The organism is Mycobacterium sp. pUA109 (genome assembly GCF_041287095.1).
GTDB lineage: Bacteria > Actinomycetota > Actinomycetes > Mycobacteriales > Mycobacteriaceae > Mycobacterium.
The window spans coordinates 56,749-110,418 of the sequence record NZ_JBGGKS010000015.1 but is presented as its reverse complement, the minus strand read 5'-3'; the positions used below and the strand labels follow the sequence as shown (position 1 = coordinate 110,418).

Below are 53,670 nucleotides of genomic sequence, written 5' to 3'. Positions count from 1 at the left end.
AGCCGCCGGGATCGTCGAACGGGTCGGTGCCGCCGTCGGCGACCTGACCGTCGGCCAACGGGTGGTGATGACATTCTTGCCGCGCTGCGGGCACTGCTCGGCCTGCGCCACCGAGGGGTTGACGCCGTGCGAGCCCGGCAGCGCGGCCAACGGCGCCGGCACCTTGCTGGACGGCGGCATTCGGCTCAGCCGCCGCGGGCAGCCGGTCTACCACCACCTCGGGGTGTCCGGGTTCGCCACCCACGCCGTGGTGCACCGCGCCAGCGTGGTGGCCGTGCCACCCGATGTCCCGCCGGCCGCGGCCGCGCTGCTGGGCTGCGCGGTGCTCACCGGCGGCGGGGCGGTGCTCAATGTGGGGTTCCCGCGGCCGGGCCAGACCGTGGTGGTGGTGGGGCTCGGCGGTGTCGGGATGGCCGCCGCGCTGACCGCGTTGGCCCACGACGACGTGCGGGTGATCGCCGTGGACCAGTTACCCGAGAAACTCGCGACCGCAACCGGTCTGGGAGCGCACGAGGCCTACACCCCGCAGCAGGCCACCGACGCCGGAGTCAAGGCCGCGGTGGTGATCGAGGCCGCCGGACATCCCGCCGCGCTGCAGACCGCGATCGCGCTCACCGCGCCCGGCGGCCGCACCATCACCGTGGGGCTGCCGCCGCCGGAGGCGCGGATCAGTGTGGCGCCGCTGGGGTTTGTCGCCGAAGGACGGTCGTTGATCGGCAGCTACCTGGGGTCGGCGGTGCCCGCCCGCGACATCCCCCGCTTCGTGGCGTTGTGGCGCTCGGGCCGGCTGCCGGTGGAGTCGCTGGTGTCGGCCACCATCGGGTTGGACGACATCAACGCGGCGATGGACCGCCTCGCCGACGGCACCGCGGTGCGCCAACTGATCACCTTCTAATCCAGCGCAAACGCGCGCCGCAGCGCGTGGCCCTGCAGCGCGAACAGCTGCCCGGACACCGCCCAGTCCGGCAGCAGCGAGTCGAATCCGTGGCAGGTGCCGGCAAACACGTGCAGCTCGGTGCGGGTCCCGGCGGCCAGCAGCCGCCGGGCGTAGTCCACCGCCTCGTCGCGCAGCGGATCGATCTCCGAGCAGCTGATGAACGCCGCCGGCGCACCGGCCAGCGACTCCCGGCGGCCCGGGACGGCCTGCGCCGACGGCGCCGCACCGCCCAGATAGTGCCGCCACATCAGCTCGGCGGCCGCCCCGTCGAACGTTGGGGCGTCCCGAAACCGGGTCTTGGACTCGGTTTCCCGGTCATCGAGCACCGGCTGGTGCAGCAGTTGGACCGCCACCGGCGGCGCCGCCCCGTCGGCAGCACGGAGCGCCAGGCCCGCCGCCAGTGCGGCACCGGCGCTGCTGCCGGCCACGCCCACCCGGGTGGGGTCGACGCCCAGCGTGGCCGCGGTGTCCACCACCCAGCACAGCACGGTCAGCGCGTCCTGCAGCGCGGCCGGGTGCGGGTTTTCCGGGGCGAGCCGGTAGTCGACCGACACCACCGTGCAGCCCCCGCGCCGGGCCAGTTCCACGCACTGCCGGTGATCGGTGTCGAGGTTGCCCAACGCGAACGCACCGGCGTGGCAGTAGACGAGCGCCGGGGCCGGCGCGGGGCCACCGCGATAGATCCGCACCGGGACCCCGGCCGCGTCGCCGGGCTGGATCGTCACGCCCGTCGTGTCGGTGCGCTGCGCGGCGGCGCGGCGCCGCTGGTTCAGCGACACCCGGGTCGGCCCGATCGTCTGCGCCGACAGCGGGCTCGACGGTGCCGCCACCGCGCGCAGTTCGGGATCCAGCATGGCCGCTACCGGTGCCCGACGGACGGCGCCCGGGTTTCGGATACCGCCGCCGGGGCGAAGCTGAAGTCGCCGGGCCGGAATCGGCGGGTCATCGCCCAGAAGGCCCGCGCGCTGCGCGGCCATTGGGTGACCACCCGCCCGTTGGCCGCCCGGAAGTAGTTGCTGCACCGGGTGGTCCACACGGTGCCGTGCATCCACCGGTCGATGCTGGCCAAAAACCGGGCCATCGCGGCGGGCCGCACCGCCACATAGGATTTGCGGTGGCGCCGCAGATATTTCATGACCCGCACGATGTAGCGGGCTTGGGCTTCCAGCACGAAGATCACACTGTTGGAGCCGACGTTGGTGTTCGGTCCGTACAGCATGAAGAAGTTCGGGAAGCCGGGCACCGTCATCCCCAGATAGGCGTGCGCCCCGTCGCGCCACACCTCCCGCAGTACCGTGCCGTGTTCGCCGATCACCTCGATCTGGCCGAGGTAGTCGGCGGCGGCATAGCCGGTGGCGCACACCACGATGTCGACGTCGCGTTCGGCGCCGTCGGCGGTCACCAGCGACCGGCGGCGCAGCGCCCGCGCCGGGCTGCTCACCACTTCCACATTGGGTCGGGTCAACGCGGGCAGGTAGTCCGAGGAGAACACCAGCCGCTTGCAGCCCAGCGGGTGCTGCGGGGTCAGCGTGCGACGCAGCTCCGGGTCGGCCACCGTCGTCTCCAGCAGCCGGCGCGCGACGGCGGTAAATTCCTGGGTTTTGTCGCTGCCGTGCTCGATCACCGAGATGTTGGCCTCGCTGCGCAACCACAGCCGGGTCCGGTACAGCCGTTTGGCCCACGGAATGTGGGCGAACACCCAGCGCTCCCGGCGGCTGTAGTGCCGGTCGGGTTTGGGCAGGATCCAGGTGGGTGAGCGCTGCACCGAGTAGACCTTGGCGGCGGTTTTGGCCAGTTCGGGCACCAGCTGCGCGGCGGTGGATCCGGTGCCCAGCACCGCGACCCGCGCACCGTCGAGCCGAACCGAGTGATCCCAGCGCGCCGAGTGCATCACGGTTCCGGTGAACGGCTCCTCGTGCACCAGATCCGGCAGCACCGGCCGGGTGAACAGGCCGACCGCCGAGACCAGGAGGTCGAACCGGTGCTCGGCGCCGCCGCTGGTGGTCAAACACCACTGGTGGGTGCTCGCCTCCCAGCGGGCGGCCCGAATTTCGGTGCGCAGCCGCAGATGCGGTCGCAGGCCGTAGTCGTCGGCGCAGCGTTCGAAGTAGTCCAAAATCTCGGCTTGCCCGGACCACAGCCGCGACCAGTGCGGGTTCAGGTCGAACGAGTAGGAGTACAGATGCGATTTGACGTCGCACGCCAACCCGGGATAGGTGTTGATCCGCCAGGTACCGCCCACCCCGTCCTCGCGGTCGAAGATGGTGAAGTCGTCAAACCCGGCACGCGCCAGCAGGATTCCCAACGCCAGCCCGCCCGGACCGGCGCCGATAATGCCCACCGACGGATTGCGACGCGCGTGTTTCAGCGGATCTGTAGGCATTGCCCACCGTCGACGACGAGTTCGGCCCCGGTGATGAAGGACGACTGCGCGGACACCAGAAACGCTACCGCGTCAGCGACTTCGGTCGGCCGGCCCAGCCGGCCCGCGGGTGCGACGGCCGCCAGCCGCTGCTGGGTGGTGTCGTCGAGCATCGGGGTGGCGATCGGGCCGGGAAATACCGCGTTGACCCGGATACCGGACGACACGAGTTCGGCGGCCACGGTCTGGGTCAGCCCGCGCAGCGCCCACTTCGACGATCCGTAGGCGCTGTGCTGCGGGAACGGCCGGATCGCGCCGGTGCTGCAGGTGTTGACCACGGCCGCGCCGTCGGCGCGCCGCAACGGCTCCAGGCAGGCGCGAATCCCCAGGAAGGCGCCCAAACAATTGACCCGCCACGCATTTTCGAAGCCGTCGACTGTTTCGTCGGCGATCGACGCCCGGTGCAGCACGCCGGCGCTGTTGACCAGCGCGGTCAACCCGCCGAACCGGCCCACCACCTGGGTAACGGCGTGATCCCACTGCGACGGCGCGGTGACGTCCAGCGGCACCGCGATCACCGCGTCGTCGGCCAGCCCGTCGACGGCGGCGCCGAGTTCGGCGCGGTTGACGTCGCAGGCGGCGACCGCGTAGCCCTCGGCGCGCAGCCGCCGCACGATGGCCCAGCCCTGGCCGCGGGCGGCTCCGGTTACCAGGGCGACGCGGTCCTCGGCGGTGGCGTTCAGTGTGGTCCCCTTGCCTCGTTGAGGTGGTCGGTGGCACCGCGGCGCAGCGCTTGGGATTCGGCGGCCAGGGTGATCACCTGATAGCCCAGCTGCGCCATCGCCCGACCGACCGTGCCGCTGCCGGCGTGGATTCCGGTGATGAGCCCGGCGCCGGACGCGGCGCGGTGGATGGCGGCGATGGCGTCGCGCACCTCGGGGTGGGTGGTCGCCGCGGCGACGTCCACCCCCATCGAGATCGCCAGGTCGGCGGGGCCGACGTAGATACCGGACAGTCCCGGCACCGCGCAGATCTGGTCGATCTCACGCAACGCCGCGGCGGTTTCGATCATCGCGAACACGTCAACCCGGGACTGCAGCGCCGCAATGTCTCGCCCGAGGCTGGCCCGCAGCGGGCCGAAGCTGCGGACACCCGACGGCGGGTAGCGGGTGGCGGCCACCGCGGCGGCCACTTGGTCGGCGGATTCGATCATGGCGATGATCACCGCGTCGGCGCCGGCGTCGAGTACGCGGCCGATCGGAGCGGGCGCCGCCGAGGGCAGCCGCACCGCCGTCGCGATCGGCAGATGTTCCAGACGCCGCAGCAGGGCGGCGATATCGGCGTCATCGAGGTAGCTGTGTTGGGCGTCGAAGCCCACGTAATCGTAACCGGCGGCGGCGAATTCCTCGGGCCCCGACGGCGTGGGCCCAGTGATCCACCCGCCCCAGATCGGGGTTCGGTGACTCAACGCATCCCGCAGTGCCGACATCACGCGACGATCGCGATCTTGACCCGGTCGGGGGCGGGCCGGCACGCCAGCTCGAACGCGGCCGGCACGTCGTCAATCCCGAACGTGTGTGTCAGGTACGCCCCGAGCAACCCGGGATGCTGCGCGGCGAACCGGGCGGCCAGATCCAGCACCCGCCGCCGCTCCAGCGTCACCCCCGATTTCAGGGTCAAGTTGTTGCGCAGCATGGTACGCATGCTGATCGGATAGCTGTCGTCGTCGGGGACACCGAAGTAAAAGATGGTGCCGCCGGGGGCCGCCGCGTCGATCGCATGCCCCAGCGTGGCCACCTGGTGGCCGACCGCTTCGATGACGATGTCCGGGCGATCGGCGGGCGCGAGGTGGCTAACCCAGCGGTCGCTGGTGGCGCGGACCGCGGTGTCGACGCCGAAGCGCTTGGCCACCGCGCGCCGATCGAGCGGGTCGACGCCGGTGATCCGTGCGGCGCCCGCCGCTTTGGCGGTGTAGGAGAACAACAGCCCGATCGAGCCCTGCCCCAGAATCGCGACATGCCGGCCGGTCAGGTCCCCCAGCTGCTCGAGGGCGTAGAGCACGCACGCCAGCGGCTGCAGCCCGACCGCTTGCCCCGGCGGTATCGCCGGATGCACGGGCGCCACCTGGTCGCCGTCGGTCACCACCCGCTCCATCAGACCGTCGAAGCCCGAGGCCCAGCCCACCACCCGATCCCCGGGCTGGTGGTCGGGGTGCCGGCTGGCGATCACCTCGCCCACCACTTCGTGGATCGGGTAGCCGTCCTTCTCGGCGCCGCTGGCGCCGGTGTCGCCGGGCAGCCGGCCTCGTACCCCGCGATACGCCGGCAGGTCACTGCCGCAGACCCCGCCGGCCAGGAACCGCAGCAGCACCTGCCGGTCCTGCAGCTGGCCGGCGGTGGTGTCGGGCAGCGTGGTGCGCGCGAACTGGTACGGGGCCACCACCCGGTAGGACCACATCTCACACCTCCACCGGGATGGTGTTGAAGCCCCACTGGAAGCTCGACGGTGGCCGGGAGGCGGCGTCGGAGCGGATGGTGTAGTCGGGCACCCGCCGCAGCCACTCCTGCAGCAGCACCGCCACTTCGAGGCGGGCCAGGTGATAGCCGATGCAGAAGTGCTGCCCGCGGCCGAACACCAAGGAGCGCTGGATGTTGCGGTCCCAGCGGAACTCGTCGGGGTCGGGGTATTCGCGTTCGTCGCGGTTGGCCGAGGCGATCAGCGCGATGATCCGCTGCCCGGGCTGGATCGTGGTGCCGTGCAGGGTGAATGGTTTCCGCGCGGTGCGGGCGAACCATTGCGCCGGGGCGCAGTAGCGGGTGATCTCTTCGCGCGCGACGGGCACGTTGGTGTCCAGGTCGGCGCGCACCGCCGCCAGCTGCTCGGGGTGGCGCAGCAGCTCCCACAGCCCATGGGCCACGATCTTGGGAACGGTTTCGGTGCCGCCGATGAAGATGCCCAGCATCTGGGTGGCCACCTCGGTGTCATCGAGGGCGCTGCCGTCGGGCAGCCGGTAGTCGAAAAGCCCGTCGATCACCGGCAGTTCGCCGGCGGCGGGGTTCGCGCGCCGCCGCTGCACGGCCGGAACCAGGAACTCCAGGTAGTTGGGTCGGGCGTCGGCGGTGTCCACGCCCGACCCCGGCTCGGCGAGGCTGCCGGCGTTGACGGCGGCCAACACGTCCGCGGCGCGGTCGGCGGGGATGCCGAGCAGCTCACACACGATGGTGGCCACCACGATGCCGCCGTAGTCGTGGGTCAGGTCAAACGTCTTACGCGGCAACAACGCGTCGAGGCGCTCGTTGGCCAGCTGCCGGATCCGCGCCTGCAGCGCGGCCACCGGCCGGGGCCGCAGCGGTTGGGTGTGCGCGCGCCGCATCCCGTCGAGGACCGGAGCGTCGAACACCGCATGAAACGGCATCGGGTGCAGCGGCGGATCGGCCACCGGGCCGTCGTTATGGGACGCCAGCACGGTCGCGGCGGGCAGGGTGCCCTCCGAGGCGACGAAGGTACCGTCGGCGACCTGCAATACCCGCCAGATGTCGTCGAACCGGGACAGGGCGAAGGTGTCCCACTGCGGCATGTAGTACACCGGGTGCCGATCCCGCAGAATCCGGTAGTACGGCAACGGATTCGCCATCACCGCGGCGTCGAACGGGTCGTAGGCGAAACCCGGCATCTCCAGCCCGCTCATTGCAGCGGGGAGGGGGCCAGGGCGTGCAGGATGGAATCCTCCCAGCCGTCGCGCAGCGCCGGCGCCACGCTCATCCAGGTGACGATCTCGGCCGGCGGGTGGTCTTTCCAGGACGGGTAGTGTTCGGCGAACCCGGCCCAGCCGCCGTCCAGCGCCCAATAGTGGATGACCTCGTTGTAGCGGAATGTGGTGGTGAACGACCCGAGCCAGCGTTTCCCGGTGCGCTCCGACCACGGCACGTACAGCCGTTCCAGCTCCCGGATGTAGTCGTCTTGGCGGCCCGGTTTGGTTTGCATGATCTCCTGGATCACCACCGTGGCGTCGAACTCGGCTTCCCGCAGCTGCGCCAGCGTCTTGTTGTGCGGGCCGGGGTACATGATCCGCCCCTCCCCCGACGCGGCGATCTCGGCGAGGAAGCACGCCCACGCCTCGGCGGCCGCCCGGTGGCTACCGCCGCGGGTTTGCGCGGCGCCGATGCGGGCGTAGTCGGCGAATCCGTCGATCTCCCAGATGATCGTGACCTGCGGCCAGTGCCCGTTGTACGGCGTGGTTTCCCACATCGCGAACAGCCGCGCACCCAGATCTTCCATCATGGGCTGGTAGGTGTCGACGAATGCTTGGGTGAACCGATCGCTGCGTCCGCCGCCGAGGTCGATCGTCTCGTGCAGGTAGAGCAGCGTGTGGCTGTAGTACTTCTTCATCTATCCCGGCCCGCTCACCGGGCCAACGGGATGAGGTCGACATCGACGGCGCGGCACGGCGTCAGGTCGCTGAGGAAAGCCTCGGCCGGATCCACCGCGCGGTGTGCGGCCCCCGCCGCGGCGAGCGCGTGTTTTTTGAATGCCCGCGCCGCGGCGCTGAGCCGGTGGTGGGCCGGTCGCACGGTGCGGTCCACCGGCAGCGGCCACGCGTCGCCCCAGAGGGTGACGCTGGTGCGGGTGTTGTTCAGCGCGGCGCGGACGGTGTCACCGAGACGCGCGTCGCCGGTGACCAGGTCCGCGCTGACCGCCAGCGCGCGACCGCTCACCGGTCCCGATCCGAAGGCGTCGTCCAGCGCCCAGCAACGCACCCCGAGGATCTGCAGCGCTCGCCGATCCGCGCTGCCGGGCACGAAGACGTTGACCTGCCACCCGGCGGCGCGGCGGTCATACAACCAGCCCGCCGCCGCGCCGACCACGTCGACGACGCTGGATGCCACCACATCGAGGCGGTAGCCGATGCTGTCGTCGGTGGTCCGCGGCCGCGGTGTGGGCGCGAACTCGGTGAGACCGAAAACGTGAGCGGTCACAGGTCATTCCTCCGGTCGAGGGGCTGGTGCACGGCGGCCAGCGGTCCGGTGCCAGGTGGCGTCCTGGGCCGAGCGGGGGCTGGATCGGCCGTCCGACGCGACGCACATAGCGTGACAGTTTCACATCAATCTGTAAAGCCCCGCTGCGCCTGCAGCTCGGCCAGCACCTGCTCGGTGTGCTCGCCGAGCCGCGGTGCCCGCGACCGCGGCGCACACGGCGTGCCGTGAAAGTCCGCCGGGGTGGCGACCATCGGCACCGTCGTGTCGCCGTCGGGTACATAGACCACACCACCGGCGGTGTGGAACTGATCGTCGGCCAGCACATCTTCGAGGCTGTTGATCGGCGACCAGAAGAAATCGTCTTCCCCGGCAAAGATTTCCGCCCAGTCGCCGAGCGGCTTGGTCGCGAAGATCGCGTCCAGCTCGGCGATCAGCGTGGCCGCATTGCGGGCGCGGTCGGCCGGACTCCCGTAGCGCGGGTCGGTCAGCCAGTCCGGGCGGTCCACCGCCCGGCACAGCGCCGGCCAGTGCCGCTCGGCCTGCAGGCCGACGATCCAGAACCGCCGGCCGTCGCCGGCCGCGTAGTTGTTCATGCACGGGTTGCCCATCGTCTCGCGCTGCCCGATCGCGATCGGGTTGCCGGTGAGCAGGAAGGTGTTGAGGTCGAAGCTGACGGTGTAGGCGCCTTGCCGATACAACGAGGTGCTGACCAACTGCCCGACCCCGGTCCGGGCCCGGGCGAACAGAGCCGCCCCGATCGCCGCCACCAGGGTCATGCCCGCCGAGTGATCGCCCATGCCGCCCCGCTGAAACGGCGGCGAATCGCCGGGTCGGGTCAGCAGCTGCGCCACCCCGGCGCGGGCCCAGAACGCGGCCACATCGAACGCGGCCCGGTCGGCGTCGGGTCCGGTCTCGCCGTAGCCGGTGATCAGCCCGTAGACCAGTCCGGGGTTGTCGGCCGCCACCGTGGCGTAGTCCAGGCCGAGCCGCTGCAGTGCGCCGGGCCGCACATTGGTCACGAACACGTCGGCGTCACGGAGCAATTCGCGCGCCACCGCTCGGTCCGCTTCGGCGGTCAGGTCGAGCACCACACTGCGTTTGGAGCGGTTGTCCATCTCGAACGGCGGGTTCAGGTCGCCCTCGACGCCCAGCATCCGAGCGAACGTGCGCCCCGGATCCCCGGTCGGCGGCTCGATCTTGACGACGTCGGCGCCCCAGTCGGCGAGGATTCCGCCCGCCGCCGGGGCCGCTACCCAGACGCCGAGTTCGACGACACGAACACCGTCCATTGGTCCGGTCATGGTCCACCTTCCGCCTCGGTTCGCTTCAGCAGGCAACCATGCCATCCCGGATTTGTGCGGCACCTTTACAACTTCTGTGCTATTTGTAATCTAGGGCGGTGACGGAAGGCGGCGCGATGACGCACACCACGCGGCGGGTGCCGCCGTTGCTGGCGCTGGCCGCGCATCTGGGACACGGGATTGCGCGGGTAACGACCGACGCCGCGCTGCGCGGCGTGCGGACATTTCCGCGGCGCATTGCCGACCTGGACGCCGACACGCTGACCTGGATCCTGGGACGGCGCGTGACGTCGGCGGCGGTGCTTGATGGCACCGCCGGGACGACCACCCGGGCCCGGGTGGCGCTGACCGGCGCGGGCGTCCCGGCGTCGGTGTTCATCAAAATGTCGGCCGCAGCGGCGGGCACCCGACTGATCGGCGAGCTGGGCCGGCTGGCCGAGACCGAGGTGCGGTTCTACCGCGACTTGTCGCCGCAGCTCACCGGGGTGCCGCAGGCGTTCGGCTCCGCGTTCGACGCCCTCACCGGCCGGTTCGTGCTGGTGCTGGAGGATCTGGCGGCCGAGCCGTGCGAGTTCCCGGACACCGTGCATCCCCTCGACGCGGATCACGCCGGGCGGGTGGTGGAACTGCTGGCCCGGCTGCACGCCGCCTTTTGGGGACGCCTGCCCGCCGTCGGGGCCGGCGGGCCGCTGGGCTGGCTGTACTCCGGGTCCGCCGATCCCAGTGTGCCGTTGGTGCCGTCGCTGCTGCGCCGATCGGCGCGGCGGCTGGCCGACCGTCCCGGCCTCGCGGTCGAGGACGGCCGCTTCATCATCGAGCACTATCCCGCGGTGGCCCGCCTGATCGACGCGGCGCCGCATACCGTGCTGCACGGTGATGCCCACCCCGGCAACTGCTACTTCCGCGACGGCGCGGCCGGCCTGCTGGATTGGCAAGCGGTCCGCCGCGGCCACCCGGCCCGCGACCTGGCCTACACCCTGATCACCAGCATGACCACCGCGGAGCGGCGGGCCAGTGAACCCGAGCTGGTCGGCACCTATCGGGAGGCGCTGGTCGCCGCCGGTGGGCCCGAACTCGACCGCGGCCAGTTGTGGGAGCGCTACCGGCAGGCCGCGGCCTACGCCTATGTCGCGGCGTTGGCCACCGCCGGTCTGGGCGGAATGCAAGCCGAAAACATCGCTTTGGAAGGACTGCGACGATCCGTGGCGGCGCTGGGTGACCTCGACACGGTGGCGCGGCTGCAGCAAGCGCTGTGAATCCGCGCGCCGCGGGGCCTACAGTGACACCACAACAGCACGACACATTCACCACGATTTGTAAGGTTTGAGCAGTGGATCAGCAACCGACCACGGAGCCGGACACCGTCGTCGATGACGACGGGTCGACCAAGCACCGGATTCTGCTGGCCACCGCCGAGGTGCTCAGCCGCAGCGGGCAGACCAAACTGAGCCTGTCTGAGGTGGCGCTGCAGGCCGGGGTGTCGCGGCCAACCCTGTACCGCTGGTTCGCCTCCAAGGAGGATCTGCTTGCCGCGTTCGGCGCGTTCGAGCGCCAAACCTTCGACGTCGGCATCGGCCGGGCCACCGCCGGTCTGCGAGGGACGGCAAAACTCGACGCCGCGCTGCGGTTCATCGTCGACTATCAGCACTCGTATTCCGGTGTGCGCATTGTCGATATCGAACCCGAAGTGGTGATCAAGCAACTGTCGCATGTGATTCCGGTGATGCGGTCGCGGCTGCAGCGGTTGCTGCCGGGCCCCAACGGGGCGGTCAAGGCCGCGACGGCGATCCGGCTCGCGGTATCGCACTACATGGTGCGGAGCGACGACGACGACCAGTTCCTGGCGCAGCTGCGGCACGCGGTGGGGCTAAAGGCCGCCGACGGCTGACGCCTAGGTCCGGCCGAGGCCCAGGGCGTGCCGGGCAATCATGTTGCGAAACACCTCCAACGTGCCGCCGTAGATCCCGGTCGGCGAGGCCAGCCGAAACAGGTATTCGGCGCCGCCGTCGTCGGCCGCCCCGTCGGTCTCGGCGGGCAGGCTCGACGCGGCACCCAGCAGGTCCATCAGCTCCGGCGCGATGTCCCGCATCGTCTGCGCGATCGCCACGCGGCCGAACATCCCCGCGGTGCTCAGCGCCGCCTCCATCCGGGCGACGCCGCGCCCCAACCGGTACTTCACCGACTGGTCGGCGTCGGCCGCGCCGGCCGCGATCTTGTCGACGGCCTCGGCCATCAGGAGGCCATGTTCGGTCATCGTGGCGATCCTCTGCAGGCCGTCGGCGTCACGTTCGGCCGTCCCGTGTTCCACATCGAGCGCCTCCCGCAGGATGGCCCAGCCACCGTTCACCGCGCCGATCCGGTACCGGTCGGCGACCCGCACATCGCTGTAGTAGACGATGTTGGTGCGATCCCCGTCCACGGTGCGGATGCCCTGGACGTCGATGCCCACCGAGTCCAGCGGCACCAGGAACATGGTCAGGCTCTGGTGTTTCGGCGCGTCCGGGTCGGTGTTGGTGAGCAGGAAGACGTAGCGGCTGTGGTGGGCATTCGAGGTGAACATCTTGGAGCCGTTGATGACCCAGCCGTCGCCGTCGCGCACCGCCCGGGTTTTGCACGTCGCCACATCCGAGCCGCCCTCGGGTTCGGTGTAGCCCAAGCACAGTCGGACCGCACCGGAAAGCACACCCGGCAGCACCTCGTTCACCAGTTCCGGCGCCCCGAACCGGGCCACCGTGCGCGCCACCATCGCCGTCGTACCCCAGTGAAACCACGGGGTGTGGGCTCGACCGATCTCCAGCTCGAAGATGCGCCGCCGCACCGCGGAAAAGCCGCCTTCGGATTCGGTCCGCCAATCACCGGCCAGGTAGCCGCGGGCGCCCAGCGCCAGGTGCACCCCTTCGTCAAAATTGTCGCCGGTCGCCCGGTCGCGGCGGATCACCTCGTCGGTCACCTGGGTGCGCAGGAAACCCCGCAGCTCCTCGAGGAAGGCCTCGTCGGCGTCGTCGAGGGTGACCCGCGAAAAGTCCACCTCACTGCAGCCCTATAGCCGGGCCTGGGCGGCGATCGCGGTGTCGCTGGTGCGCAACGGCCGGATCAACGCGTCCTGGGCGAAGGAGGCGAGCAATTCCCCGCCCTCGGTGTGCACGGTGCCCCGCACATACGACATGCCCGCACCGACCTGGGTGCTTTCGTGGGAGTACAGCAGCCACCCGTCCCAGGCGACCGGTTCGTGGAAGCTGACCGTGATGGTCATCGGCGCGGTGGACACCGTCAGATGCGCCTGGCTGGTGCCGATACCCTCGTGGGCCCGCATCGTCGTCGAAATCCCCAGGTGCCCGGTGAAATACGCGATGAGCGCCTTGGCCAGCTCGTCGCGGGCCGGGATCGGGTCATAGCGCAGCCAGGCGTACAGTTCCGGCGGCCCGACCTCGTCGGGACTGTTGACGTCGACCACATCCACCAGCCGCACCTCGCGTCCGATCATCGGCATCTCGCACACGTTGGCGTCGGCGGGGCCGGCGACGGCGGGACGCGGCCGGTGGTGGCGGATGACGTCGGCGGTGGGGACATCGGCCAGCACCGTGATGCTGATGCAGCGTCGGCCGTTTTGCTGCGCGCTCACCACCGCGGTGGCCGTCGAGCGGCCCTCGTGCACCACGTCGATGGTGAGTTCGACCGGGGGTCCGACCATCACCGCCCGGGCGAACACCGCGTGCACCGAGCGCACCGACTTGTCCGGAAACCGTTTGGCCACCGCGACAATCGCCTGGGCCAGCACCTGGGTGCCTTCCACCACCTGCCGCTCGTCGTCGCCGGCCAGGCCGGTGACGCCGGTGAACCGGTCGTCACCGTCGGGTGCCACGTCGAACAAGTCAAGCAGGCCGGTGACCGACCACTGCGTCTGATCGGCGTCGGTTGTCATGGTCGGGTGTACCTCCCTCTCCGGCGGCCGGCGGCCGGCGGCCGGCCACTGGCCAGCGTGACATTACTGAACCAATCTGTAAAGTCTATAGCCGTCGGCCAGCCACGGCGGAAGGGGCAGCCAGTTGGGCATCGACGCCTAGCACGCCGCGGTCGCTCGCGAGCTGGACGCGTCCCGTTGACACCACCCAGCCCATACATGACACTTTGATGATGTTTTGTAACGGCGTGGCCGATGTGCTGGCGCCCACCCCGCTGGCCGACGGCTTTTGCTTCGGCGAGGGCCCACGCTGGTTCGAAGGGCTGCTGTGGTTCTCCGACATGCTCGGCGAGGCGGTGCACACCGTCACCCTGGGCGGCGCCATGACCACGTTGCCGCTGCCCGGACACGCACCGTCCGGCCTGGGTTTTCGGCCGGACGGCGCGCTGCTGATCGCCTCCACCGCGGCCCGCCAGGTGCTGCGCTACGACGGTGAGACCACCACCACCGTCGCCGATCTGACCGATCTGGTGCCGGCCGACCTCGGCGACATGGTGGTCGACCACCGCGGCCGGGCCTATCTGGGCGCTCAGGCGTTCACCGACGGCGTCATCGTGCGCGTCGACCCCGACGGCACCGCAACGGTGGTCGCCGAGGGCCTGGACTTTCCCAACGGGATGGTGATCACCCCGGACGGACGCAGCCTGATCGTCGCCGAGTCCATCGGCCGGCGCCTGACCGCGTTCACGATCGGCGCCGACGGCGCCCTGTCGGACCGGCGGGTGTTCGCCGACGGACTCGACGGGCCGCCGGACGGCATCGCCCTGGACGCCGACGGCGGCGTGTGGGCGTCGATGACGCTGGCGCACCGGTTCGTGCGCATCGTCGCCGGCGGCGCGGTCACCCACCGCATCGACGTCGGCGATCGCGCGGCGATCGCCTGCACGCTGGGCGGGCCGGAGCGGCGCACGCTGTTTCTGCTGTCGAGCACCGACGCCTACCCGAAGCGGCTCGCGGGGACGCGACGGTCCCGCTTGGACACCGTGACCGTGGATATCCCCGGCGCGGGGTTGCCCTGACGCGCCGATAGAGGTGGACGATGACCGACTCGTACTACGAACTCGTCGAGGACACCGACCTCGGCGAGAAGTTCGTCGCGACCGACCTGGTGCGCAGCACCTGGTCGGCGCAGATTCAGCACGCCGCACCGGTGTCGGCGTTGCTGGTGCGGGCGTTGGAGCGCTGCGCCGCCCGCGACGACACCCGGCTGAGCCGGGTCGCCGTCGACCTGCTGGGCCCGGTACCCGCCGAGGGCGACCTGTGGGTGCGTGCCGAACTTGTCCGCCCCGGCAAGCAAATTGAGCTGCTGACCGCCGACATGCTGGCCCCGGGACCCGACGGCGCGCCCCGACCCGTCGCCCGCGCCAGCGGGTGGCGACTCCAACAGATCGACACCGCTGAGGTGAGGCACGCCGGCGCCGCCCCGCTGCGCCCGCTCAGCGAAGCCCGCAGCCGCAACCTGGAGAAGGATTGGGACCGCAATTACGTGCACAGCCTGGACTGGCGGTGGCTGACCGAACCGCTGTCCGACGGCCCGGGCGAATCGTGGATCACCCCGACGGTGGATCTGGTCCACGGCGAGACGATGACACCGCTGCAGCGGCTGTTCGCCGTCGCCGACGACGCCAACGGTATTGGCGCCAAACTGGATATCCGTGCGTGGACGTTCCTCAACACCGACCTGGTGGTACATGTGCACCGCGTCCCGCAGGGCCCCTGGATCGGGATCCGTGCCGAAACCCATTACGGTCCGGACGGTATCGGCACGACGGTGGGCACCCTGTTCGACGACGACGGGGCCGTCGGCGCCATCCAGCAATCCGTGCTGGTGCGCCGCCGTCCCGCGCGGACTTAGGGGCAACATTGAGATTGCGTGTGGGGTCGTGGTTTTCGACAATGCACGACCACCGGCGCAATCTCAACACATGCGCGGGATGACCTCGACGACGCGTAGGTGGCTCGGCGCGGACGGTTCGAGCAGCGCGGCGACGACCCGGCCAACGTCGTGCGGCGCCAGGCAGCCACCGGCCGGTGCCGACCGGACCAGCGACACCCGCACCCCCGACCCGACGAACTCGGCATCCAGCCCGGACAGCCATGCCTCGAGGTGCCGCTGACCGGTTCGGGCCAGCGGCTCCGGGCTGACCAGCACCACATCGCCGGACCCACGCTCGATCATCGGCGGAACGAGTTGGGCCGCCAGGTGTTGGGCGCCGACCGTGTAGGGCCCGGCCGCCGACACCAGCGGGGTGACATCGGCGACCACGACGTCGATCTCCCCCACGAGGTAGTGCGCGGAGTCCACGAACCGATCGATGGACCCGGCGTCGGCCAGATCCAGCGCAGCGGCGAACGCCGCCGCGCCGCGCGCCCGTAGCCCGGCGGCAAGGCGCTCGCACGCGTCGCCGTACCGGCTGCCCATCAGGACCAGGTCGCCGCGCTGCGCCACCTGTGCCGCGCTCGCCAGGCCGATGGGCGACGACGCGTCGGTGATCACCACGGCGCGCCCACCATGGGCGGGGCCAGCGACCGCACCGGCGGGCGCCGGCACCAACGACCGTGACTGTGGCACCGCAACAGCGTGACACTTCGGTGCATGTTTGTAAAGCACGAGGTTGTCTCGTCCCGCCCGGGTCAAAACCAGCTGGTCTGCATCTCCAGCGTGGTCCGGTCCAGGCTTTCCACCAGGTCGAGTTGCGGTGCGGTCTTGGGCAACTCGTAACGAAAGAAGAAGCTGGCGGCCTGGCGCTTGCCGTCGTAGAAATCGCCCGTCTTGCCGTGGGCGGCCAGCAGCTGTTCCAGCCACATCCACGCGACGACGATGTGGCCGAACGCCTCCAGGTAGATCACGCTGTTGGCCAGCGCGGCGTCGATATCCCCCGAGGCGAACATCGCCGCGGTCACCGCGGCCAGCCGCTGCCAGCTGGTGTCGAGCTGCGCCGCCAGCCGCGCCGGGTCGGCGCCGATCGCGGTGGCGGCCGCCACCGTTGCCGCGATCGCCGCACCCAACGCCGCCATCCGGGTACCGCCGTCCTGGACCACCTTGCGGCCCAACAGATCCAGGCTTTGAATCCCGTGTGTACCCTCGTGGATCGGGTTGAGCCGGTTGTCCCGGTAGTGCTGCTCGACATCGTATTCGCGGGTATAGCCGTAGCCCCCGTGCACCTGGATGGCCAGATCGTTGGCCGCCAAGCACCACTGCGATGGCCAGCTCTTGGCGACCGGGGTCAAGATGTCCAGCAGCAACGTCGCGGAGTCGCGTTCCGCGTCGGACTCCGGGCTGTGCTGCACGTCGACCAGCCGGGCACAGTACAGCAGCAGCGCCAGCGCCCCTTCGACGTAGGCCTTCTGCGCCAACAGCATTCGCTTGACGTCGGGGTGGTCGATGATCGGCACCTGCGCGGCTAAGACATCCTTGGCGGTGACCGGGCGGCCTTGGGGGCGTTGCCGGGCATACTCCAGCGACTTGAGGTAGCCGGTGTAGCCCAGCGCCGCCGCGCCCATCCCCACCCCGAGTCGGGCCTCGTTCATCATGTGAAACATGTAGGTCAGGCCGCGGTGCGGTTCGCCAACCAGATAGCCGACCGCCCCGGGCTCGCCGCCCGGCTGAAACCTGCCCTCCCCGAAGTTCAGCACCGTGTTGGTGATGCCGCGGAAACCCATCTTGTGGTTGAGCCCGGCCAGCACGACATCGTTGCGCTCACCGATCGACCCGTCGGCGTCGACCAGGAATTTCGGCACGATGAACAACGAGATCCCCTTGGTGCCCGGCGGCCCGCCCGGGATCTTGGCCAACACCAGATGCACGATGTTGTCGGTGAGTTCGTGGTCGCCGCCGGAGATCCACATCTTGGAGCCGAACAGCCGGTAGTTGCCGTCCGGGCGCGGTTCGGCCCGGGTGGTGATATCGGCCAGCGAGGACCCCGCCTGGGTTTCCGAGAGGCACATCGTCCCGGAGAACCGGCCGGCCAGCATCGGCCGCACGAACGCCTCGACCTGCTCGGGGGTGGCGAAGCGGGCCAGCAGGTTCGCGTTGGCGGTGGTCAGCATCAGATAGCCGGCGGTGCTGATATTGGCGGCCGACAGCCAGGCCGAGCCGGCCTGCGCGACGGTCATCGGCAGCTGGGCGCCGCCCAGGTCAGAGTCCATGGTCATGCCGAGCGCATCCGCCTGCGCGACCGCGGCCAGCGCCTCCTTGACCTCCGGAATGACTGTGACCGTCGACCCGTCGAAGGTCGGTTCGTGCGCGTCGCTCTTCTTGTTGTGCGGCGCGAAATACCGGATGGCCAGCTGCTCGAACAGGTCGAGGACGTCGGCGAACGTCTCCCGGGAATGGTCGGCGAAGCGTTGCCGCTTGGTCAGCTCGTCGACCCGCAGCCATTCGAACAACAGGAAGTCCAGATCGCGTCGCGACAACAGGGTGGATTTCATCTCGTTCCTTCCCGCGGACCCGCCTGGGAGCGTAATACCGTTGTGTCATGGCTTCTCGCGAGGATCTGCAGTTCCGCTCGGGGGACGACCGGATCAGCGCCTGGCTGTACCGACCCGATGGCGACGCGGATGCGCCCCTGCTGGTGATGGCGCACGGCCTGGGCGGCGTGCGCACCATGCGCCTCGACGCCTACGCCGAGCGCTTCCGCGCGGCCGGCTACGCCTGCCTGGTCTTCGACTACCGCAACTTCGGTGACAGCGACGGCCAGCCGCGCCAGCTGCTCTCTATCAAGATGCAGCTGGCGGACTGGGCGGCCGCGATCGGCTACGCCCGCACCCTACCCGGGATCGACCGCGGCCGGATCGCGTTGTGGGGCACCTCGTTTGCGGGCGGTCACGTGATCGCCACCGCCGCCCGGATACCGGGAATCGCGGCCGTCATCGCCCAGTGCCCGTTCACCGATGGAATCGCGTCGGCGCGGGTCATCAAGCCGGGCATCACGGCCCGCATCAGCGTCCGCGCCGTCCGCGACCTGATCGCCGCCCGGCTCGGCTGGTCACCGGTGACGGTGCCGGTCGCCGGGCGGCCCGGCGAGGTCGCGCTGATGACCACCCCGGACGCCTACCCCGGCTACCTGCGGTTGGTGCCCGAGGGCGGCGAAGTCCCCAACGAGGTGGCCGCCCGCTTCGCGCTGAAGCTGCTCCCCTACCGTCCGGGGCGGCTGGCCGCCAAGGTCGCCTGCCCGATCCTGTTTTGCGTGTGCGCCACCGACTCGGTGGCACCCGCCGGTCCGACCCGTCGCCACGCCGCCCGGGCGCCGCGCGGGGAGATCAAGCTGTACCCCGAGGGACACTTCGACATCTACGTCGGCGACGGGTTTGAGCGAGCGATCGCCGACCAGATCGCGTTCCTCGACACGCATGTCCGCGACTAGCGCGAACAGACGCAAAAGTCCCCTTTTCGGGACCGAATTGGGTACTTTTGCGTCTGCTCGGCAGTCCTAGCGGATGGTGCTGACCCCGCCGTCGACCGGGATCACCGCGCCGGTGATGTAGCTGCTGGCCCGGCTGGCCAGGAACACGGCGATCCCGGCCATGTCGTCGGGGCTGCCGATCCGGCCCAGCGGCAGCGCCGCGCCGACGGTGTCCTGACCCGCGGTCAGCAGGTGTTTGGTCATCTTGGAGGCGAACAAGCCCGGCGCGATCGCGTTGACCAGAATGTCCGGGGCGAGTTCCCCGGCCAGGTGCCGGGTCAGCATGTGGACGGCGGCCTTGCTGGCGCTATAGGAGAAGTTGTTCATGCCCTTGGCCGGCGCCCGCAGGCCGTCGACGCTGCCGGTGTTGATCACCCGGGCCGGATCGTCGGCGGTCGCGCCGGCCCGCAGCATCGGCGCCAGCGCCTGCGTCAACAACAGCACCCCTTTGACGTTGACGTCGAGCACCTTGTCGATGCCGGATTCGGGGAACTCGCCGAACGGCGCCCCCCAGGTCGCCCCGGCGTTGTTGAACAACGCGTGAATCGCGTTCTCCCGCTCGGCCAGTCCGGCGGTCAGCGCGGCGACGCCGTCGGCGGTGCCGAGGTCGGCCGGGATCGCGTGCACCGTTCCGTGCGTCGCCAGCTCGCCGACCGCGGCGTCGAGTTCGGCCTCCTTGCGGCTGGACAAATACACCGTCGCGCCGGCCCGCAGCAGTCCCCGCGCCATCATCACGCCGATTCCGCGGCCGCCGCCGGTGACCACGGCGACCTTTCCCTGCAGTCCGAAGAGGTCAGTCATGGTGATCAGTGTGCGCTACGACGGCCGCACCCCGGTCAGCGCACGGATGGTTTGGCTTTCGCTGTCCTGGAAGGCCCGCCCGTCGGGTCGCAGCAGGTCGTGAAACCAGACCTTCGGGATGGTGGTGTAGGGGTGATCCCAGGAATCCCACGGGAAGTAGGTCTGGGTCTTCCCGGCGACCAGACCCCAGTTGAACGCGCCGACGTTGTGCCGCTGCGCAATTGGCAGGATCTTTTCCACCGTGCTGCCCTGGGGGCGCGCCATGTATTCGGTGCACATGATCGGCCGTCCCAGCGGGGCCAGTTCGGTGATGCGGTTCTCGAAGTCCGACGGTTCGGCGTAGCTGTGGAAGGTGACCACGTCGGAGTTGTCGAGCTGAATGCCGGCGATGGTGCTGCGGCTGCCCGCATCCCAGTCGCCCTGCCACACCCCACTGGTCAGCGGCTGACTGGGGTCGACCGAACGGGCCCACCCGAACACCTGGGGCAGCAGGTCGGCGACCCGATCGAATTTGTCGCTGGGCTCCAGGCTGCCGTACACCTTCGCCGGGTTGTCCGGCTCGTTCCACAGGTCCCAGCCCAGCACCCGGTCGTCGTTGCGGAATTGGGTCAGCACCCCGGTGACGTAGGCCTGCAGGGTCGGCCGGTAGCGGGGGTCCGCGAGGCGTTCGGCGCCGGGGCTTTGCACCCACCCGGAGTTGTGCACCCCCGGCTTGGGTGCGCGCTGGCGCCCGGCCCTGGGGTGCGGATCCCAGCAGGAGTCAAAGAACACGAACAGCGGTTTGATGCGGTGCCGCGCGGCGATACCGACAAATTGCGCCAACCGCAGCTGAAAACTGCGCGAATCCTGGGCCCACAGCTGATCGTGCAGGAAGACCCGCACCGTGTTCAGCCCGTGGAAGCGGGCCCAACCCAACTCGGTATCGATGCGCCGCGGGTCGTAGGTGCCGGTCTGAAACATCTCCAGCTGGTTGATCGCGGTGGAGGTGATGAAGTTCGCGCCGACAAGCCGACCCTGCGCTTGATACCAACGGCTGGCGCGGTCCGGTGACCATCGGGCGGGTTGTTCCGCCGCGGCGCGGGGGACCTGGGTCAGCGCGGTACCGGCCGCCATCAGCAGCGGTAGTTTCAGGGCCATTCGACGGTTCACGCACTGACGGTAATTTGCCCGGGTCGCTGTCCCCGGTATCTGGGTGCCGCGTCGCGACAGTTTCGGTCCGGATTGTTATCTCCCCGTCACCGGCCGGGTTTCCGCCCGGTCGGCGGGCCGGTCGTCGACACCGCTCTGACCTCGCCTTGACATCCCATCGCCGCCACCGCTACGTTGGTGACGTTCAGGATGGACTGAACGTACTGATTAATCGAGGTGGTCAATGTCTCCCGGTGAAGCCGAGTTCGTCGACCGGATCGGGTTGTTCTTCGAAGCCATCGGAGGCACCCGCACCATGGGCCGCATCTACGGCTGGTTGATGATCTGCGATCCGCCGCAGCAGTCGTTGGCGGCGCTGGCCGCGGCGTTGTCGGTGAGCAAGGCGTCGGTCAGCACCGTCGCCCGCCAACTGCAGGACGGCGGCATGATCGAGCGACTGCCCGCGGCCACCCGCCAGCATCAGTACCGGGTCACCCCGGGCGGTTTCACCCAGGTGCTCACCGCGCAACTGAGCCGGATGCGCGGCGGTATCGACACCGCCACGTTCGGTCTGTCGCTGCTGAGCGCGGACCGCGTCGAACAGCGGGAACGGTTGGAGGACTTCCGGGACTTCTGCGACTTCTGCACCAGCGACGGCGACGAGATGACGCAGCGGTGGGCGAAGTTTCGCGCCGAACGGAGGACATGATGACGACGCAGCCCGACAAGGTCGACTTCCGCGGCGTGCGCTGGGGCTCGGTGGAGTGGACGAATCTGTGCACGCTGTACCTGCGGGCCTACGAAAGTCGGTCGGCGCAGCCGGTTCTCGGCGACCGCGCGGCCGCGGCGGCCGTGGACCGCATCGACTACGACTTCGCCCGGGTGCACCGGTCCGTCCAGCCGTGGACCTACCAGTTCCTGGTGGCGTTGCGCGCCAAACAGCTTGACGAGTGGGCGGCCGACTTCCTGGCCCGTCACCCCGACGCCGTGGTGCTGCATCTGGGCTGCGGGCTCGACACTCGGGTCGAGCGCCTGCAGCCGCCCGCCGGGGTGCAGTGGTTCGACGTCGACGTGCCGCAAGTCATCGGGTTGCGGCGTGCGCTGTACGACGACCGCACCGGCTACACGATGATCGGGTGCTCGGTCACCGACCCCGGCTGGCTCGAACGGGTACCGACCGACCGTCCCACGTTGGTCGTCGCCGAAGGCCTGCTGATGTACCTGGCCGCCGCCGAGATCCGGGATCTAATGCACCGGTTGACCGATCGATTCGACACCGGCGAACTGCTGGCCGACCTGCTGTCCGAATCGGGCCCGCGGCTCTCCAAGATCTTCACCAAGGGCATCGTCAAATGGGGCACTCGAGACGGTCACGAGCTAAGCGAGTGGAACCCGCGGCTCAGCCTGGTGCAGACCGCCGCGTTCCTCGATCCGGCGAAGATCCCGGCCACGCCGCAACGCGTCCTGTACCGCCTCGTCGGGGCGTTCCCGGCGGTCAGGAACTACGACCGGCTGTATCGATTTCGGTTCTGACGCCCAGCGGCGACTCCACCCGGGTCGCCTCGTCGCGGATCAGGCCGCGCAGCAGCGCGGTGCTGAACTCGGCGGCGATCTCCTTCGCGGTGCGCCGGCCGCTGGGCCGCAGCCAGCGGTAGCTGCTCAACGTCATCCCGATGTAGCCCAGCGCCAACACATGCGAGTCGCAGTCATAGAACTCGCCGCTGGCGATGCCGCGGTCGATCAGCCCGTGCACATGCTCGTAGACCTTGATCTCCTGCTCGCGGATCGTGGCGACCTGTTCTTCGGTGAACCACTCGGTGATGTAGGGCTGCTCCTGGAAGTACACCGCGGCGCCTTCCAGGTTGGTGGCGATCTGGGTCAGCAGCCGCACCGTGTACTGGTAGAGGGCTTCCCGCGCGGTCCAGGACGGGTCGTCGTGGACGGCGGCCAGCGTGCGCTCGGCGGCCTGTTGGTAGATGTCGTAGAGGATCAGCGACTTGCTGGCGTAGTAGTGGTAGACGGTGGCCTTGTTCAGCCCGACCACGTCGGCGACGTCGTCCATCCGGGTGCCGTGGTAGCCGCGGGCCGCGAACAGCTTGGTGGCGACGGCCAGCAGCTCCTCGCGGCGGGTCAGGCCATTGGTGGTGGTGCTCTCGGATGGCATGGTTCTCACTATCGGCAGGGCGGGTTGTCACCCGGAGTCAATCAACTGGTTGGATAGTCTAGGCAATGCCGCCGCTCCGGTGTTGGCGGGACGCCGACGGGGCTAGACTCACCAGGCGGGTGACGCGAGGAGGCGACCGATGGATCCGAACCCGGATTACGACGCGACCGACGAGATCGAGTACTTCTTCAACTACGTCTTTTGGGGTTTGCGCGGCGTGACCGACGGCCAGGGCTACCCCCCGCCCGCATATCCCCCGGTCTAACCCGCACCGGCTCCCGCGCGAGCAGACGTAAAAGCCCCCGATTTCCGCTGGAAATGGGGGCTTTTACGTCTGCTCGGCGGGCTACAGCGCCTTGAGCTCCTCGATGACCTCCGACACCGACTTCTTGGCATCCCCGAACAGCATGGTGGTGCCCTCGCCGTAAAACAGCGGGTTGTCGATCCCGGCGAAGCCGGAGTTCATCGACCGCTTGAGCACGATCACCGACTTCGCCTGATCCACGTTGAGGATCGGCATCCCGTGGATCGGGCTGGACGGGTCATTGCGCGCGGCCGGGTTGGTGACGTCGTTGGCGCCGATGACGATCGCCACGTCGGTGCGGGCGAACTCGTCGTTGATGTCGTCCATGTCCTTCATCGCGTCGTAGTCGACCTCGGCCTCGGCCAGCAGCACGTTCATATGCCCGGGCATCCGGCCGGCGACGGGATGGATGGCGAACTTGACCTGCACCCCCTTGTCCTCGAGCAGGCTGGCCATGTCCTTGACGGCGTGCTGGGCCTGCGCGACGGCCAGGCCGTAGCCGGGCACCACGATCACCTGGTTGGCGTAGGACATCTGGATCGCGGCGTCGGCCGCCGAGGTCGCGGTCACGTGCTTGTCGCCGCCGCCATCGGCACCGGGCGCCACCCCGCCGCCGCCGAAGCCGCCCATCACGATCGCCGGAATCGACCGGTTCATCGCCTTGGCCATCAGGTTGGTCAGGATCGACCCGGAGGCGCCGACGATCATGCCGGCCACGATCATCGCGGTGTTGTTCAGCGCCAGCCCGGCCGCCGCCGCCGACAGCCCGGTCATCGCGTTGAGCAGCGAGATGACCACCGGCATGTCGGCGCCGCCGATCGGCAGCACCACCATCAGGCCCAACACGGCGGCCGCGACCAGCAGGCCGATCATCCACCACAACGCCACGCCGCCACCGGGATGCGCCCCCAGCCCGATGACCACGGCGGCGGCCACCGCCGCCGCCAGCAGCAGCACGTTGAGCGGCTGCTGCAGCCGGCCGATGCCGATCGGCCGGCCGGAGATGATCTCCTGCAGCTTGCCGAACGCGATGATCGAGCCCCAGAACGAGATCGACCCGACGATCGCGGCGAACAGCGACGCCACCACGACGTGCACGGTCGGGTTCTCGCCGTGCTGGAAGTTGGCGAAGCCGTCGGTGTCCATGAACTCCGAGAGCGCGATCAGCGCCACCGTGCCACCGCCGACGCCGTTGAAGAACGCCACCAGCTGCGGCATCGCGGTCATCTTGGTCAGCCGCGCCGGCGGGACACCGAGCACCACCCCGAGCACCAGCCCGGCGATGATCAGCGGCCAGTGGTCGGTGTCGCGGATCAGGATCAGCGTGGCCACCACCGCGATGGCCATCCCGACCGCGGCGATCAGGTTGCCCCGCACCGCGGTCTTGGGCCCGGTCAGGCCCATCAGGCCGTAGATGAACAGCGAGAACGCGACAATGTAGAGGATCGTGACCAGGTAGTTCATTTCGCGGCCGGCTCCTCAACCTTCGCGACCTGCTTGCCGGGCTTTTTGCCCTTGAACATGCCGAGCATCCGGTCGGTGACGATGAACCCGCCGATGACGTTCAAGGTGCCGAACACCAGCGCGACGAACAGGATGATCTGCTGCGCCAGCGAGGGGTGCTCGACCCGTCCGAGCACCAGCAGCGCGCCCAGCACCACGATGCCGTGGATGGCGTTGGTGCCCGACATCAGCGGGGTGTGCAGCGTGTTGGGCACCTTGGAGATCACCGCGAACCCGACGAACCCGGACAGCACCAGGATCGCCAGGTTGGCCAGCAGGTCGTCGTAGAGCATCAGGCGTCCTCTCCAGTTCGGGTCACACACGCCGCCGCGACCACCTCGTCGCCGAAGTCCGGGGCCAGCTTGCCGTCGGTGACCAGCAGCTCCAGCAGCGCCGTGATGTTCTTGGAATACAGCTCGCTGGCGTGCTCGGGCATGGTCGCCGGCAGATTCAACGGGGAGGCGATGGTGACGTCGTGGCGGACGACGGTCTGGCCGGGTTCGGTCAGTTCGCAGTTCCCGCCGGTCTCCCCGGCCAGGTCCACCACCACGCTGCCGGCCTTCATGCCCTCCACCGCGGCGGCGGTCACCAACCTGGGCGCCGGACGGCCGGGCACCAGCGCGGTGGTGATCACCACGTCGAAACCGGTGATCGCCTGCTCCAGCGCTTTTTGCTGCTGTTCGCGTTCGGCGTCGGTGAGCTCCCGGGCGTAGCCGCCCTCCCCGGCCGCGTCGATGCCGAGGTCGAGCCACTGCGCCCCCACCGACCGCACCTGGTCGGCCACCTCGGGGCGCACGTCATACCCGGTGGTGCGCGCCCCCAGCCGCTTGGCGGTGGCCAGCGCCTGCAGCCCGGCCACCCCGACGCCGAGCACCAGCACGGTGGCCGGCTTCACGGTGCCCGCCGCGGTGGTCAGCATCGGGAAGAACCGGGTGGACTCCGAGGCCGCCAGCAGCACCGCCTTGTACCCGGACACGTTGGCCTGCGAACTCAACGCGTCCATCACCTGGGCCCGGGAGATCCGCGGGATCGCCTCCAACGCGAACGCCTGCACCCCGGCGGCGTTGAGCGCGTCGATCTGGTTGTCGGCGTTGCGGGGAGCCAGGAACCCGATCAGGGTTTGGCCGTCGCGCAGCCGGCCCACCTCCGCGGCCGTCGGCGGCGCGACCTTGACGACGATCTCCGCCGCCCAGGCGTCCCCGACGGTGGCACCCGCCTCGGTGTAGAGCTGATCGGGCAGCAGCGCGCGTTCACCCGCACCGGATTCGACGACGACGGCGACGCCGCTTTTCACCAGGGACGCGACCGCCTTCGGGACCAGCGCCACGCGTCGCTCGTCGCCCCCGGATTCGGCGACCACCCCCACCGTTGTCTGCGTATCGGTCACAACCGCCGTTCCTCCTCATCGGCCCGCCCCGCATCGTCGCTGGCGGTCCCCACGCCTGGCTCGTTCCACTTGCCTGCCGGAACCGGACAAGTGCATACGCCTCGTCACACTAACCGGTCACCCCCGCCATCGGAGATTTTCCGCCCTCCCGCAGGCCGGCTACACCACCCTGCCCGTTTGGCATCACGGGAACGTTACGGGTGGTCAGCGGGCCGCTGCTCCGCTAGCCGGTCGGACAACGCCACAACGGGATCCGCTGTCGTCACAACAGGATGTTGTGCCGGTTCTGCGATGCGCGGCGCGGATCCGGGGGTAGCTGTTAGGCGGCCCCGTCCCGGGTCACCACAGCGGGATGTCGTGGCCATGTTCCGATAGCGGCCGCGGACCGAAATAGCGCCGCTCCGAGGCGGCGATCGGCACGTCGTTGATGCTGGCCTCCCGGCGCGACATCAGCCCGGTCGCGGTGAACTCCCACAGCTCGTTGCCGTAGCTGCGGTACCACTGCCCGGCCGCGTCGCGCGACTCGTACTGGAAGCGCACGGCGATCCGGTTGTCGTGGAAGTCCCACAGGCTCTTGCGCAGCGCATAGTCCAGTTCCCGTTGCCACTTGCGGGTTAAGAACGCCACGATCTGGGCGCGGCCGACGATGTGCTCGTCGCGGTTGCGCCACCGCGAGTCGGCGGTGTACGCCCGGCTCACCGCGACCGGGTCGCGGGTGTTCCACGCGTCCTCGGCGGCCTGCACCTTCTGCGTCGCGGTCTCGGCGGTGAACGGCGGAAACGGCGGGCGGCTCTCGGTCATGACCCCATATCTACCGCGGCATCTACCGCTGGTCGACAGGTGTCATATCGTGGCGGGCATGGACTTCGCGATGTCGGCCACGGCGGCCGACCATCACCAGCGGTTGGCGGTGACCTCGCAATGACCACCGACGTGCGAGAACTGGACGGAGCGTGGAACTTCCGCGACGTCGCCGACGCCACGACGATCGCGCCGGGCTGGCTGTTCCGGTCCGGTGAGCTGAGCGAGCTGGCCGAGGCCGGCCGCACCGAACTGCGCAGGCTGGGAATCACCGACGTCGCCGACCTGCGATCGCCCCGCGAGGTGGAACGCCGCGGGGCGGGCCGGGTACCCGACGGCGTGCACATCCACTTGCTGCCGTTCCCCGACCTGGCCGACGACCACGGCGGCAACGACGAGTCCCCGCACGAGCATGCGTTCCGGCGACTGATGACCGAGCGGCCCGATGCCGAGTCGATCGCCGACACCGCCGCCCGGTACATGACCGAGGAGTACCGCCGCTTCCCGACCCTGCCGGGCGCGCGACGTGCGGTGCACCGCGTGATCACGCTGCTCGGCGCCGGCCACCGCGTGCTGGCCCACTGCTTCGCCGGCAAGGACCGCACCGGGTTGACCATCGCGGTGGTGCTGGAGGCGGTCGGCATCGACCGGGACGCCATCATGGCGGACTACCTGCGCAGCAACGACGCCGTACCGCAGCTGCGCTCGAAGATCCTGGAGATGATCTCCGAACGCGCCGGCGCCGGGGTGACCCCGGAAGTGGTGACGTTCAGCGAGGCCCGCCTGACCGACGAGGTCCTCGGGGTGCGCGCGGACTACCTGGATACCGCGCGGCGCGCCATCGACGACAACTACGGCTCCATGGCCGGCTTCCTGCGTGCGGCCGAGGTGACCCGCACCGACCTGGACCGGCTGCGCAGCGCGCTGCTCGGCTGACCGGTTTCCGTAGCGGTTCGGGCGGCCCGCGGCATGGTGCGCCACTAAAAACAGAGCACCGCTGCAGTTTTCTGCGGCGGGTTGCGCCTGGGCGTTAGATCACCCACTACCTGGTGTTTTGCCCGCGCACGCGGACCAGTCGACCGGCCCGTATCCCGAGACGACGCCGCTCATTGGCATTTCCGTAGCGACTAAACTGTTGCACTGCATCACCATCTGCGCTACAGTCTTCCGCATACCGTGACCGCCCCACCAAGGAGAACCCTCATGACGCGCATGACCGCCGCAGCCGTCCTCGCCGGGATCAGCGCCATCGCCGCCGGCACCACCGCCCGGTTGCTGACCTCGCTGACCAATGACGTGGCCTTCGCCTTGGAGGGTGTCCTCGACGAGGACTGGGGTGGCCCCGGCGACGGCGATGCCCGTAACGCCACCGACGACCCGGTCCTGGTGCCCCTCCGGGCCGCCTAACCCCGGCGAGCGAACACAAAGCCCCCATTTCGGTAGGAAACCGAAATGGGGGGCTTTGCCGTGAATCGAGATTGCGCCTGCGGTCGTGCATTTTCGAAAACCACGACCCGGGCCGCGATCTCAATGTCGCCGGCGCCTCCCGCGTCCGCTGGGCAGGAACTAGCGGACCGAGAAGCTGGCCTGCTTGGCGGCCGACAGGTCGGTGATGGTCTCCCACTGGGCGGCCACCTCATCGACCGACGGCGGGTTCTCGAAGTTGGCGCCGGCGTTCTCGAACAGCGCGGCGCGCTGCACCCGGCTGCCGCCGACGATGAACACCGATCCGGTGTCGGGCACCTCCTCGGTGCACAGGTAGCCCACCACCGGGGCGACGTATTCGGGCTTGAGCTTGGCCAGCACCTCCGGCGGCAGGATGTCTTCGGTCATCCGGGTGGCCGCGACCGGCGCCAGCGCGTTGGCCTTGATGTTGTACTTGGCGCCCTCGATGGACAGCGTGTTGATCAGCCCGACCAGACCCAGCTTGGCCGCGCCGTAGTTGGCCTGGCCGAAGTTGCCGAACAGCCCGCTGGTGGAGGTGGCGACCACGACCCGGCCGAAGCTTTGCTCCCGGAAGTGCGGCCAGGCGGCCCGGATCACGTGGTAGCCGCCGTAGAGGTGCACCTGCAGCACGGCGTTCCAGTTGTCGAACGTCATCTTGTGGAAGGTGCCGTCGCGCAGGATGCCGGCGTTGGACACCACGCCGTCGATCTTGCCGAACTCATCGAGCGCGGTCTTGATGATGTTGGCCGCGCCCGCTTCGTCGGCGACGCTGTCATAGTTGGGGACGGCGCGCCCACCGGCGCCCTTGATCTCGGCGACCACCTGGTCGGCCATGTTGTGTCCGGCGCCGGTCCCGTCGCGGGCCCCACCCAGGTCGTTGACGACGACGCTGGCGCCCTCGCGGGCCAGGGTCAGGGCGTATTCCCGGCCCAGCCCCCCACCGGCTCCGGTGACGACGATGACGCGATCCTGCACTCCGGGCATGAGTTTCCTCTCTGAATGTGATTGCTCGGTCGCCGGCTAGAACAGCCGGCGCGCCAACTTCCACGCCTTCTCTGTATACGGCGGGTAGATCAGCTGGGATAAGTCGGGTCGGGTCGGTTTGGTCAGCACCGACTTGCGGTGACTGAATTCCTCAAAGCCCCACCGGCCGTGGTAAGCGCCCATCCCGGACGGGCCGACCCCACCGAACGGCAGCTTGGCGGTCGACACCTGGAAGATCAGGTGGTTGACCAGCATGCCGCCGGCCGGCACCTGGTTGATCACCCGTTCGGCGACCGCGCGGGTCTTGGTGAACACATAGGCCGCCAAGGGTTTCGGTCGAGAATTGACGAAACGTATTGCGTCATCGAGGGATTCGACGGAGATGATCGGCAGGATCGGGCCGAAGATCTCGTTGGTCATCAGCGGCTCGTCCGGGTCGGGGCCGACGACCACGGTCGGCTCGATGCGCAGCGTCGCGGCGTGGAAGCCGCCACCCAGCGCCACCGTGCCCTGGGTGTTCGTCAAATAGCCGGCCAGCCGGTCGAATTGGCGTTGGTTGACGATCCGCATACCCTGCGGCTGATCGGGGTAGAAGCTGGTGATCGCCTCCCCGATCTTGGCGACCAGCCGGTCCCGGATGGTGGCGTCAGCCAGCACGTAGTCGGGCGCCACGCAGGTCTGCCCGGAGTTGACCAGTTTGGTCCACGCGATGCGTTTGGCCGCGACGTCCACGTCGGCGTCGGCGGCCACGATGCAGGGGCTTTTGCCGCCCAGCTCGAGGGTGACCGGGGTGAGGTGCTCGGCCGCGGCGGCCATGATCTTGCGACCGATCTCGGTGCCGCCGGTGAACATCACCCGGTCGAAACCCTGGGCAATCAGTTCCTGGCTGACCGCGCCATCGCCCTCGACCACCACGATCGCGTCTGGGTCCAGGTAGGCCGGTACCAATTCGGCCATCAGCTGCGACGAGGCCGGCGCGATCTCAGATGGTTTGAGCACCACGGTGTTTCCGGCCGCCACCGCACCCACCAGCGGGCCCAGGGTCAGATAGAACGGGAAATTCCAGGCACCGATGATCAGCACTGTGCCGTACGGTTCGTACTCCACCCAGCCCCGACCGGGCAACTGCGCACGCTCCAGCAGCCGGTGCCGCCGGCGCATCCATTTCTTGACGTGCTTAGCGGCGTAGCGGGCTTCGCCGACGGTGGTGGCGGTGTCGGCCAGCCACGACTCGAACGGTTTGCGGCCCAGATCCTGTTCCAGCGCGGCGGCGATCTTGGCTTCGTTCTCGGCCATCATCGCCTGGATGCCGCGCAGCTGGGTGCGCCGCCATTCCACCTCGCGGGTCCGCCCCGCCGCGAAGGTATCCCGCAGGCGGGCAACGGTTTGTGCGATGGCCGATTCGACGGGGGCGACGACCTCAGGGGTGCTCATGGGTTCCCTTCCTCACCGGCGGAAACCCAATCCTAACCAACCAGCTGGTTGGGCAACAGGTCGTCGTCAGAGTTTGCTGGCGGTCACGAACTCCGAGAAAGCGTCCTTGTCGTCGCCCATCGGCACCTCCAGCCAGCGACCGAGCCGACGCATCTCATCCTGGGAGTGCTGCGCGGTGGCCCGCCAGCCGTGCCCGTTGAGCCAGTCGGCGACGGCGGCGCGGTCCGGGTCGTTGTAGGTCAAGTCCGCGAAGTCGACGGGTTGGGCGATGCCGAGTTGCTCGGCGGTCTTTTTGAACCGTTCCCGCATCTCCTCGCGCCGTTCGTCGGAGTGCGTACCGGCGGTCTCGGTCGCGATCCGGCTGCCCGGCGCGCTCTGCGCGGTGATCTGCTCAAACAGGCGGTCCTGGGCATCACCGGGCAGGTACATCAACAGCCCTTCGGCCAGCCAGGCCGTCGGCGCCGCCGGGTCGAATCCCGCCGCCCGCAACGCCGCCGGCCAGTCCTGGCGCAGGTCGATCGGCACCTCATGCCGGTCCGCCGCCGGGCTCACCCCGTGCGCGGCCAGCGTGGCGGCCTTGTACTCGAGCACCTTGGGCTGGTCGATCTCATACACGGTGGTGCCGCCCGGCCAGTCCAGCCGGTAGGCCCGGGAGTCCAGCCCAGACGCCAGAATCACCACCTGGCGGATCCCGGAGGCCACGGCATCGGCGAAGTAGGCATCGAAAAAGTGGGTGCGGACCGCCTGGTAGCCGCGCATGTGCCGAAAGATGGCGGCCGACTCCGGGTCCACGGTTTCCAACCGGCTGTCGATCGCGTCGTCGAGCATGAACTCCCACACCCCGGTGCCGGCATCGGCGACCAGGATCTTGGCGTACGGGTCGCGGATCAGCGGATCGGGGCGAACGGTTTCGATCGCGCGGGCCGCTGCCACCATGACCGCGGTGGTGCCGACGCTGGTGGCGATGTCCCAGGTGTCGTCGTGGGTGCGCATGGTGCTCATCGGTGCCCTTCAGTTGGAAGTGGTTAACGCCGACCGATCAGCAGCGTGGTGCTGGCGGTCTGCTCGGCCAGGTCGTCGGGCACCGCGCGGCCCAGCCGGGCCGCCTCGTCGCGGCTGTCCACCGCCTGCACCTGCCACCCGTGCCGGTCGAGCAGCGACGCGGCGTCGGCGCGGTCGTCTTCGTGGTAGACCAGCGACTCGACGTTGACGTCGAGCCCCAGCCGGTCCCGCAACCGGGCCCGCCGCTCACGCGAGACCTTGCGGCGTTGCCCGTCGGCGCCGGGCCGAAACATCGCGAACGCTTCGACGGCGATGCGACTGCCCGAAGCACTCAACGCGGTCACCATCTCAAAGAGCCGGTCCTGGGCGTCGGCGGGCAGATACGGCAGCAGGCCCTCGGCCAGCCAGGCGGTCGGTTGCGCGGCGTCGAAGCCGGCGCCGGCCAGCGCCGACGGCCAATCGTCGCGCAGGTCGATCGGTACCGCGCGCCGGGTCGCCGTCGGCCGCGCGCCGGCCGCGTCCAGGGTCGCCCCCTTGTAGGCCAGAACCTGGGGCTGGTCGATTTCGTACACGGTGCTGTGCGCCGGCCAGTCCAGCCGGTAGGCGCGGGCGTCCAACCCGGCCGCCAAAATCACCGCCTGCCGGATGCCGGCCGCCGTGGCGTCGGCGAAGTAGGCGTCGAAGAAGTGGGTGCGCACCGCCTGGTAGTCGCGCCCCAGGTCGGTCACCCGCCGCCCGTACTCGTCGTCGTCATCGAGCCAGTCCAGGCGGCCGCTGGCCAGCCGCGCCCAGGCCTCCCCGGCCTTGGACACCAGCAGGTAAGCGAACTCGTCGCGGATCAGCGGCTGCGGTTGCGCGGTTTCGGCGGCCCGGCAGGCCGCCACCGACAGCGCCGTAGCGCCGACGCTTTCGGTGATCTCCCAGCTGTCGCCGTCGGTGCGGACCGACCGCACTTCACCCAGATCAGTCATCCTGCGCCATGCTACCGAATAAGTTAGGCAGCCTATCTGCTGCTGTGGCTCAGATCACTGCGGCTAGTCCTGGTGTCGCCAGAGTTTGTTGGCCAGCAGCAGCCGCAGGTTGCTGGTGATGTCCTCCAGTTGCTGATGGCTGCCGACGAAGCCGGCGTAGAAGCCAACCCCCCACAGCACCGCGGCCAACATCTCCACCAGCGACGCGACGTCGGAATCGGTGGCCAGTTCCCCGTGCTCGATCGCGTCGGTGACCGCCCAGGTCAAAAACTCTCGGGAGTTCAGCAGCGAGTCATGCTCGACCAGACGCAGTTCGGGGTGCCGCTGCGATTCCAGCACCGAGGTCACCAGGAACGCCGCCGCCGACCGGTCCTCGGAGTCGGCCTGGACCGCGGTCTCGATGAACGCCGACACCCGACCGATCAAGGTGGTCTCGCGCCGCGCCCGTTCCATCCCGGTGGCGATGATCAGCTCGTTGGTCTGCTCCACCACTTCGCGGTACAGCACACGTTTACTGGGGAAGTAGTGGTTGATCGCCGGACGGGTCAGGTCGGCGCGCAGGGCGATCGCCTGGAAAGTGGCCGCGTCATAACCGAGTTCGCTGAAAACCTCGCGGGCCACACGCACAATGCGTTTCCGCGTTTCCGCCGCCTTCGCTGCGGGGGGGCGACCCGGCCCCCGGCTCGCGGTGTACCGCACCGCTAAATTGTGCCATAGATCACGCCGTGGCCCCGGCGGCTCAGCTAATCCCAGGCCGGGGATTAGTCCTGGATCGTCAACGCCTCGGTGGGGCAGTTGGCGACCGCCTGCTTGACCCCGGCCACGTCGGCCTCGGCGATCTCGTCGACCAGCACGTGCGACTGACCGTCGTCGCCGACCTCAAACACGTTCGGCGCGGCAACCTCACACATCCCGATGCCGACGCACTTATCCAGGTTCACGTTGACTTTCATCTGCCCACCGTAGAACAGCAGCCGCCGCACCGAGCGGGTCATCGGTGGGATCGGTGCCGAGCCGGACGCGCCGCGAATTACAGTTCCGAACATGGCAACCGTGATCTCCCGGGAGGCCTACTTCGAGGTCGGTCTCGACGTGCTGTCCGACCTGGGCTACGGCGGGCTGAAGCTGGCCGAGGTGTGCACCCGGTTGGGTGTGACGACCGGCTCCTTCTATCACTACTTCGCCAACTGGTCGGCCTACACCCGCGCGTTGGTCAACCACTGGCAGGAGGCGCTCACCCTGCGGCTGGTGGAAGAGGTGCGCACCGATCCGGATCCGCGGCGCCGGATCGACACCTTGATTCAGATCGGGTTGGGGCTGCCGCACGGCGCCGAAGCCGCCATCCGGTCGTGGAGTTCGACCGATCCGCAGGTCCGCGCGATCCAGGTGGAGGTCGACCGGCAGCGTTTCGACATCATGTACGAGTCGGCCTTCGAAATCCTGCACCAGGAGCGCCCCGCGCAACTGTTCGCGGCCTGGGCGGTCTACCTGCTGGTCGGCTACGAACAGGCCACCCTGCCGCGGGATAACGACGCGTTGGCGTGGATCGCCGGGCAGCTGCTGCACGCCCTCGACACCGGCAGCTTCGCCAGCGTCCGGCCGGAGTGACCCGGCGGGGCGCTAGCCCGCGGTGTGCGGCATCAGTGCGTCGGCCGGGATGGTGCCGAATTTCCCGGCCTGGTAGTCCTCCAACGCCTGGATCAACTCGGCCTTGGTGGTCATCACGAACGGTCCGTAGTGGAACACCGGCTCCCGGATCGGGCGGCCCCCCAACAGCAGCACCTCCAGCGCACGTCGGTGCGCGTCCTGGGTCGGGTCGGCGGCCACGGTGATCCGGTCGCCCGGGCCCAGCACGGCGAGTTGGCCGCCCTGGATCGGGTGCGCCACCGGCCCGACGCTGCCGCGGCCGGACAGCACGTACACCAGCGCGTTGAAGTCGCGGTTCCACGGCAGGTCCAGGCGCGCTCCGGGTTCGATCGTGGCGTGCGCCAACGTGATCGGGGTGTGGGTGGACCCGGGGCCGCGGTGGCCGTCGAGGTCGCCGGCGATGATGCGGACCAGCGCGCCGCCGTCGTCGGAGGCCAGCAGCGCCACGTCGTTGCCCTCGATCGCCTGGTAGCGCGGTGCGGCGAACTTGTCGGCCTTGGGCAGGTTGACCCACAGCTGAATCCCGTGGAACACACCGCCGCTTGCGACCAGCTCCGCCGGCGGGGTCTCGATGTGCAGGATGCCGGAGCCAGCCGTCATCCACTGGGTGGCGCCGTCGGCGATCAGGCCGCCGCCGCCGTGGGAATCCTGGTGGGCAAATTGGCCGTCGATCATGTAGGTGACGGTTTCGAAGCCGCGGTGCGGATGCCAGTCGGTGCCGCGGGGCTCGCCGGGCAGGTAGTCGACCTCGCCCATCTGATCCATGTGCACGAACGGGTCCAGGTCGGCGGCGCGGACCCCCGCGAACGCGCGCACCACCGGAAACCCGAGCCCCTCGAAGCCGCGCGGACCGGTGGTGATCGAGCGGACCGGGCGTTGGGTGTCGGCGGGCGCGGCCGGGCTCAGCCGGGGCAGGGTCAAGGTGTCTGCGGTTACCGCGGGCATGGGTGCCTCCTTAGGTCGGCGTTACCCGATATAACCGGACCACGGTCCGATTATTCCCGCCGGGCCCGGTGTGCGCACCATCCGCGACAGTCACGCCGACTGTGCGGTTTCATACGCTTTAAGGCGGTGAAGCGTATGAAACCGCACAGTCACGAAGGGCTCGGCTACAGCGCACGAAGGTTTTGCAGCGGCAGCCGGGGGCCGCGGCGCGGGGCGACCGCCAATCCGCTGGCTTGCAGCAGCCGCACCACCCGGTGTCGATGCGGGCGCATCGGCTCGAGCACCTCGACCATCCCCGCGTCGTCGACCGGGTGGCCCAGCAGCGTCCAGCCGATCATCTTCGGGATGTGGTAGTCCCCGACCGACAGCGCGTCGGGGTCACCGAACGCGCGTTGCGCGGTCTCGGCCGCCGTCCATACCCCGACGCCCGGCAGCGACCTCAGCGCCTCCCGCGCCTGTCCTGCGGGCCGGGACGTCAGCCGCTCCAGCGCCGCGGCCCGCTGCGCGCAGCCCACCACGGTCCGGGCCCGGCCGGGGTCGACGTTGGCGCGGTGAAACTCCCAGGACGGGATCGCCCGCCACACCTCGGCCGACGGCGGCACCATCAGCCGCGGCGGCGCCGGCCCGGGCGCGGGGGCACCGAACCGGGCGACCAGCGTGCGCCAGGAGCGGAACGCGTCGGCGCCGGGCACCCGCTGCTCGAGCACCGCGGGGATGAGGGCCTCCAACACCCGCCCGGTCCGGCCCAGCCGCAGGTGCGGGACCCGGCGGTGCGCGGCGGCCACGGTCGGGTCGTGCGGCGCAAACCCCGCGGCGTCGTCGTCGGCGCCGAGCAGCGCCGGCACCGCATCGAGGAACTCCTCGGCGCCGGCGCCCCACGCGGCGCAGGTCACGGCGTCGCGGGCCGACCGGGCGATGCGGGCGGTGACCGGCCCGGTGGCCATCAGGCTGGTCCGCCAGATGCCGGCGTCGTGCACCTGAAAGCACGGGTCGAGCGGGCCGCGGCGCAGCGGCGCGAGGCTCAACTCGGGGCTTACCGCACCCGGGAACCTGACGGTGCGCTCGTGCTTCACCTACCGCCCTCCATCAGCACCACGATCAATAGGTACCACCGCATGATTGACCCTCGGCCGGGTTCCGGGACAGGATGGCGAGCGTGACCACACCGTTCGACGACCCGCAGGCCGAACTGGCGTGGATGTTTTTACAGTGCTTCTCCGACGGCGCCGACCTCGACGAATGCTTCGCCCTGCTCAGCGACGACTTCACCTACTGGAGCATCGTCACCCGGCAGTCGGTGGACAAGGCGGCGCTGCGCCGCGACGTCGAGCGACGCAACCGCGCCCTGCCGATCAACCTCGAGCTCATTCGGTGCTTCAACGACGGCCACAGCGTGGTGATCGAGGCGCAGGCCGACGGCGTCACCGCCGCGGGGGTGCGCTATGACAGCCCGTTCGTGTTTATCGTGGAGACCCGCGACGGGCTGATCACCTCGATGCGCGAGTACAGCGACACCGCGTTGGCCGCGCAGCTGTTCGGCTAATCGGCCTGCACCTCGATGTCGGCCTTGTCGGGGTAGAAGGCGAGGTGCCCGGCGATCGCCGCCACCGCCGGGTACGGCTGCTCGTAGGTCCAGGCCACGTCGTCGACGGTGTCGCCCGCCGCGGTGGTCACGCGGTAGTAGCTGGCGTCGCCTTTGAAGGGACAGTAGGTGCTGGTGGCGGTGCGAGCCAACTGTTCTTGCACCACGTCATCCAACGGAATGTATTGCACCACAGGGATTGTGGCCTCCCTCAGCCCCAACGCGGCGCGGGTGTCGGCGACGATCTCGCCGTTGACGCGAACCCGGACCCGCCCTGCGGTCGGCTCAATCGTGATCGGGTGCCCGGCGGTCGGTTCCAAGACGGGACGGTGGGTCATGGTGACATCTCCTTAGCTGGTCAATAGCAGGTCCAACACCGGCCCGGCAGGAAGATTCCCTGCAGATCAGAATGCGTAGCGGTGGTATTGCGCCATACTGGCCGCCGCCGGAACGAGTGACATCACCTTGCCCATCGCCCGGTAGGCCGGCCGCAGCTGCGCGAAGGTGTGCGACTCGAACCACCGCTGCCACGCCAGCAGCCGTACCCCGGGCACCGCTTCGAGAATGTCCTTCGGCCCGTTGATCGCCCAGGACAACGTGGAACCTGAGCGGCGCACCACTGTGTTTGTCCACTGGCTCTTGATCCCAAGCCAGTTGAACGCGTCGAACTGCAGTTCACCGGAGCCGAACCGGTCCACCACTCGGCGCAGCAGTGCGATGCCGTCCTGCTCGGTGAGGTACATCGTCAGCCCTTCACCGATCATGAGCGTCGGTCGTCCGGTCGCAATGTCTGCCAGCCATGCGGGGTCGGTGACCGAGGCGGCGACCAAGTGATAGTGGTCGCGGCTCGGGTAGAGCTGGGTTCGCAGCTCGACCACTTCGGGGTAGTCGACGTCGTACCACTCCACGCCGGGTCCGGGCTGCAGCCGGAAGAACCGGCTGTCCAGCCCGCAACCCAAGTGCAGCACCACCGCCTGCGGGTGCACAGCGAGAAATTGGCGCACCCAGGCGTCGAAGTGCGCGGACCGACTGGTCACCGACGGCGCGCGGCGGGCGGTGATCGAGGTCTTCGTCCAGTCGTAGTCGATGCGGTCGACGATCTCCTTGGCGTACCGATCGCCCAGGATCGGGTTGGCGAAGTCGGCGTCCAACGCCTTGGCGTAAAACGTCGCCAGCATGGTCTGCGGCGCGCCGCTGAGATCGACGGGCACTCGTTCGGTGGTCACGCCGCCCGAGGTTAGTCGCGCACGCCACCCAGCGAACGTCGTTGAACGACGGTCGGCGTGGTGTTCAGCTCGCGGTGGGGCTCTTGCCCTTGGCGTTGCGCAGCTCGGCCCAGAACCGGGCCGCCTCCCGGATGGATTCCTCCACCGGTCGCGGCTGCCAGCCCAGGTCCCGGACGGCTTTGCTGTGGTCGACGGGGGCTTCGGCGCGCATCATCCGCACCGACGTCACGCTGAGCTCGGCGTCCTTGCCGGTCAGCCGGGCCCGCAGGCTGCCCAGCGCCCCGAGGGCGTACAGCGTCGGCACCGAGATGGACCGTTGCGGCGGCGGCACCCCGGCCTCGTCGGCGGCGATCCGCACCACCTGTTTGAGCGGCATCATCCGTTCCGAGATCAGGTAGCGCTCGCCGGTGCGGCCGCGTTCGGCGGCCAAGATCAACGCTCGGGCCGCATCCTCGACACCGACGACTTCCAGCTCGACGCCGTCCATCAAAAAGGGCAGTTTGCCGTAGACCGCGCCGGCGATGAAGGCGCCGTGCGGGGTGCGGCCCCAGTCGCCGCGGCCGTAGGTGGTGGACACGCACATCGCCACGGCGGGCAGGCCGTGCTGCGCCGCGTACCGCAGCACCAGTTCCTCGGCCTGCACCCGGGACTGCACGTAGGGCGTCAGCCCGCGCGAACTGATGATGTCGTCCTCGGTGGCGACGTGGCCGCGGCGCCGGCCCACCGTCGCGTAGCTGCTGGTGAAGACGAACCGGTGCAGGTCGGCCTCTTTCGCGACGTCGAGCGCGTTGCGCAGCCCGTCCACGTTGGTACGAAACAGCGGTGCCGGGTCCCGCAGCCAGGCCCGGGTGTCGACCACGCAGTAGTACACGTCGTCGCAGCCGTCCATCGCGGCCCGCAGCGTGTCGGTGTCGAACACGTCGCCGTGAAACCGGGTGACCTCCAGGTCGTCGATGCTGCGGGTATTGGCGGTGGGCCGCACCATCACCCGCACCTCGGCGCCGTCGGCGACCAGTTGCCGGGTGACGTGCGAGCCGAGGAATCCGTTGGCGCCGATCACCAGCTTGGGGGTCATAGCTGTCCTCCGAACTTGCGCATCCAGCCGGCCGCCGCGTCGTCCAGCGTGCCGAGCGCCGCCGCCTTTTTGCACCACTTCATCGCCGCCCGGGCGAACCGCAGCGGGTTGTAGATGTCTTCTTGGCGACGCCACAGCCCGTCACCGGCGTAGGTGATGATCGAGATGTTCGTCGCGCTGATGACGGTGCCGTCGCCGGGGTCGGCCATCGGGTTGTCCAGCTCGCAGATGATCCGCCCGGTGGGTTCGTCGATCACCGACCACAGCGACGGGAACGCCACCATGTGGCTGCCCGGAAACGTCGTCATCGTGGTGCGGATCCAGGCGCGCACTTCGTCGCGGCCGTGCATGGTCCCCGCGGCGTGCTCGACGTACTCGACGTCGGGGGTGTAGTGCTGCACCCAGGCGTCCCAGTCCCGGGTTTCGGCGGCGCGGGCGACGGTCTGCTCGAACGTCTCGAACGCCGCGGCCAGCTCGTCACGGGTAAACAGCCGAGTCGCCACGGAAGAACTAGAACACGTTCTAGCTGGGTTTGTCGAGCGATTCGTCGAGATCCATGCCCGCCCCAGGGCACGGGGATAATCGAGGCGATGCCCACTTGGCAAGGAGGGACGAGCATGACGAGTTACGACACGGCGATCCTGGCGGGCGGCTGCTTCTGGGGGATGCAGGAACTGATCCGCAAGCAGCCGGGCGTCGTCGCGACGCGGGTCGGCTACACCGGCGGCGAGAACGCCCACGCCACCTACCGCAACCACCCCGGTCACGCCGAGGCCATCGAGATCACCTACGACCCGGCGCGCACCGACTACCGCACGCTGTTGGAGTTCTTCTTCCAGATCCACGACCCGACCACCAAGAACCGGCAGGGCAACGACATCGGGACCAGCTACCGTTCGGCCATCTTCTACCGCGACGACGAGCAGAAGCGGATCGCGGTGGACACCATCGCCGACGTCGAGGCCTCCGGGCTGTGGCCGGGCAAGGTGGTCACCGAGGTCAGCCCGGCCGGCGACTTCTGGGAGGCCGAACCCGAGCACCAGGACTATCTGCAGCACTATCCCAACGGCTACACCTGCCACTTCATCCGACCGGACTGGAAGCTGCCGCGCCGCACCGCCCAGTAGCTATCGCTTCGCGAGATTGCGGCTATGGCTGTGGATTTCGCGAGGGCACGACCCTCACCGCACTCTCACGGACCCGCGGAGTCCTACCGGCCGTGTGCGCGCAACTGGTAGAGCCCGCGGGTGGTGGCGACGGTCTGACCGTCGGCATCGGTCACCACGGCCTCGAGGGTGAAGTCGGCTTTGCCCCGCTCGGCGGCCTCGGCTTCCACCCGGGCGATGGTCTCCTCGTCGAGCCGGGCCTCGGCGCGCAGCGGCGATCGCGCCATGCCCACGAACGCGATGTCGACGTTCTTGACCAGTGGGAAGTATTTGGCGGCGTCGAAGGTGCTCAGCGCGATGACGCCGCCGAGGATTTCGGCCACGGTGAACTGCACGCCGGCGTAGATGACGCCGAAGTGGTTGCCGTTGCCCTCGACGGGGGCGGTGGCGGCGCCATACCCGCGGCGGGCCTCCACCACCTGGATGCCCATCTGGTGCGCGGTCGGGATGGTGGACGCCATCCCGGCGTTCATCATGTCGACAAGCTGGTTGGCGTCACTGGTCATGACGGCCAATACTAATCAACTGGCCGGTTGGGCCGCCGGTGGGTTCAGCGGCGCCGGTGCACCACGATCCGGCCGCCATCTTTCGGGGTGAACGCGACCCCGCGCGAATGCCACTTCTCGCCGGGCGCCGACGTGGTCTCGATGGTGAAGTGCCGCAACACGGTTCGCAGCACCACATCCATTTCCACGTTGGCGAACGCCGCACCCGGGCAGCGCCGGGTTCCGCCACCGAACGGAATCCAGGCAAACGTCGACGGCTTGGCGTCCACGAACCGTTGTGGATCGAACCGACCCGGATCGGGGAAGGCGTCGGCATTGGCGTGCATGGGCGAGATGGCGACGAAGAGCGAACAACCCCGCGGCAGCACCCAGTCCCCGAGTTCGAACACCGGCGCGTTGACACGCCGGCCGGCGAAGTCGATGACGGTCCGGTTGCGCTGTACCTCCCAGATCGTCGCCTGGCGCAGCTCGTTGCCGCCGGCGTCGGCCTCTTCGACCAGCGCCGAGAGCACCGCGGGATGCCGGCTCAGTCGCTCGAACGCCCAGCCCAGGGTGGAGGCGGTGGTTTCGTGGCCGGCGGCCAGGAACGTCAGCAGCTCATCGCCGATATCGCCGCGCGACATGGCCGAACCGTCCTCGTAGCTGCTGCGCAGCAACAGGGACAACACATCGGTGCGCTGCTCGAAGTTCGGGTCCGCCCGCACCACGTCGATCAGCCGGTCGACGGTGGCTTCGTAGCGGCGCCGCCACTCGGCCAGCCGGCCCCACGGCGAATAGCGGCCATAGTTGCGGGTCGGAATCGGCAGCACCGCCAGCCGCGAACCCAACGTCACCCAGGGCGGAATGATCTGGCGCAACTCGTTCAGGTCGGCGCCCTCGGCGCCGAAGACCGCCCGCAGGATCACGTTGAGAGTGATGCGCATCATCGGCGCCAGCGTCTCGAACGCTTGACCCTCGGGCCAAGCGGCGGTCTCCCGGAGGGTCTCCTCCTCGATGATCGCCTCGTAGTTCTTGACGCTCTTGCCGTGGAACGGCGGCGCGAGCAGGCGGCGGCGCCGACGGTGATCGTCGCCGTCCAGCGCGAACACCGAGCCCGACCCCAACAACCGGCTCAGGTTGGGCTGAATATTGCCGAGCACCTCCGGGCTGGAGGTGAAGATCTGTTTGGCCAGCTGCGGATCGCTGACGACCACGATGCGGCCAAACAGCGGCACGGTGAGGGTGGCGGCGCCGCCGTACCGGCGCGCCAGCTGTCCCACGGCCCACCGTCGCACCAGGACGAACGCGATGCCTTGCAGCGCCTTGGGAATTGGCGGCGCCGGCGGCACGTTGATCGCCGGCGTCGTCGCGGTGTGGCTGTCGACGGTGACTGCTTCGCTCATGGCGGTGACACTCCCAACACAGTCGTGGTACCGCGCCGTACCACGTGGCCTAGTCGGTACGGTACTCTGTGGTACCAACGCCTGGCAAGGGGCTTTCTGGCGATGAGGAGGAGTGGCGCCGATGACAGCCGCGGTCGATGACGTCGCGTTGACCGGCGCCGACCCGTTTCGGCGGCGACTGCTCGACGGCCTGGCCGCTTCCATCGCTGAGCGCGGTTACCGCGCCACCACCGTCGCCGACATCGTGCGCGCGGCGCGCACCTCCAAACGCACGTTCTACGACCAGTTCGGCGGTAAGGAGGAGTGCTTCCTCGAGCTGCTGCGGGACAACAACGACAAGCTGCGCGACGACATCCAGGCCAGCGTCGACCCGGACGCCGACTGGCAGCAGCAGATCCGTCAGGCGGTGCGGGCCTATGTGGCCAATATCGAGTCCCGCCCCGCGATCACGCTGAGTTGGATCCGCGAACTGCCCTCCCTGGGTGCCGCCGGGCGCCCGGTCCAGCGCCAGGGGTTGCAGCTGTTGACCACGCTGCTGGTTGAGCTCAGCGGCAGCCCCGGGTTCCGGCGCGCCAAGGTGCCGCCGCTGACGCCCGCGCTGGCGGTGATCCTGCTGGGCGGGCTGCGGGAACTGACCGCACTCGCGGTTGAAGACGGCAAGGATGTCCGCGAAATCGTCGACCCCGCCGTGGCTGCCTCGATCGCACTGCTGGGCGGGCGGCGCTGAACTACGCTCATCGCAAACCGCCGACAACGTGGAGGCCCCGATGCGGCTATCGACTCGAAACCAGCTCAACGGCACCGTCACCGAGATCGACGTCGGCGTCGAGTGACGGCCGCCGTGGCCGCCACCATGCGCGCGGAACGTTTCTACGCCGACACCAAAACCATTGCGGTGGAAGATGTTCCAGTGCCCGAGCCGGGGCCGGGCGAGGTGTTGGTCAAGGTTGCGTTCTGCGGGATCTGCCATTCCGATCTGAGCCTGATCAACGGCACGTTTCCCGCGCAGGCCCCGGTGGTGACCCAGGGCCATGAGGCCTCCGGCACCATCGCCAAGCTCGGCCCCGGGGTGACCGGCTGGGCCGAAGGCGACCGGGTGGTGGTGGCGGCGGGCCGACCGTGCCAGCAATGCCCGAATTGTCGCCGCGGCGACGTGGTGAACTGCCTTCAGGTCCAGTTGATGGCGTTCGCTTACGACGGCGCGTGGGCCGACTACACGATCGCGCAGGCCGCCGGCCTGACCCGGGTGCCCGACAACGTCCCGCTGGAGCAGGCCGCGATCCTCGCCGACGCGGTGTCGACGCCGTTCGGGGCCGTCGTCCGCACCGGCAAGGTCGCCGTCGGCGAATCGGTCGGGGTCTGGGGCGCCGGCGGGGTGGGCACCCACATCGTGCAACTGGCCCGGCTGGTCGGCGCCGCCCCGGTGGTCGTCGTCGACATCAACCCGGCCGTCCTCGCCCGGGCCCGCGAACTCGGCGCCGATTACGCCTTCGACTCCCGCGACGAGCGGCTCAAGGACAAGATCGCCGAGATCACCGGTGGCCGGAAACTCGATGTGGCGTTCGACGCGGTCGGTTTGAAGGCGACATTCGAGCAGGCCTTGGACTGCGTGACGAATGGCGGCCGGCTGGTCGGCGTCGGCATGAGTGCGCAGTCACCGACCATCGGGCCCACCTCGATGTTCGGGCTGACCCGCAAGCAGGTGCTGGGCCACCTGGGCTACCAGAATGTCGACATCGAGACCCTGGCCCGGCTGGTGTCGTATGGACGGCTGGACCTGTCCCGGTCGATCAGCGAGGTCATCGCGCTCGAGGACATCCGGCTCGGGATCGAGAAGCTGGAGCGCGGTGAGGGCAACCCGATCCGCATCCTGGTTCAGCCCTAGGTGAAATTGCGCCGAGGGTCGTGGATTTCGAAGTCACGACCGCCAGCGCAATCTCGACGCGACGAGACCGGACCTTAGGCCGCGACCGGCTGCGGGCTGGGCGTGCTCGCCGCCGGCTTGCTCGACGGCAACGCCAGTTTCACGATCTTGCGCACCACGGTGGCGAACTGCTTGTACAGCGGGCCGGCGTTGTACGGGATGCCGTAGCGATCGCAGATCTCGCGCACCTCGGCGGCGATCTCCGGGTAGCGGTGCGCCGGCATGTCCGGGAACAGGTGGTGCTCGATCTGGTGCGACAGGTTGCCGGACAGCAGGTGGAACAGCTTGCCGCCGGTCAGGTTCGCCGAACCCAGGATCTGCCGGAAGTACCACTGGCCGCGGGTCTCGTTACGGGTCTCCTCGGCACTGAACTCCTGGGTGCCGTCCGGGAAGTGGCCGCAGAAGATGATCGTGAACGCCCACACGTTGCGCATTAGGTTGGCGGTCATGTTGCCGACGAACACCAACGGCGCGAACGGGCCGGCCAACAGCGGAAACGCGACGTAGTCCTTCAACGTCTGCTGACGGGTCTTGCGCCAGGTCTCCAGCAGCATCTCGCGCTTGTCGGCGAGGCGGATCTCGCCGGTGCGCAGCCGCTCGGCCTCCAGTTCGTGCACCGCCACCCCGTACTGGAACAGCACCATCAGCAGGAACGCATAGAGCGGGTTGCCCAGGTAGTAGGGCTCCCACGGCTGGTCCTCGCTCATCCGCAGGATGCCGTAGCCGATGTCGCGGTCCATCCCGACGATGTTGGTGTAGGTGTGGTGCATGTAGTTGTGCGAGTGCCGCCACTGGTCGGCCGGGCAGGCGGTGTCCCATTCGAAGTTGCGGCCGGACAACGCCGGGTCACGCATCCAGTCGTACTGGCCGTGCATGACGTTGTGGCCGATCTCCATGTTGTCGATGATTTTCGACAGCCCGAGCATCGCCGTGCCGGCCAGCCAGGCCGGCGGCAAGATGCTGGCGAACAGCAGGGCGCGGCCGCCGACTTCCAGGGCGCGTTGCGCCTTGATGACGCGGCGGATGTACTCCGCGTCGCGCTCACCGAGGTCGTCGAACACGCGCTGTTTGATGGCGTCCAGTTCGCGGCCGAACTCGTCGAGCTGCTCGGGGGTCAGGGTGATCTTCTGCTGCGACATGAGTGCTCCTCGTGCTTACAGGGCGAGTTCGACGTCGCCGACCGGGACCGACACGCAGATCTGCACGTCTTCCTCGTCGGCGGTCGACACCCCGCCGGTGGTCAGGTTCATCACCACACCGCAGGTTTTGCGGCGGGTACAGGTGTGGCAGATACCCATCCGGCATCCGCTTTGCGGGTTCAGTCCGGCGGCCTCGGCCTGCTCCAGCAGCGACCGGCCGTCGTCGGTGACCTCGACGCCGCTGTCGGCGAAGCTGACCCGGCCGCCCGACGGTTCGGCGGGCACGTCGAACACCGGCGGCACGAAGGACTCCGCGCTGACGGTGTCGCAGTGTGCGCGCACCGCATCGGCCAGCGCCGGCGGCCCGCACACGTAGACGGCGTCCGGGTCCGGCAGCGCCGCCTGCAAATGGGTCGCGTCGAAATGACCGGTCAGGTCGGTGTCGCCCAGTGAACGGGTGTACCCGTGCAGCACCCGCACCCCGGGCAGTGCCGCCAGTTCGTCGTGATAGCAGGCCTCGGCCTTGCTGCGGGTGTAGTGGATGACCGCCAGCTCGCCGTCGTGGCGGTGGTCGCGCAGGGTGCGCAGCATCGCCATGATCGGGGTGATGCCGCTGCCGCCGGCGACGAACAGGATGCGCCGCGGCCGCGGCGCGGGCAGCACAAAGTCACCGGCGACCGCGTCGAGGCCGACCACCATCCCGACTTCGGCGCGCCGGTACAGGTAGTTCGACACCAGCCCGCCTTCGTGGCGGCCGACGGTCAGCTCCAGGTAATCGGCGCCTTCGGCGTTGGCCGGCGAGTAGCACCGGGTGTGCCGGCGGCCGTCGATCTCGACGGTGAGGTTGACGTGCTGGCCGGCCCGCGGGCGGTTGCGCGCGGTGAACGCGGCGTTGGGCGCCAGCGTCAGGGTGACGCTGCGCGGGGTGGTCCGGCGCACGGCGACGACCTTGGCGCGCGCCTCACCGGCCACCAGCGTCGGGTCCACCAGCTCGGTGTACCGGTCGACGCCGTGCGGCCCGGTGAGCAGGTTGACCAGCCCGGACCCCAGCACCCGCTGGCCCACGGAACGAGTCAAAATTTGAGTGAACATGTGTACACTGTGGGACGGTAACCCGCAGGCCGTCAAGTGTTTCTCCAGCTCTGTGGTAGGGTTCACATAGTGAACAGTCGTACTCCTAGTTCACGGCCCCACCGATCCAGCCGGAGCCGCCCGCGGGACAGCAAATCCCGTGAGGAGCGCAAGGAGGCCACCCGGCGCGCGATCATCGCCGCGGCCCTCAAACTGCTCGACGACCGCAGCTTTTCCGGGCTGAGCTTGCGGGAGGTCACCCGCGAGGTCGGCATCGTGCCGGCCGGGTTCTACCGCCACTTCGAATCGATGGAGGCCCTCGGGCTGGCGCTCATCGACGAGTCGTTCCGCGCGCTGCGCGACATGCTGCGCGAAGCCCGCGCCGGCCGGCTGGACCCCAATCGGGTGATCGAGTCGTCGGTGGACATCCTGGTCGCCAGCGTCGATCAACAGCGGGAGCATTGGCGGTTCATCGGGCGGGAACGCTCCAGTGGCCTGTCCGTGCTGCGCTACGCCATCCGCACCGAGATCCGGCTCATCACCTCCGAACTCGCCACCGACCTGGCCCGCTTCCCAGGCCTCAACGCCTGGAGCACCGAAGACCTCAACGTGTTGGCCACCCTGTTCGTCAACGCGATGATCGTCACCGCCGAGGCCATCGAGGATTCCCAAAGCGCCGAGGCGCTCGCCGACATCAAACGCACCGCGATCAAACAGCTGCGGATGATCGCGATCGGCGTGGCCGGCTGGCGCAGCAGCCTCTAAGACGTTTCCCGGGTTGAGCTACACCCCTCGAGTCGGTGCCCGCGGCGGCGTCGCAGCGGCGATGATGGTGCGATGGGCACCAGGATGCGGGATCTGCTCGGCGGCGCACGCGGCGCGCTGCGCTACGAGCGCACCGACAAACGCCTGCGGGTGGACCTCGCCGGCGAGCCGGTGGCCGACACCACCGACGGTCTGCTGGTGTGGGAGCCGGACCGCGTGGTGCCCAGCTACGCGGTCCCGGTGTCGGACGTCGCGGCGCGGCTGGAACCCGCCCATACCGCGGCGGGCCCGTCGCACACCTGCGCCGGATCCGCGTTCGACGTCATCACTGGCGGGCGGCAACGCACCGCGGCGGCCTTCCGGGCCGACGACCCCGACCTGGCCGATCACGTCATCCTCGATTTCGCCGCGTTCGAGTGGCGGGAAGAAGACGAACCGATCGTGGGCCACCCGCATGATCCGTACCACCGGATCGACATCTTGCCCAGCAGTCGGCAGGTGCGGGTGGAGTGGGACGGCCGGGTGCTGGCCGAGTCGCGCCGGCCGCTGCTGCTGTTTGAGACGCTGCTGCCGGTGCGGTTCTACCTGCCGCGGGACGACATTGCGGTCGAGCTGCAGCCCAGCGACACCGTCACCCACTGCGCGTACAAGGGTCGGGCGTCCTATTTCTCGGTGCCCGGCGGGCCGCCGGATCTGGCCTGGTCCTACCCGCAGCCGCTGCGGGAGGCCGAACCGGTGCGGGACCGGATCGCCTTCTTCGACGAGCGGGTGGACACCATCGTCGACGGCGAGCACCGGCCGCGGCCGCTCACCCCGTGGTCGCGGTGAGCGGCACCGGGCGCCGACGCGCCGTCGGCAAGCTGGCCGACATCACCGGCCCCGGGATCACCGACCGCTGGGGGGCGACCTGCACCGACCTGGGCGCGTCGGTGCAGGCACCCAACGGCACGCTGGTGTCGGTGTTCGGCGACACCTTCTCCGGCAGCCACGTTGGGCACGGGGATTGGCGGTCTCCGGTGGTGCTGATCGGCACCGGCGACGCCGGACACCGGATCCGCTACCAGCGGGCCGGCGGACCCGATCCCGACTATGCCCACCAGTTGTGGCACTACGAGCACCACAACATCGCCCCCGGCGTCGCCGCCCTGCGCGCCCGACGGGGCATCAGCACGGTGATCCCGTCCGACCTGTTGCGGGTGGGTGATGCGCTGTACCTGCACGCGATCGTCAACCGGGGATTCGGCAACGTGGTGTGGACCGAGATCTGGCGGTCCGACGACAGCGGCATCTCCTGGCGGTCGCTGGGCGTGAAGTTTCCGGGCCGGCGGCACCGCGGCCACGCGCAGTGCTGGTCATGGGATTACGACCCCGACGACGGCTGGGTGTATGTGGTTTCCACCGGTTTTCAGCGGGATAAGGGCATCGTCTTGTCCCGGGTGCGGCCACAAGACCTCGGTGACCCGTCGAAGTATGTGGCGCGCGGCCGCGGCGCCACCGGCCGGTGGCGTTGGGGCGGGGACCCGGTCCCGATCACACCGGATGGGGAAACCTGGGGTGAGTTGACGTTGCGGCGGTTGGCCGGCGGCGGCTGGGTTCTCGGCGGCTTCCTGTCGTCACGCTACGCATTGGGCTACCGGGTGTTGGGCTCCCCCACCACCGAGGTGCGCGACGCCCCGGTCCAGCTCCCGATCGTCGGCACCGGCTGGGACAGCGAAGATCACGGCCAGGGCCGGGTCGCCCAGCTCTACGGCGGCTATCTGTTGCCCGGGTCGCGCCTGGACCACCCCGGCGGGGTGGGTCTATTGGTGTCGCAGTGGAACACCGCGCAGGGCTGGCCGTATCGGGTGATGCAGTTCCGGGCCACGCTGCGCTCCAGTGCGCAGTTGTGACACGCCCACGACAACACGGGTCACCGACCCGGTGGCAGGCGCAGCAGATTCCGCGCCGTGGTGCTGCCGTCGAGGACGTGGGTGGTGCGCGCCGCGATCTGCCACTGCCCCGCGATGCGGTGCAGCCGAAAGTGGTTGGCGGCGGCGCGCGCCGCCGCATATCCGTGGTCGCGCCGCACGAACAGCACCGATTCGCACACCGCGACCGCGTCGTCGCCGTCGACGGTGACCACCGCCGGGCCGAGAAAATGCGCGCTGCCGCGCCCGATCAGGCTCTGGTGCGCGTCGGAGGCGACCATGGCCCGCACCGCATCCCGGCCCTGCATGCGGCGGTCCTCGACGTCGTAGCTGCCGTCGACGGCCCACAGTCCGGCGGCGGCGTCGGCGTCGCCGGCATCGACCAGCGGTCCGTAGCGGGCGATCAGCTGAGCGATCGCGCGCTCGTCTTCCAGGCGTTGCAGCCGGCGCTCGAGGTCGGCCAGCCGCTCGTCACTCATGCGTTCTCCCCCACGTCGGCGGCGAGCTCGCGCAGCGCCGCCAGCTGGTCGCAATAGTGGTCAGCCGAGTCGGCGCCGACCACACCGGTGATCGCGGTGGCGCCCGCGGCCTGCAACCGGCGCAGCCGGTCGCTGCTGCCGGACGGGTCGCCGATGGGGTCGATCGCCCGGCCGGTCGAGAGCACCACCTCGAAACCGGCCGGCAACTCGGTCTGGGCGAGCAGTCGGGCCAGTTCGTCATCGCGCAGACCGAACGGCATCCAGCCGTCGGCCAGCTCCACCGCGCGGCGCAGCGAGCGCCGGGTGCGCCCACCCACCCAGATCGGCACCCGGGGCTGCGCCGCGCACGGCTCCACCAGCATCGGCCCATACCGAAAGTAGGTGCCGTGATACTCCGGGCGGGACACCGACAGCGACGCGCGCAGCGCCCGCACCGCGTCGTCGGCGCGCTCCCCGCGGTCGGCGAAAGGCGCTCCGAGCAGGTCGAACTCGGCGCGCAGCGACCCGACTCCCACCCCCAAGATCAGCCGGCCGCCGCTGAGCCGGTCCAGCGTGCCGTACCGCTTGGCGATTGCCAGCGGATGGTGATAGCCCAGCACCAGCACCGAGGTGGCCAGCCGGATCCGGGTGGTCCGGGCGGCCAGGAAGCTGAGCGTGGCCAACGGGTCCCAGTACGCCGCGCCGCGCTGCGCGGATTCGTCGACCGGGACCGCGACGTGCTCAGCGCAGGTCAGGTACTCGAAGCCCAGCTGGTCGGCGACCTGCGCGATGCGGACCAGGTCGCCGGCGTCGGCGTCACGTTCCCAGGCCGACGCCGCGCCGGGCACCTGCAGCACCACCGGGGTGGACAGTCCGATCCGCATCAGCTACTCGGCGCCCAGCAGACGCTGCATGAAGCGGTGGGTGCCCAAAACGACTTTCGCCCGGTCGGGATCGTTGCGGCGGGCCGCGTCGTCGGCGTTGCCGCCGGCCACGAACACCGGGCCGTGCGGCAGCTGCTGCAACCCTTCACGGGCCACCTGCTGCGGGTCGGCGACCCGCAGCCCCGGCACGTCGAAGTTGAGTCCGGCCCGCTGCATCGCGGGGGTCCGGGTGACCCCGAGCACGAGTTCGAGGACGTGCACGTTGTGGTCGCGCAGCTCCAGCCACAGGCTTTCGGCGAAAATCCGGCCGAAGGCCTTCACCCCGCCGTACACGCTGTGCCGCACCGACCCCAGGTAGCCGGCCATCGAGCCGACCAGCAGGACGCCGCCGTGGCGGCGTCGGCGCATCGGCCCGGCGAAGTGGTGCACCAACGCGAGTTGCACCCCGATGTTGAGGTCGAGGACCCGCCGAAAATCGGCCAGCTCGCCGTCGAGGAACTCCGCGCTGCACGTGTTGGCGCCCGCGTTGTAGATCAGCAGCCCGACCTCCAGATCGGCGGTGGCGGCGACGATGCGGTCCACCGCGCCGGGCTCGATCAGGTCCAGGGCCAGGGTGCGCACCTGCGCGCCGTGGCCGCGGCACCGCTCCGCGGTGGCGGCCAGCGGCTGCGGTTTGCGCGCAACTAGAACCAGGTTCAGCCCGGCCGCGGCCAGCAGCGCCGCGAATTCGGCGCCGACGCCCTCCGAGCCGCCGGCGATCACCGCCCAGGGCCCATACACGGTCGGATTCACCTCGGCGCCCGCCACATCTTCCACAGCGTCGGGCCGCCGCCGGGCACCACGATCTCGCCGGTGACGTCGAAGCCGAAGCGTTGGTAGTACGGCACGTTGTCGGCCTTGCTGGACTCCAGGTACGCCGGGGCGTGGTCGGCGTCGCAGCGGGCGAGCCCCGACCGCATCAGGGCCTGCCCGAAGCCGCGGCCGCGGACCGCGGTGTCGCTGCCGATCACGGCGAGGTACCAGTGCGGTTCCTCCGGGTGTTCCCGTTTCATCAGGTCGGTCAACACCCGCCCCGGCCAGGCCCGCGGGCCCAGCGCCCCGATCAGCGCCGGGATCATCCGCAGTTCGGCCTGTCTCGGCTGCTGCCACCGGTTCGGCGGATCCCACAGCGCGGCGGCGCCGATGGTCGCGCCGTCGCAGGCCACCTGCACGCCGCCGGCCGCGAAGTGCTGGTGCCGGGTCAGCGCGGCGAACATCCGGCTCTGCCGCGCGACGCGGGATCCCTCGTTGGGCAGCAGCCACATCGACACCGGGTCGTCGTGAAAGGCGCGACCCAGCACCTTGGACAGCGGACGGATGTCGGCTTTGCGCGCCGGTCGCACCTCGATGCTCACGTCGTCAGGCTAATGCCCGGCGCGGCCGGCATTACCGACTCTCGCCACACTGCCCGGTGGGGAGTACGGTCAGTGCCGGTAGCCATCATGACCGTCACCGCCGTGGACGCCGGCCCCAAGCAGGTCAGTCGCAGCGTCGAGGTTCACGCCCCGGCGGCAGAACTGTTCGCCTCGGTCGCCGATCCGCGCCGGCACCACGAATTGGACGGCTCGGGCACCGTCGCCGCCTTCGTCGACGGCCCCGCACGGTTGGCTCCCGGCTCCCGGTTCTCCACCAAGATGCGGATGTTCGGGTTCCCGTACCGCATCACCAGCACGGTCACCGCGGTGAAACCCGATGAGCTGATCGAATGGTGCCACCCGGTGGGCCACCATTGGCGCTGGGAGTTCGTCGCGGTGTCCCCGACGGTCACCCGGGTCACCGAGACGTTCGACTACTCCGACACCGGACCGCTCAAAGACCGGCTCAAGTATTACCAGCGGCTGGGCTTCGTGCGGCGAAACACCGCCGGGATCGAAGCCACGCTGGCGAAGTTAGCCGCCCGCTATAACTCCTAGCGCCAGCAAATACTGTTGCAGCACAGCGCAACTCGCGTCGACGCCGCACGCGGCCGGTACGGTTGCTCGGCCGCCGGCCAACGGGTAGGTTTGACAGTATCGTTAATACACTGTTCGCCGACGTATCCGAATACCAAGTGCCGGTGGATGATTCGTATCCCTACCAGGTGCTGTCCATCCGGGTCTGCGACGGCACCTATCAGGACCACAACTTCGCCCGCAACTACGCCTGGATGCGCACGGCGTTGGACAGCGGCCGGCTGACGTTCGGGATCGTCTACACCTACGTGCGACCGAACTGGCAGGCCAACGCCAACACCGTGCAGTCGATGCTCAACGCCAACGGCGGACTGCATCCCCGGGTGGCGTTGATGCTCGACGTGGAATCCGGCGGCAATCCCGCCGGCGACGGGTCGGCGTGGATCAACGACCTGTATTGGAACCTAGCCGGCTACGCGGGCGCTCCGGCCCGGATCATCGGCTACGGCAACCTCTACGACCTCAACTCCATGTGGCGCAGCAAACCTGCGGGACTGCGGCTGATTATCGCCGCCTACGGCAGCAACCCGCCCTACCCGGGCAAGGTCGCCCACCAGTACACCGACGGCACCGGCTACGGCGGCGGCCTGCCCGAGGGCTGCCCGCCGTTCGGTCGCTGCGATATGAACTCCGCCGACGGCCTGTCCCCGACGCAGTTCGCGGCCGCGTGCGGCATTGCTGCGCCGGCACCGTCAGCCGCCGCCGGCTAGCTCCCAGCGCCGTTCCGCCGCTTTTACCAGCGCGGTGAGCGTGGTGTTGACCGGCGCCGATTCGCCGACCCGCGCGGCCTGGCGCACCACCGCGCCGTTGATGACGTCGATCTCGCTGACCCGACGCGCTTCATGATCGAGCAGGGCCGACGGCTTCGCCTCCGGCAGTTGCGCGCCGAAGGCGCGGACGTGCGCGACCGGGTCGGTGACGTCGATGGCGATCCCGGACGCCCGGGCCACCGCCCAGGCTTCGGTCGCGGCGGCGCGGCTGACCGGCCCCAGGTCCGGATCGTCCATCACCTGCCCGACCGTCATCCCGGTCAGCGCGCACGGCGCGCTGTAGGCGACGTTGCAGATCAGCTTCTCCCACTGCATGGCGGCGATGTCGGCCACCGCGGCGGCGTCGAAGCCCGCCTCGGTCCACG

62 protein-coding genes (2 of these 62 cut by a window edge) are annotated in these 53,670 nt (G+C 69.4%); 21 read left to right on the top strand and 41 right to left on the bottom strand.

The features are described from left to right. On the top strand, positions 1-895 hold the 3' portion of the coding sequence (locus ACAG26_RS17990; RefSeq protein WP_370484427.1) for an alcohol dehydrogenase catalytic domain-containing protein. The gene continues 212 nt to the left of window position 1, outside the view; only the last 895 of its 1,107 coding nucleotides appear in the window; its start codon lies off the left edge, out of view; the stop codon is at positions 893-895. Here ACAG26_RS17990 and ACAG26_RS17985 read toward each other — a convergent pair. The 9 genes from ACAG26_RS17985 to ACAG26_RS17945 form a co-directional block, all read right to left on the bottom strand. Beyond that, positions 892-1,791 (bottom strand): alpha/beta hydrolase, encoded by a 900-nt coding sequence (locus ACAG26_RS17985; RefSeq protein ID WP_370484426.1) that lies wholly within the window; start codon positions 1,789-1,791, stop codon positions 892-894. The genes ACAG26_RS17990 and ACAG26_RS17985 overlap by 4 nt on opposite strands. Positions 1,792-1,796: 5 nt before the next feature. Then, positions 1,797-3,320: a flavin-containing monooxygenase gene (locus ACAG26_RS17980; RefSeq protein ID WP_370484425.1), complete on the bottom strand. Its 1,524-nt coding sequence runs from the start codon at positions 3,318-3,320 to the stop codon at positions 1,797-1,799. After that, positions 3,302-4,042: an SDR family NAD(P)-dependent oxidoreductase gene (locus ACAG26_RS17975; protein ID WP_370484487.1), complete on the bottom strand. Its 741-nt coding sequence runs from the start codon at positions 4,040-4,042 to the stop codon at positions 3,302-3,304. The genes ACAG26_RS17980 and ACAG26_RS17975 overlap by 19 nt, the downstream gene beginning before the upstream one ends. Next, the gene (locus ACAG26_RS17970) at positions 4,039-4,788 is read right to left on the bottom strand and encodes an HpcH/HpaI aldolase/citrate lyase family protein (protein WP_370484424.1); all 750 of its coding nucleotides are present in this window, start codon (positions 4,786-4,788) and stop codon (positions 4,039-4,041) included. Before ACAG26_RS17970 ends, ACAG26_RS17975 begins: the two co-directional genes overlap by 4 nt. Next, the gene (locus ACAG26_RS17965; protein WP_370484423.1) at positions 4,788-5,756 is read right to left on the bottom strand and encodes a zinc-binding dehydrogenase; all 969 of its coding nucleotides are present in this window, start codon (positions 5,754-5,756) and stop codon (positions 4,788-4,790) included. The genes ACAG26_RS17970 and ACAG26_RS17965 overlap by 1 nt, the downstream gene beginning before the upstream one ends. Before the next feature lies 1 nt (position 5,757). Further along, positions 5,758-6,987 carry a cytochrome P450 gene (locus tag ACAG26_RS17960; protein ID WP_370484422.1) on the bottom strand — a complete coding sequence of 410 codons (1,230 nt, stop codon included), beginning with the start codon at positions 6,985-6,987 and terminating at the stop codon, positions 5,758-5,760. Next, complete coding sequence (locus ACAG26_RS17955) at positions 6,984-7,688, bottom strand: NIPSNAP family protein (RefSeq protein WP_370484421.1); 705 nt, start codon at positions 7,686-7,688, stop codon at positions 6,984-6,986. The genes ACAG26_RS17960 and ACAG26_RS17955 overlap by 4 nt, the downstream gene beginning before the upstream one ends. 14 nt (positions 7,689-7,702) lie before the next feature. Beyond that, the gene (locus tag ACAG26_RS17950) at positions 7,703-8,275 is read right to left on the bottom strand and encodes a hypothetical protein (RefSeq protein ID WP_370484420.1); all 573 of its coding nucleotides are present in this window, start codon (positions 8,273-8,275) and stop codon (positions 7,703-7,705) included. A 125-nt stretch (positions 8,276-8,400) separates the two neighbouring features. Then, positions 8,401-9,576, bottom strand: a complete 1,176-nt coding sequence (locus tag ACAG26_RS17945) for a CaiB/BaiF CoA transferase family protein (protein ID WP_370484419.1) — start codon at positions 9,574-9,576, stop codon at positions 8,401-8,403. A gap of 116 nt (positions 9,577-9,692) precedes the next feature. On the opposite strand from ACAG26_RS17945, the gene ACAG26_RS17940 reads away from it, so the two are divergent. Both ACAG26_RS17940 and ACAG26_RS17935 read left to right on the top strand, forming a co-directional pair. After that, positions 9,693-10,832 carry a phosphotransferase gene (locus ACAG26_RS17940; protein ID WP_370484418.1) on the top strand — a complete coding sequence of 380 codons (1,140 nt, stop codon included), beginning with the start codon at positions 9,693-9,695 and terminating at the stop codon, positions 10,830-10,832. Positions 10,833-10,906: 74 nt separating this feature from the next. Then, positions 10,907-11,464, top strand: coding sequence for a TetR/AcrR family transcriptional regulator (locus tag ACAG26_RS17935; protein ID WP_370484417.1), 558 nt, complete (start codon positions 10,907-10,909; stop codon positions 11,462-11,464). 3 nt (positions 11,465-11,467) lie between these two features. Here the strand turns inward: ACAG26_RS17935 and ACAG26_RS17930 are convergent, their stop codons facing one another. Both ACAG26_RS17930 and ACAG26_RS17925 read right to left on the bottom strand, forming a co-directional pair. Continuing rightward, positions 11,468-12,604, bottom strand: coding sequence for an acyl-CoA dehydrogenase family protein (locus ACAG26_RS17930; protein WP_370484416.1), 1,137 nt, complete (start codon positions 12,602-12,604; stop codon positions 11,468-11,470). Positions 12,605-12,616: 12 nt separating this feature from the next. Then, positions 12,617-13,498, bottom strand: a complete 882-nt coding sequence (locus ACAG26_RS17925; RefSeq protein WP_370484415.1) for an acyl-CoA thioesterase — start codon at positions 13,496-13,498, stop codon at positions 12,617-12,619. Positions 13,499-13,737: 239 nt separating this feature from the next. On the opposite strand from ACAG26_RS17925, the gene ACAG26_RS17920 reads away from it, so the two are divergent. Next, positions 13,738-14,556 carry an SMP-30/gluconolactonase/LRE family protein gene (locus ACAG26_RS17920; RefSeq protein WP_370484486.1) on the top strand — a complete coding sequence of 273 codons (819 nt, stop codon included), beginning with the start codon at positions 13,738-13,740 and terminating at the stop codon, positions 14,554-14,556. 20 nt (positions 14,557-14,576) lie between these two features. Beyond that, positions 14,577-15,392 (top strand): thioesterase family protein, encoded by an 816-nt coding sequence (locus ACAG26_RS17915; protein ID WP_370484414.1) that lies wholly within the window; start codon positions 14,577-14,579, stop codon positions 15,390-15,392. A 63-nt stretch (positions 15,393-15,455) separates the two neighbouring features. Here ACAG26_RS17915 and ACAG26_RS17910 read toward each other — a convergent pair whose 3' ends face one another. Both ACAG26_RS17910 and ACAG26_RS17905 read right to left on the bottom strand, forming a co-directional pair. Continuing rightward, entirely contained in the window at positions 15,456-16,109 is a 654-nt protein-coding gene (locus ACAG26_RS17910) for an SDR family NAD(P)-dependent oxidoreductase (RefSeq protein ID WP_370484413.1), read from the bottom strand. A 62-nt stretch (positions 16,110-16,171) separates the two neighbouring features. Then, on the bottom strand, positions 16,172-17,968 hold the full coding sequence (locus tag ACAG26_RS17905; protein WP_370484412.1) for an acyl-CoA dehydrogenase: 1,797 nt from the start codon (positions 17,966-17,968) through the stop codon (positions 16,172-16,174). A 47-nt stretch (positions 17,969-18,015) separates the two neighbouring features. Between ACAG26_RS17905 and ACAG26_RS17900 the strand changes: the two genes are divergently transcribed. Further along, positions 18,016-18,903, top strand: coding sequence for an alpha/beta hydrolase (locus tag ACAG26_RS17900; RefSeq protein ID WP_370484411.1), 888 nt, complete (start codon positions 18,016-18,018; stop codon positions 18,901-18,903). A gap of 66 nt (positions 18,904-18,969) precedes the next feature. On the opposite strand, the gene ACAG26_RS17895 is transcribed toward ACAG26_RS17900, so the two are convergent. Both ACAG26_RS17895 and ACAG26_RS17890 read right to left on the bottom strand, forming a co-directional pair. After that, positions 18,970-19,743 (bottom strand): SDR family oxidoreductase, encoded by a 774-nt coding sequence (locus ACAG26_RS17895; protein WP_370484410.1) that lies wholly within the window; start codon positions 19,741-19,743, stop codon positions 18,970-18,972. Positions 19,744-19,758: 15 nt separating this feature from the next. Next, complete coding sequence (locus ACAG26_RS17890) at positions 19,759-20,892, bottom strand: cellulase family glycosylhydrolase (RefSeq protein WP_370484409.1); 1,134 nt, start codon at positions 20,890-20,892, stop codon at positions 19,759-19,761. A gap of 223 nt (positions 20,893-21,115) precedes the next feature. On the opposite strand from ACAG26_RS17890, the gene ACAG26_RS17885 reads away from it, so the two are divergent. Both ACAG26_RS17885 and ACAG26_RS17880 read left to right on the top strand, forming a co-directional pair. Further along, positions 21,116-21,580, top strand: coding sequence for a GbsR/MarR family transcriptional regulator (locus ACAG26_RS17885; RefSeq protein WP_370484408.1), 465 nt, complete (start codon positions 21,116-21,118; stop codon positions 21,578-21,580). Next, on the top strand, positions 21,580-22,404 hold the full coding sequence (locus ACAG26_RS17880; RefSeq protein ID WP_370484407.1) for a class I SAM-dependent methyltransferase: 825 nt from the start codon (positions 21,580-21,582) through the stop codon (positions 22,402-22,404). The genes ACAG26_RS17885 and ACAG26_RS17880 overlap by 1 nt, the downstream gene beginning before the upstream one ends. Here the strand turns inward: ACAG26_RS17880 and ACAG26_RS17875 are convergent. Then, positions 22,367-23,035 (bottom strand): TetR/AcrR family transcriptional regulator, encoded by a 669-nt coding sequence (locus ACAG26_RS17875; protein ID WP_370484406.1) that lies wholly within the window; start codon positions 23,033-23,035, stop codon positions 22,367-22,369. The two genes, ACAG26_RS17880 and ACAG26_RS17875, sit on opposite strands and share 38 nt — an antisense overlap. Positions 23,036-23,174: 139 nt before the next feature. On the opposite strand from ACAG26_RS17875, the gene ACAG26_RS17870 reads away from it, so the two are divergent. After that, complete coding sequence (locus ACAG26_RS17870) at positions 23,175-23,300, top strand: hypothetical protein (protein ID WP_095406959.1); 126 nt, start codon at positions 23,175-23,177, stop codon at positions 23,298-23,300. Between the two features lie 81 nt (positions 23,301-23,381). Here ACAG26_RS17870 and ACAG26_RS17865 read toward each other — a convergent pair whose 3' ends face one another. From ACAG26_RS17865 to ACAG26_RS17850, 4 genes are all read right to left on the bottom strand, one after another. Then, positions 23,382-24,803 carry an NAD(P)(+) transhydrogenase (Re/Si-specific) subunit beta gene (locus ACAG26_RS17865; RefSeq protein WP_370484405.1) on the bottom strand — a complete coding sequence of 474 codons (1,422 nt, stop codon included), beginning with the start codon at positions 24,801-24,803 and terminating at the stop codon, positions 23,382-23,384. Continuing rightward, a complete protein-coding gene (locus tag ACAG26_RS17860; RefSeq protein WP_071019669.1) occupies positions 24,800-25,135 on the bottom strand; it encodes an NAD(P) transhydrogenase subunit alpha in 336 nt (111 codons plus the stop codon). The genes ACAG26_RS17865 and ACAG26_RS17860 overlap by 4 nt, the downstream gene beginning before the upstream one ends. Continuing rightward, positions 25,135-26,229 carry a Re/Si-specific NAD(P)(+) transhydrogenase subunit alpha gene (locus ACAG26_RS17855; RefSeq protein WP_370484404.1) on the bottom strand — a complete coding sequence of 365 codons (1,095 nt, stop codon included), beginning with the start codon at positions 26,227-26,229 and terminating at the stop codon, positions 25,135-25,137. The genes ACAG26_RS17860 and ACAG26_RS17855 overlap by 1 nt, the downstream gene beginning before the upstream one ends. 339 nt (positions 26,230-26,568) lie before the next feature. Then, a complete protein-coding gene (locus tag ACAG26_RS17850) occupies positions 26,569-27,030 on the bottom strand; it encodes a DUF1348 family protein (RefSeq protein WP_370484403.1) in 462 nt (153 codons plus the stop codon). Positions 27,031-27,150: 120 nt separating this feature from the next. On the opposite strand from ACAG26_RS17850, the gene ACAG26_RS17845 reads away from it, so the two are divergent. Both ACAG26_RS17845 and ACAG26_RS17840 read left to right on the top strand, forming a co-directional pair. Then, the gene (locus ACAG26_RS17845; protein ID WP_370484402.1) at positions 27,151-27,966 is read left to right on the top strand and encodes a tyrosine-protein phosphatase; all 816 of its coding nucleotides are present in this window, start codon (positions 27,151-27,153) and stop codon (positions 27,964-27,966) included. Between the two features lie 267 nt (positions 27,967-28,233). Beyond that, the gene (locus ACAG26_RS17840) at positions 28,234-28,437 is read left to right on the top strand and encodes a hypothetical protein (protein ID WP_370484401.1); all 204 of its coding nucleotides are present in this window, start codon (positions 28,234-28,236) and stop codon (positions 28,435-28,437) included. Between the two features lie 159 nt (positions 28,438-28,596). Here ACAG26_RS17840 and ACAG26_RS17835 read toward each other — a convergent pair whose 3' ends face one another. The 6 genes from ACAG26_RS17835 to ACAG26_RS17810 all read right to left on the bottom strand — a co-directional run bounded on the left by ACAG26_RS17835 (position 28,597) and on the right by ACAG26_RS17810 (position 33,862). After that, complete coding sequence (locus ACAG26_RS17835) at positions 28,597-29,460, bottom strand: SDR family oxidoreductase (protein WP_370484400.1); 864 nt, start codon at positions 29,458-29,460, stop codon at positions 28,597-28,599. 36 nt (positions 29,461-29,496) lie between these two features. Next, positions 29,497-30,894 (bottom strand): aldehyde dehydrogenase family protein, encoded by a 1,398-nt coding sequence (locus tag ACAG26_RS17830; protein ID WP_370484399.1) that lies wholly within the window; start codon positions 30,892-30,894, stop codon positions 29,497-29,499. A 66-nt stretch (positions 30,895-30,960) separates the two neighbouring features. Beyond that, positions 30,961-31,896 (bottom strand): class I SAM-dependent methyltransferase, encoded by a 936-nt coding sequence (locus ACAG26_RS17825; protein WP_370484398.1) that lies wholly within the window; start codon positions 31,894-31,896, stop codon positions 30,961-30,963. A 23-nt stretch (positions 31,897-31,919) separates the two neighbouring features. Beyond that, on the bottom strand, positions 31,920-32,867 hold the full coding sequence (locus ACAG26_RS17820; RefSeq protein WP_370484397.1) for an SAM-dependent methyltransferase: 948 nt from the start codon (positions 32,865-32,867) through the stop codon (positions 31,920-31,922). Positions 32,868-32,930: 63 nt separating this feature from the next. Then, positions 32,931-33,566 (bottom strand): TetR/AcrR family transcriptional regulator, encoded by a 636-nt coding sequence (locus ACAG26_RS17815; RefSeq protein ID WP_370484396.1) that lies wholly within the window; start codon positions 33,564-33,566, stop codon positions 32,931-32,933. 62 nt (positions 33,567-33,628) lie between these two features. Beyond that, complete coding sequence (locus tag ACAG26_RS17810; protein WP_370484395.1) at positions 33,629-33,862, bottom strand: ferredoxin; 234 nt, start codon at positions 33,860-33,862, stop codon at positions 33,629-33,631. 49 nt (positions 33,863-33,911) lie between these two features. Between ACAG26_RS17810 and ACAG26_RS17805 the strand changes: the two genes are divergently transcribed. Next, positions 33,912-34,475 carry a TetR/AcrR family transcriptional regulator gene (locus ACAG26_RS17805; protein WP_370484394.1) on the top strand — a complete coding sequence of 188 codons (564 nt, stop codon included), beginning with the start codon at positions 33,912-33,914 and terminating at the stop codon, positions 34,473-34,475. Between the two features lie 12 nt (positions 34,476-34,487). Here the strand turns inward: ACAG26_RS17805 and ACAG26_RS17800 are convergent, their stop codons facing one another. Both ACAG26_RS17800 and ACAG26_RS17795 read right to left on the bottom strand, forming a co-directional pair. After that, entirely contained in the window at positions 34,488-35,459 is a 972-nt protein-coding gene (locus tag ACAG26_RS17800; RefSeq protein WP_370484393.1) for a pirin family protein, read from the bottom strand. A gap of 164 nt (positions 35,460-35,623) precedes the next feature. Then, on the bottom strand, positions 35,624-36,532 hold the full coding sequence (locus ACAG26_RS17795) for a DNA-3-methyladenine glycosylase (protein ID WP_370484392.1): 909 nt from the start codon (positions 36,530-36,532) through the stop codon (positions 35,624-35,626). Between the two features lie 74 nt (positions 36,533-36,606). Here ACAG26_RS17795 and ACAG26_RS17790 point away from each other — a divergent pair, with 74 nt between their 5' ends. Then, on the top strand, positions 36,607-37,002 hold the full coding sequence (locus ACAG26_RS17790; protein ID WP_370484391.1) for a nuclear transport factor 2 family protein: 396 nt from the start codon (positions 36,607-36,609) through the stop codon (positions 37,000-37,002). On the opposite strand, the gene ACAG26_RS17785 is transcribed toward ACAG26_RS17790, so the two are convergent. The 4 genes from ACAG26_RS17785 to ACAG26_RS17770 form a co-directional block, all read right to left on the bottom strand. Then, positions 36,999-37,379, bottom strand: coding sequence for a DUF427 domain-containing protein (locus tag ACAG26_RS17785; RefSeq protein WP_370484390.1), 381 nt, complete (start codon positions 37,377-37,379; stop codon positions 36,999-37,001). The genes ACAG26_RS17790 and ACAG26_RS17785 overlap by 4 nt on opposite strands. A gap of 66 nt (positions 37,380-37,445) precedes the next feature. Continuing rightward, positions 37,446-38,252, bottom strand: coding sequence for a class I SAM-dependent methyltransferase (locus ACAG26_RS17780; protein WP_370484485.1), 807 nt, complete (start codon positions 38,250-38,252; stop codon positions 37,446-37,448). Between the two features lie 79 nt (positions 38,253-38,331). After that, positions 38,332-39,342, bottom strand: a complete 1,011-nt coding sequence (locus ACAG26_RS17775; RefSeq protein WP_370484389.1) for an NAD-dependent epimerase/dehydratase family protein — start codon at positions 39,340-39,342, stop codon at positions 38,332-38,334. After that, a complete protein-coding gene (locus ACAG26_RS17770; RefSeq protein WP_370484388.1) occupies positions 39,339-39,845 on the bottom strand; it encodes a nuclear transport factor 2 family protein in 507 nt (168 codons plus the stop codon). Before ACAG26_RS17770 ends, ACAG26_RS17775 begins: the two co-directional genes overlap by 4 nt. A 114-nt stretch (positions 39,846-39,959) precedes the next feature. Between ACAG26_RS17770 and msrA the strand changes: the two genes are divergently transcribed. Then, positions 39,960-40,469 (top strand): peptide-methionine (S)-S-oxide reductase MsrA, encoded by a 510-nt coding sequence (gene msrA, locus ACAG26_RS17765; RefSeq protein ID WP_370484387.1) that lies wholly within the window; start codon positions 39,960-39,962, stop codon positions 40,467-40,469. Between the two features lie 83 nt (positions 40,470-40,552). Here the strand turns inward: msrA and ACAG26_RS17760 are convergent, their stop codons facing one another. After that, positions 40,553-41,014: a PaaI family thioesterase gene (locus tag ACAG26_RS17760; RefSeq protein WP_370484386.1), complete on the bottom strand. Its 462-nt coding sequence runs from the start codon at positions 41,012-41,014 to the stop codon at positions 40,553-40,555. 44 nt (positions 41,015-41,058) lie between these two features. Then, complete coding sequence (locus ACAG26_RS17755) at positions 41,059-42,396, bottom strand: cytochrome P450 (protein WP_370484385.1); 1,338 nt, start codon at positions 42,394-42,396, stop codon at positions 41,059-41,061. A gap of 121 nt (positions 42,397-42,517) precedes the next feature. Between ACAG26_RS17755 and ACAG26_RS17750 the strand changes: the two genes are divergently transcribed. After that, on the top strand, positions 42,518-43,123 hold the full coding sequence (locus ACAG26_RS17750; protein WP_370484384.1) for a TetR/AcrR family transcriptional regulator: 606 nt from the start codon (positions 42,518-42,520) through the stop codon (positions 43,121-43,123). Between the two features lie 114 nt (positions 43,124-43,237). Continuing rightward, complete coding sequence (locus ACAG26_RS17745) at positions 43,238-44,281, top strand: zinc-binding dehydrogenase (RefSeq protein ID WP_370484484.1); 1,044 nt, start codon at positions 43,238-43,240, stop codon at positions 44,279-44,281. A gap of 74 nt (positions 44,282-44,355) precedes the next feature. Here ACAG26_RS17745 and ACAG26_RS17740 read toward each other — a convergent pair whose 3' ends face one another. Both ACAG26_RS17740 and ACAG26_RS17735 read right to left on the bottom strand, forming a co-directional pair. Next, positions 44,356-45,459: a fatty acid desaturase gene (locus tag ACAG26_RS17740; RefSeq protein ID WP_370484383.1), complete on the bottom strand. Its 1,104-nt coding sequence runs from the start codon at positions 45,457-45,459 to the stop codon at positions 44,356-44,358. 15 nt (positions 45,460-45,474) lie between these two features. Continuing rightward, complete coding sequence (locus ACAG26_RS17735; protein WP_370484382.1) at positions 45,475-46,551, bottom strand: ferredoxin reductase; 1,077 nt, start codon at positions 46,549-46,551, stop codon at positions 45,475-45,477. 69 nt (positions 46,552-46,620) lie between these two features. On the opposite strand from ACAG26_RS17735, the gene ACAG26_RS17730 reads away from it, so the two are divergent. The 3 genes from ACAG26_RS17730 (at position 46,621) to ACAG26_RS17720 (ending at position 49,184) form a co-directional block, all read left to right on the top strand. Beyond that, on the top strand, positions 46,621-47,295 hold the full coding sequence (locus ACAG26_RS17730) for a TetR family transcriptional regulator (protein WP_370484381.1): 675 nt from the start codon (positions 46,621-46,623) through the stop codon (positions 47,293-47,295). 72 nt (positions 47,296-47,367) lie between these two features. Beyond that, the gene (locus ACAG26_RS17725) at positions 47,368-48,123 is read left to right on the top strand and encodes a DUF427 domain-containing protein (RefSeq protein ID WP_370484380.1); all 756 of its coding nucleotides are present in this window, start codon (positions 47,368-47,370) and stop codon (positions 48,121-48,123) included. After that, positions 48,111-49,184 carry a DUF4185 domain-containing protein gene (locus ACAG26_RS17720; RefSeq protein WP_370484379.1) on the top strand — a complete coding sequence of 358 codons (1,074 nt, stop codon included), beginning with the start codon at positions 48,111-48,113 and terminating at the stop codon, positions 49,182-49,184. The genes ACAG26_RS17725 and ACAG26_RS17720 overlap by 13 nt, the downstream gene beginning before the upstream one ends. A 20-nt stretch (positions 49,185-49,204) precedes the next feature. Here ACAG26_RS17720 and ACAG26_RS17715 read toward each other — a convergent pair whose 3' ends face one another. From ACAG26_RS17715 to ACAG26_RS17700, 4 genes are read right to left on the bottom strand one after another with little or no spacing between them, the layout of a single operon-like run. After that, positions 49,205-49,681 (bottom strand): nuclear transport factor 2 family protein, encoded by a 477-nt coding sequence (locus ACAG26_RS17715; protein WP_370484378.1) that lies wholly within the window; start codon positions 49,679-49,681, stop codon positions 49,205-49,207. After that, complete coding sequence (locus tag ACAG26_RS17710) at positions 49,678-50,544, bottom strand: LLM class F420-dependent oxidoreductase (protein WP_370484377.1); 867 nt, start codon at positions 50,542-50,544, stop codon at positions 49,678-49,680. The genes ACAG26_RS17715 and ACAG26_RS17710 overlap by 4 nt, the downstream gene beginning before the upstream one ends. A 3-nt stretch (positions 50,545-50,547) precedes the next feature. Continuing rightward, positions 50,548-51,324, bottom strand: a complete 777-nt coding sequence (locus ACAG26_RS17705) for an SDR family NAD(P)-dependent oxidoreductase (RefSeq protein WP_370484376.1) — start codon at positions 51,322-51,324, stop codon at positions 50,548-50,550. Positions 51,325-51,332: 8 nt separating this feature from the next. Continuing rightward, entirely contained in the window at positions 51,333-51,938 is a 606-nt protein-coding gene (locus tag ACAG26_RS17700; protein ID WP_370484375.1) for a GNAT family N-acetyltransferase, read from the bottom strand. An 87-nt stretch (positions 51,939-52,025) separates the two neighbouring features. Here ACAG26_RS17700 and ACAG26_RS17695 point away from each other — a divergent pair, with 87 nt between their 5' ends. Both ACAG26_RS17695 and ACAG26_RS17690 read left to right on the top strand, forming a co-directional pair. After that, positions 52,026-52,496 carry an SRPBCC family protein gene (locus ACAG26_RS17695; RefSeq protein ID WP_370484483.1) on the top strand — a complete coding sequence of 157 codons (471 nt, stop codon included), beginning with the start codon at positions 52,026-52,028 and terminating at the stop codon, positions 52,494-52,496. A gap of 98 nt (positions 52,497-52,594) precedes the next feature. Beyond that, the gene (locus ACAG26_RS17690) at positions 52,595-53,245 is read left to right on the top strand and encodes a hypothetical protein (RefSeq protein ID WP_370484482.1); all 651 of its coding nucleotides are present in this window, start codon (positions 52,595-52,597) and stop codon (positions 53,243-53,245) included. Here the strand turns inward: ACAG26_RS17690 and ACAG26_RS17685 are convergent. Continuing rightward, positions 53,228-53,670, bottom strand: partial view of a ketopantoate reductase family protein gene (locus ACAG26_RS17685; RefSeq protein ID WP_370484374.1) — the 3' portion only. The gene runs 490 nt beyond the window's last position; 443 of the gene's 933 nt are visible here — the last part of the coding sequence; its start codon lies off the right edge, out of view — the gene reads right to left on this strand; its stop codon occupies positions 53,228-53,230. The genes ACAG26_RS17690 and ACAG26_RS17685 overlap by 18 nt on opposite strands.

Excerpts from the sequence above, each read along its gene's own strand:
- ACAG26_RS17960 (WP_370484422.1), bottom strand. The coding sequence starts at position 6,987 with ATGAGCGGGCTGGAGATGCCGGGTTTCGCCTACGACCCGTTCGACGCC.
- ACAG26_RS17985 (WP_370484426.1), bottom strand. The coding sequence starts at position 1,791 with ATGCTGGATCCCGAACTGCGCGCGGTGGCGGCACCGTCGAGCCCGCTG.
- ACAG26_RS17875 (WP_370484406.1), bottom strand. The coding sequence starts at position 23,035 with ATGCCATCCGAGAGCACCACCACCAATGGCCTGACCCGCCGCGAGGAG.
- ACAG26_RS17940 (WP_370484418.1), top strand. The coding sequence starts at position 9,693 with ATGACGCACACCACGCGGCGGGTGCCGCCGTTGCTGGCGCTGGCCGCG.
- ACAG26_RS17840 (WP_370484401.1), top strand. The coding sequence starts at position 28,234 with ATGACGCGCATGACCGCCGCAGCCGTCCTCGCCGGGATCAGCGCCATC.
- ACAG26_RS17860 (WP_071019669.1), bottom strand. The coding sequence starts at position 25,135 with ATGCTCTACGACGACCTGCTGGCCAACCTGGCGATCCTGGTGCTGTCC.
- ACAG26_RS17905 (WP_370484412.1), bottom strand. The coding sequence starts at position 17,968 with ATGAAATCCACCCTGTTGTCGCGACGCGATCTGGACTTCCTGTTGTTC.
- ACAG26_RS17955 (WP_370484421.1), bottom strand. The coding sequence starts at position 7,688 with ATGAAGAAGTACTACAGCCACACGCTGCTCTACCTGCACGAGACGATC.
- ACAG26_RS17835 (WP_370484400.1), bottom strand. The coding sequence starts at position 29,460 with ATGCCCGGAGTGCAGGATCGCGTCATCGTCGTCACCGGAGCCGGTGGG.
- msrA (WP_370484387.1), top strand. The coding sequence starts at position 39,960 with ATGACGAGTTACGACACGGCGATCCTGGCGGGCGGCTGCTTCTGGGGG.
- ACAG26_RS17725 (WP_370484380.1), top strand. The coding sequence starts at position 47,368 with ATGGGCACCAGGATGCGGGATCTGCTCGGCGGCGCACGCGGCGCGCTG.
- ACAG26_RS17900 (WP_370484411.1), top strand. The coding sequence starts at position 18,016 with ATGGCTTCTCGCGAGGATCTGCAGTTCCGCTCGGGGGACGACCGGATC.
- ACAG26_RS17850 (WP_370484403.1), bottom strand. The coding sequence starts at position 27,030 with ATGACCGAGAGCCGCCCGCCGTTTCCGCCGTTCACCGCCGAGACCGCG.
- ACAG26_RS17825 (WP_370484398.1), bottom strand. The coding sequence starts at position 31,896 with ATGAGCACCATGCGCACCCACGACGACACCTGGGACATCGCCACCAGC.
- ACAG26_RS17810 (WP_370484395.1), bottom strand. The coding sequence starts at position 33,862 with ATGACCCGCTCGGTGCGGCGGCTGCTGTTCTACGGTGGGCAGATGAAA.
- ACAG26_RS17715 (WP_370484378.1), bottom strand. The coding sequence starts at position 49,681 with ATGAGTGACGAGCGGCTGGCCGACCTCGAGCGCCGGCTGCAACGCCTG.
- ACAG26_RS17710 (WP_370484377.1), bottom strand. The coding sequence starts at position 50,544 with ATGCGGATCGGACTGTCCACCCCGGTGGTGCTGCAGGTGCCCGGCGCG.
- ACAG26_RS17735 (WP_370484382.1), bottom strand. The coding sequence starts at position 46,551 with ATGTTCACTCAAATTTTGACTCGTTCCGTGGGCCAGCGGGTGCTGGGG.
- ACAG26_RS17800 (WP_370484393.1), bottom strand. The coding sequence starts at position 35,459 with ATGCCCGCGGTAACCGCAGACACCTTGACCCTGCCCCGGCTGAGCCCG.
- ACAG26_RS17865 (WP_370484405.1), bottom strand. The coding sequence starts at position 24,803 with ATGAACTACCTGGTCACGATCCTCTACATTGTCGCGTTCTCGCTGTTC.
- ACAG26_RS17845 (WP_370484402.1), top strand. The coding sequence starts at position 27,151 with ATGACCACCGACGTGCGAGAACTGGACGGAGCGTGGAACTTCCGCGAC.
- ACAG26_RS17805 (WP_370484394.1), top strand. The coding sequence starts at position 33,912 with ATGGCAACCGTGATCTCCCGGGAGGCCTACTTCGAGGTCGGTCTCGAC.
- ACAG26_RS17870 (WP_095406959.1), top strand. The coding sequence starts at position 23,175 with ATGGATCCGAACCCGGATTACGACGCGACCGACGAGATCGAGTACTTC.
- ACAG26_RS17945 (WP_370484419.1), bottom strand. The coding sequence starts at position 9,576 with ATGACCGGACCAATGGACGGTGTTCGTGTCGTCGAACTCGGCGTCTGG.
- ACAG26_RS17895 (WP_370484410.1), bottom strand. The coding sequence starts at position 19,743 with ATGACTGACCTCTTCGGACTGCAGGGAAAGGTCGCCGTGGTCACCGGC.
- ACAG26_RS17760 (WP_370484386.1), bottom strand. The coding sequence starts at position 41,014 with ATGACCAGTGACGCCAACCAGCTTGTCGACATGATGAACGCCGGGATG.
- ACAG26_RS17885 (WP_370484408.1), top strand. The coding sequence starts at position 21,116 with ATGTCTCCCGGTGAAGCCGAGTTCGTCGACCGGATCGGGTTGTTCTTC.
- ACAG26_RS17790 (WP_370484391.1), top strand. The coding sequence starts at position 36,607 with ATGGCGAGCGTGACCACACCGTTCGACGACCCGCAGGCCGAACTGGCG.
- ACAG26_RS17755 (WP_370484385.1), bottom strand. The coding sequence starts at position 42,396 with ATGAGCGAAGCAGTCACCGTCGACAGCCACACCGCGACGACGCCGGCG.
- ACAG26_RS17965 (WP_370484423.1), bottom strand. The coding sequence starts at position 5,756 with ATGTGGTCCTACCGGGTGGTGGCCCCGTACCAGTTCGCGCGCACCACG.
- ACAG26_RS17915 (WP_370484414.1), top strand. The coding sequence starts at position 14,577 with ATGACCGACTCGTACTACGAACTCGTCGAGGACACCGACCTCGGCGAG.
- ACAG26_RS17980 (WP_370484425.1), bottom strand. The coding sequence starts at position 3,320 with ATGCCTACAGATCCGCTGAAACACGCGCGTCGCAATCCGTCGGTGGGC.
- ACAG26_RS17970 (WP_370484424.1), bottom strand. The coding sequence starts at position 4,788 with ATGTCGGCACTGCGGGATGCGTTGAGTCACCGAACCCCGATCTGGGGC.
- ACAG26_RS17695 (WP_370484483.1), top strand. The coding sequence starts at position 52,026 with ATGACCGTCACCGCCGTGGACGCCGGCCCCAAGCAGGTCAGTCGCAGC.
- ACAG26_RS17785 (WP_370484390.1), bottom strand. The coding sequence starts at position 37,379 with ATGACCCACCGTCCCGTCTTGGAACCGACCGCCGGGCACCCGATCACG.
- ACAG26_RS17740 (WP_370484383.1), bottom strand. The coding sequence starts at position 45,459 with ATGTCGCAGCAGAAGATCACCCTGACCCCCGAGCAGCTCGACGAGTTC.
- ACAG26_RS17880 (WP_370484407.1), top strand. The coding sequence starts at position 21,580 with ATGACGACGCAGCCCGACAAGGTCGACTTCCGCGGCGTGCGCTGGGGC.
- ACAG26_RS17830 (WP_370484399.1), bottom strand. The coding sequence starts at position 30,894 with ATGAGCACCCCTGAGGTCGTCGCCCCCGTCGAATCGGCCATCGCACAA.
- ACAG26_RS17775 (WP_370484389.1), bottom strand. The coding sequence starts at position 39,342 with ATGACCCCCAAGCTGGTGATCGGCGCCAACGGATTCCTCGGCTCGCAC.
- ACAG26_RS17820 (WP_370484397.1), bottom strand. The coding sequence starts at position 32,867 with ATGACTGATCTGGGTGAAGTGCGGTCGGTCCGCACCGACGGCGACAGC.
- ACAG26_RS17750 (WP_370484384.1), top strand. The coding sequence starts at position 42,518 with ATGACAGCCGCGGTCGATGACGTCGCGTTGACCGGCGCCGACCCGTTT.
- ACAG26_RS17925 (WP_370484415.1), bottom strand. The coding sequence starts at position 13,498 with ATGACAACCGACGCCGATCAGACGCAGTGGTCGGTCACCGGCCTGCTT.